Here is a 55766-nt window from a genome sequence, read left to right on the forward strand (position 1 = left end):
TGGGGCGGGGGTTTGCGCTGATGCAGGCGCAAGGAAAGCGCCGCCGAGCGCGAGCGTGGCGGCCAGTGCCGCCGTCCAGACCTTCATGCCGCCGTCTCCTCGCTTCTTCAGCCGCCGTCCTATCCGGCCCGCGGTGCCGCCGCCATGCGTCATCCGGCCAGCATCGCTAGCCGTTGAACGCATCGACCGTGATCGGTACCCCACCCGCATTATCGCGCCCCGCATTGCCAAGTTCGATCCAGTGCCCTTCCATCCGGACATCGCGCGATCCGTCGGGGTTGGCGGTTTCCTCTCGCGTGAAGACGAAGGGTTCCTCGAAGCGGTAGATCACATCGGCCGCCGCGAGCGAGCGGCAGTCCGGCGCGAATCGGCCCGCCACCGCGACACTGACGGTAAAGCTGCCGAGCGGCACGCCGCGGATCGTCATCTCGCCGCTCGGGGCGATGAAATAGACGTGATCCTCGCCGCCGCCGCCCGCCCGTTCGAGCTTGACCAGCACATGGCTCGTCTCGCGGTTGCGGATGGTGAAGTCGGGCAAGTCGCGCGACGGCGCGAAACCGCCGCGCACCGCGGTGCCGTTGGGCAAGGTCACCGGGCACGGCGCCGCCTGCTGCGCGGACAGGGCCGCGGCAAGGACAGCGCCGAGCATCACGGCCCGCTGTCCCTACCCCCGATACAGCCCGTCAATCCGCTCCTGATACCGCTCGCGGATCTTGTGGCGGCGGATTTTCATGCTCGGAGTCATTTCCTCGTTCTCGATCGAGAACGCCTCGTCAGCGAAGGCGAACTGGCGGACCTTTTCGATCACCGACAGGTCGGCATTGGTGCGGTCCACCGCCGCGCGCACCGCGTTCTTGAAGGCGGGGAGTTCTTGCAGCGCCTTCATGTCGAACTTCTCGTCATTGGCGCGCGCCCACTCCAATGCCCATTCGGCATCAGGCACGATCAGCCCGACCACGTAAGGCCGCTTGTCCCCGCTCACCATCGCCTGCGCGATTTCAGGCTGGAGCGTCAGCATCCCTTCGACCTTCTGCGGGGCGATATTGTCGCCCTTGTCGTTGACGATCATGTCCTTCTTGCGGTCAGTGATCTTGATCCGGCCCTTGTTGTCGAAGTGGCCGATGTCGCCGGTGTGGAGCCAGCCGTCCTGAAGCGTCCGCGCGGTTTCCGCGTCGTTGCGCCAATAGCCGTGCATCACCAGCTCGCCGCGCACGAGGATTTCGCCATCCTCGGCGATCTTCACCTCGACCCCGCGCAGCGGCGGGCCGACGGTGTCCATCTTGAGCCCGACCTTGGGGCGGTTGCAGCTGATCACCGGCCCGGCCTCGGTCTGGCCGTAGCCTTGCAGCATGGTCAGCCCCATCGCATCGAAGAAATTGCCGACTTCCGGGTTGAGCGGCGCGCCGCCCGAGACCATCGCCTTGATCCGTCCGCCGAACTTCTGGCGGATCTTGGGGCGCAGCGTCTTTTCGACGAGGAAATCGAGCGGCCGGTCACGCAACCGCTTCTTGCCCTCCTTGGAATGCTCGGCGATCTTGAGCGCGCTATCCATCATGAAGTTGGCGACTTTGCCCTGCTTTTCGATCTGCTTCATGATGCGGGTGCGCAGCACTTCGAACAGGCGCGGGACGACGACCATGATCGTCGGGCGGGTTTCCTCGATATTCGAGGCGAGCTTTTCCAGCCCTTCCGAATAGAAGATTTCCGCGCCGACCCCGATGGGCAGATATTGCCCGCCGGAATGCTCATAGGCGTGGGAGAGGGGGAGGAACGACAGGAAGCGTTCGTCCGTGATGCCGAAGTCCTCGATCAGCACTTCGGCTGCGCCTGCCACGTTGCACAGGATCGCGCCGTGGTGCTGCATCACCCCGCGCGGCGCGCCGCCGGTGCCGCTGGTGTAGATCAGGCAGGCGGTTTCCGACCTCTCGATGCGGCTGATACGATCGTCCACCGCCGCGCGCGCGGCGGCCGCGTCGCCGGTGATCAGCCCGGCCCAGGCGTGATATTCGAAGCTGCCCGATTGCTGGCGCTTGAGATCGTCAATGCCGATGACATGCTCGACCAGCCCGGTCTGCCCGATCGCGCCGACCAGAGGGGCGAGCAGCTTCTCGGTCGAGACAAACACCGCCCGCGCGCCTGAATTGTCGAGGATGTGCGCGTGATCGCGGCGGGTGTTAGTGGTGTAGGTCGGCACGGTGATGCAGCCCGCCGCCATGATCGCGAGATCGGCGATGCACCACTCGGGACGGTTTTCGGAGACGAGCGCCACCCGGTCGCCATCTTCCAGCCCCATGGCGCGCAGCGCCTCGGCCAGCAGGCAGACGTGCTCCGCCGCCGAACGCCAGCTCTGCGTCACCCATTGCCCGCCGGTCTTGTGGCCGAGGAACGGGGCATCGCCCTTTTCGTCCGCGCGCTTGAGGAACAGTTCCACAAGGTTCTGCGCGTTATCAATGTCCTGCAATAGCTGGTGGTCTGCCGGATTGGCGACCGCGCGGCCGGCGTGAGGAATGGTGGGGGAATGCACTGGCAAAGGCTCCTGATCCCTTCGAGTTTATCCTTCGCAGGTTCAGGTGCGACCCGCGTGTGGTGCACAGACTAGAAGGTCAAATCCGTAGCGGCAAGCATGGGGATGGTGTCTCCCCCAGCCGCGCACTCAGGGCGTGACGACGCTGACGAGGCGTGGCTCGGTCGCCGCTTCCCACGTGCCGTCTGCGCGCAGGCCGAGCGCATTGGCCTTGATCGGCGCCGGGCCCAGCCGGATGCTGGTGTGACCCAGCGCGATCAGCTGCTCCTTCATGGCAGCAAGGGTGGTGCCTTCCTCGATCAACAGCATATCGCCGAAGGACATGGCGAAGGGCAGGGCGAGCGCGTCCTGCGCGCCGAGCTTGAAGTCGAGCACGCCGATGATCGCGCGGGCAACGGTCACGGGGATCGTCGGACCACCGGCCGCGCCGATCACCAGCACCACCTTGCCGTTCGCGTCATAGACGATGGTCGGTGCCATCGACGAACGCGGGCGCTTGCCGCCTTCGACCCGGTTGGCGACCGGCTTGCCGTCGGCCTCGGGGGTGAGGGTGAAATCGGTCAGCTCATTGTTGAGGTAGAACCCGCGCCAGTGCAGTCCCGACCCGAAAGCGCCTTCGATGGTCGAGGTGTAGCTGACCGCATTGCCCGCCGCGTCCACCACCGCAAAGTGCGTGGTGCCGTTCTCCGGCTCCTCCGGCCCGTCGCCGCGCGCGAGCGGCGCGCCGGGGGGCACACCGGCCTGGGGCTTGGCAATCCTTGCCTCGGGCGAAATCAGACCTGACCGGGAGGCGAGGTAGCCCGCATCCACCAGCCCCGTGACCGGCACGTCGACGAAATCGGCATCGCCCGAATAGAGCTCGCGATCGGCATAGGCGAGGCGCTGGCTCTCGATGAACAGGTGCCAGAATTGCGGACTATCGGGGCCGAGCGCGGCGAGATCGAAGCGTTCGAGCTGGCCGAGCATCTGCGCAACGGCAATGCCACCCGAAGACGGCGGCCCCATCCCGCACACCCGGTAAACGCGGTAGCGGGCGCAAACGGGGGCACGTTCCTTGGAGGTGTAGCCGGTGACATCGGCGGCGGTCATCCGGCCATCCTGCGGCGTTTCGCCCGCGACATAAGCGGCCAGCGCCGTAGCGGACGTGCTGCCATACATCGCCTGCGGGCCTTCTGCGGCAAGCGCCCGGAAGGTGGCAGCCAGTTCCGGCACCCGGATCGTGGAGCCGAGCGGCAGCGGGTTGCCATCCGCGCCGAAGAACACGGCTTTTGCGGCAGCGCTCTTGTCGGCCCGGCCCTTGTTGCCGTTCAGCGATTCGTAGAGGCGGCGGTTCATCACGAAACCGTCTTCGGCGAGCGCGATGGCGGGCGCGAACAGCTTGGCCCAGGGCAGCTTGCCATGCTCGGCATGGGCCTTCGCGGCGAGTGCGACATTGCCCGGCACCCCGACGCTGAGGCCGGAGAAGACGCGGGGTTCGCGCGGAAGCACCTTGCCGCTCTCGTCAAGGAAACGGTTAGGGGTGGCGGCGGCAGGCGCGGTTTCGCGCCCGTCGTAGGTCACCAGCGAGCCATCCTGACCATCCGCCCGCACCATGAAGCCGCCCCCGCCGATGCCGGAGCTTTGCGGCTCGACTACGGTCAGCGCCAGCATCACCGCAATCGCGGCGTCCGTGGCCGATCCGCCCTGCGCAAGGATCGTCTCGCCCGCCGCGGTCGCACGCGGGTCAGCGCTGCTGACTGCGCCACTTCCGTTGAAGCGAAGGTTTTCTACCCCCTCAAGAGGGATGGTCTGGGTGGTGGCACAGCCCGCAAGGGCCAGCGCCAGCGGGGCGATCAGGGACGGAAAGATACGCATCGCGGCGGTGCTATTCGCTTCCCACCGCTTCCGCAATGCTGGCGAACCCGTCGCGCCGCATCAGCCGCTCCAGTCCGCGCACAATCTGGGCACCAAGACCGGGGCCTTCATAGACCATCGCCGAATAAAGCTGCACCAGCGAAGCCCCCGCCCGGATGCGCTCCCATGCGTGTTCAGCGGTGGCGATGCCGCCGACACCGACCAGCGGGATCGCCGCCCCGGTCGCCTTGCGAAAATCGCGCAGGCGCTGGGTCGCCAGACTGCGCAGCGGCGCGCCCGACAGCCCGCCCGTCTCACCCGCATGATGCGATCGCAGCGCGGGCCGCGAAATCGTGGTGTTCGATACCACCAGCGCGCCCAGCCGCTTGTCGATCGCGATGCGGGCGATGGCGTCAATGTCGGCCGGTTCGAGATCGGGGGCGACCTTGAGGAAGATCGGGGCGGTGCTGCCCGTCTCGTCCCGCGCGGCGATCACCGCGTCGAGCAGGCCAGTGAGCGCGCTTTCGTCCTGAAGCGCGCGCAGGCCCGGGGTGTTGGGGCTGGAGATATTGACGCACAGATAGCTGGCAACCGGGGCCATCAGCCTCGCCATGATTGCGTAATCGGCGATGCGGTCGGCAGAGTCCTTATTCGCTCCGATGTTGACCGCCACGATTCCCGGCCGCCCGGCCCGTGCGCGCAGTCGCGTCAGCGCCGCTTCGGCCCCGCCATTGTTGAACCCCATCCGGTTGATCACGGCCTCATCCTCGACCAGCCGGAACAGGCGCGGCCTGGGATTGCCCGCTTGCGGCAGCGGGGTGATCGAGCCGACCTCGGTGAAGCCGAAGCCGAGCCCCAGCAATGCGTCGGGCACCTCGGCATCCTTGTCAAAGCCCGCCGCCACGCCGACCGGATTGGTGAAGGTCAACCCCGCCACCTCCACCGCCAAGGGCCCGCCTGCCGCCGCCGGCGCGCGGCGCGGCAATGCGGCGAGGGAACGGATCGCCAGGCGGTGTCCGGTTTCCGAATCGAGAACGAAAAGGGCGGGCTTGATCAGGCGGAACAGCATGGCTTGGCGCCTATGTCAGCACGCCGAGCATGTCGAGCAAATCGGCCTGATTCCGGACCACCCCGCATGATTTTAACCTGTGTTAGATTTTGGTGCCGTTTCCCGTTGATTTGGGGCGATTTCGTGTCGCTTGCATACAATCCCGCGGCGAATTCGCAGGTTATGCCGGTCTTGCGACCCGAAGGGCTCGGAGCAGCAATGCAAAGAGTTCCTCAACTCACATAGGCGGCGTTCCTGATGGAGCGCCGCCTTTTTTTGTCCTGTTTTGATGGGGAAAGAAATGTGGCATCAGGTGTTCCGTTGACATCATGGACGCGCCCCTTGCCTCTTCCGCAATGACACGTGGCCTGCCGGGAGGGGAGCAACGGCTTACCTCTGCGGCCCTGATTGCCGTCGATTACATCCCGCCGCCCGCGGCCATCGCGCCCTTCGTCACCACGCTCTACCACTTCCGCTGCGACGAGCCGGTGATCCGCGACATCCAGCCAGCTGCGATTGGCAATCTGTGCCTGTTTCCGCATGGCACGGGCGAGATGCTGTTTGCCCAGGGGCACCGCGATCCCAATCACACAGTCGGCCTGATGACGCCGCTGTCACGCGCCACGCCGATCGTGGTCGAAGGGCCGTTCCATGCCTTTGGCGCGGCGCTGACGCCGGTGGGCTGGGCGGCGCTGACCGGGCTTCACGCCGGGCAATGCCGTGACCGGCTGCTACCGGCCGCCAGCGTGCTCGGCCCGGAGATCGATGCCTTGGGGGAGCGGCTGATCGCCGCCTATCGTCAGGGCACAATGAGCGGGCGGGACTGCGCCCTGGCGGTCGGCGACTTCATCGAACGCAACATCAAACCGATCAATCCGCGCCATCTCGAACTGGTCGCAGCGACCGGCCGGTGGCTGAGCGCCTCGTTCAATCCCGAAGTCAGCGAGCTGGCCGGGGTCGCGGGCTATTCGGATCGGCAGGTGCAGCGGCTCGTCGAACGCTATTTCGGCCTGCCCCCGCGTGCCTTGGCCCGCAAATATCGCGCCTTGCGCGCTGCGGCGCTGCTGTCAGCCCCGCAATTGTCGATGGAGGACGAAGCGGCGATTTCCGAAGCCTTCTTCGATCAACCGCACATGATCCGCGAGATCGCGCATTTCGTCGGCCGCACACCGGCGCGGCTCACCGACGCGAGCACGCCCTATCTTGCCGCAATGATCGACGGCCGGAATCTGCGCGAACTCGACGTCTGAGCGCGGGCCGCATTGGCGGTTGTAATGCGAGCAAAATGCTCCTAATTCCAATTCGGACTGATTCCGTCCGAATTGAGAACCGCTCGCAAATGCGCCTGTCCAACCTTGCCGATTACGCCGTCATCACGATGTGCCAGGCCGCTCTGCATTGCGGCAACGGCCGGGTAAGCGCGGCTGAACTGGCGGCGGAGACGGGCCTGCCGGTGCCGACAGTGCAGAAGCTGGTGTCGAAGCTGACCGCAGCAGGCCTGCTCCGCTCCGTTCGCGGCGCGCATGGCGGTTTGCAGCTCGGGCGGCCGGCAGCGGCGATCACGGTCGCCGATATTGTCGAAGCGATCGAAGGCCGCATCGCGCTCACCGCCTGCGTCGATCACACGCCCTGCGATTTCGAGGCCGCGTGCAACATGAAGCCGCATTGGCCGATCATCAATAACGCGCTGCGCGGGGCGCTGGCGGGGATTACCCTTGCCCAACTGCGCGGACCGGTCGCAGCACCGACCCCCATTATCGAGGAAACCCTGTCATGAGCGACCGTATCGACCTTCAGGACAAGCCCGAAACCGATATCGAAGCCCGCGAGGCCGCCGCCAAGGTCGCCGATTACGAGCATGGCTGGTCGTCCGACATCGAGACCGAATTTGCCGAAAAGGGCCTGACCGAAGACACGGTCCGCTTCATCAGCGCCAAGAAGAACGAGCCCGAATGGATGCTCGACTGGCGGCTGAAGGCCTTCCGCCTGTGGCAGACCATGGAAGAGCCCGATTGGGCGAAGGTCGGCTATCCCAAGATCGACTATCAGGACGCCTATTACTACGCCGCGCCCAAGAAGAAGATCGAACTGGATTCGCTTGACGAGCTCGATCCCGAGATCAAGCGCATCTACGACAAGCTCGGCATCCCGCTGGGCGAGCAGGAAGTGCTCGCCGGGGTGAAGGGCGCGAAGAAGGTCGCGGTCGACGCGGTGTTTGACAGCGTCAGCGTCGCCACCAGCTTCCGTGAGGAATTGTTGCGCGCGGGCGTGATCTTCCTATCGATCTCCGAGGCGATCCGCGAATATCCCGATCTGGTGAAGAAGTGGCTCGGCAAGGTCGTGCCGGTGCGCGACAACTACTTCGCGGCGCTCAATTGCGCGGTCTTCTCCGACGGCACATTCGTCTATGTGCCTGAAGGCGTGCGCTGCCCGATGGAGCTCAGCACCTATTTCCGCATCAATGCCGAAAACACCGGCCAGTTCGAACGCACCCTGATCATCGCCGACAAGGGCGCCTATGTCAGCTACCTCGAAGGCTGCACCGCGCCGATGCGCGACGAGAACCAGCTCCACGCCGCCGTGGTGGAACTGGTGGCGATGGACGATGCCGAGATCAAGTATTCGACCGTGCAGAACTGGTACCCCGGCAATGCCGAAGGCAAGGGCGGCATCTACAACTTCGTCACCAAGCGCGCGCTGTGTCAGGGGGACCGTTCCAAGGTCTCGTGGACGCAGGTCGAAACCGGCTCGGCGGTGACGTGGAAATATCCTTCGTGTGTGCTGAATGGCGAGGATAGCGTGGGCGAGTTCTACTCGGTCGCGGTCACCAACAATTACCAGCAGGCCGACACCGGCACCAAGATGATCCACAACGGCAAGAACAGCCGCTCGACGATCATCTCCAAGGGGATTTCGGCGGGCAAGTCGTCGAACACCTATCGCGGCCTCGTCCGCGTCGGGCCGACGGCCAGCGGCGTGCGCAACTTCACCCAGTGCGACAGCCTGCTGCTCGGCGATCAATGCGGCGCGCACACAGTGCCCTATATCGAGGTGAAGAACCCGAGCGCGCAGATCGAGCACGAGGCGACCACCTCCAAGATCAGCGACGAACAGCTGTTCTACGCGATGCAGCGCGGCCTCGGCGAAGAGGAAGCCGTGGCGCTGATCGTCAACGGCTTTGCCAAGGACGTGCTGAAAGAGCTGCCGATGGAGTTTGCGGTCGAGGCGCAGAAGCTGCTGGCGATTTCGCTTGAGGGTTCGGTCGGATGATCCGCGCCGCGACCACCACAACCGTCACCCCAGCGAAAGCTGGGGCCCAGAGCGGAAAAGTGCTGTGCCCGGCGTCCCTAGGTCCCGGCCTGCGCCGGGATGACGAGAGTAGAACAACCAAATGACCACCCGCAAAACCCTCGCCCTCAACCCTGAGGCTGCCACCGCCGAAGCCCCCGCGCTCAAGAAGAAGGGCCGCGGGTGGGAGATTTCGGACAAGCGGCTCGACGCCCTGCACGAACAGGCCCGTGAGTTGCGGCGGCATTCGTCCGAGGCGCACAAGGCGCTGGCGGAGAAGTTCGCCAAGGCCGATCTCGGCCGCTACACCTTCAAGCGGTTCGCCGTCGTCGGCTCGGCGATTGTCGATTTCAACTGCCACAACCTCGGCCTCGCGCTCGCGATTGACGAGGAGGGGCAGAACGATGCCCTTGCCAAGCGCCGCGACAAGAGCCTCGAAAGCGTCGGCATCAAGGTGATGCGGATCGCGGCCAGCGATATCCTCGCCGACATCGACGCCGTGCTGAAACAGCTCACCCAGGTGATGCGCGACCGGATCGAGGAACGCAAAGCCGCCGCCCGCGCGCACAAGGCGGCCAATCCGAAGCAGACCTATTCGCGCCCCAAACCGCCCCCCGGCGACAGGGACGCAGCACCCACCCGCAACGCCAAGCCCCGGAGCCGCACTTGATCCTTGCTACCCTCTTTGCCCCGCTCCTCGCGCTGCAATCCGCGGGCGAAGCGGTTGTCGCGATCAAGAACGACAATCCCGAAACCTGGTCGGTAGAATATCCGCGTCTGATCCAGCCCTATGTGGCCGATTACCGCCGCTGCCTCACCGTCGCCAACCGCCGCATCGCGGGCACCGCCGATTTCGAGCGGCAGCACGCGCTTGACGTCACCCGCTGCGCGGAGACGAAAGCCGCCGCCATCGCCAAGTCGAACGCCGATCTTGCCGGGGCCAAAACCACCTTGAGCGCGGAACAGGTGAACACCCTGTTCGACAATATCGGCAAGATCCACGTCGCGCGCGGGCGCGATCTCGACCAGCAATTTGCCTCGCGCATGGCCGGGGCTGCTGCGGCGAGCGAAGCCTATGAAGCAGGACGGCCCAAGGGTCTGGTGATCGAACTGCGCGATGCCAGCGTGGTCAAGGCCCGCACCGATGCCACCGCGCCCGGTGCGACCAACGAAGACAAGGATTCACAGTAATGCTGACCATCACCGATCTGCACGCCTCGGTAGGCGATAAGCCGATCCTCAAGGGCCTGACGCTGGACGTGCCCGCGGGCGAGATCCACGCAATCATGGGCCCCAACGGCGCAGGCAAATCGACGCTGGCGAATGTGCTGGGCGGCAAGCCGGGTTACGAGGTGACGGGCGGAAGCGTGATGTTCCGCGGGCAGGATCTGTTCGCGCTGGAACCGCATGAACGCGCGGCGGCTGGCCTGTTCCTCGGCTTTCAGTACCCGGTCGAAATCCCCGGCGTCTCCAACGTCCAATTCCTGCGCGAGGCCCTCAACGCCCAGCGCCGGAGCCGAGACGAAGCACCCTTGACCGGCGGCGAGTTCCTGAAGCTGGCCAAGGACAAGGCCGGGCTGCTCAAGATGGACATGGAGATGCTCAAGCGGCAGGTGAATGTCGGCTTCTCCGGCGGCGAGAAGAAGCGCGCCGAGATGGTGCAGATGGGCATCCTCGACCCGGCCTTCGCGGTGCTGGACGAGACGGACTCGGGCCTCGATATCGATGCGCTGCGGATCGTCGGCGCGGGGATCAATGCAATCATGCGCTCGCCTGACAAGGCGGTGCTGCTGATCACCCATTACCAGCGCCTGCTCGACGTGGTGCGCCCCGACAAGGTCAGCATCCTTGCAGGCGGCCGGATCGTCGAGACCGGCGGGCCGGAACTCGCCCTGCGGCTTGAGGCCGAGGGTTATGATTCGGTGATGGCGTGATGGCTGAGGCCGCGACCCTGACCCTCCCCACCCGCCGCGACGAAGCGTGGCGCTATGCCGATATGGACGCGGTAGCGCGGCTGGGCGTGGTGGCGCTTGACCAGTGGCAGACGATCACCGTCGCCGCTGGCGAGAGCGTGACCCGCTGCATGATCGTCGGCAGCGATGCGCCCGAACTGCATCGCTTCCGTGTCAGCCTGGGGGAAGGCGCAAAGGCGGCGTTCTTCGTCACCAATCGCGGCGATGATTACACCCGGGTCGAGTTGGAAGTCCGCCTCGCCCAGGGCGCGCATTTCGAATTTGGCGGCGTCACCATCGGCGGCGGCGCGGCCACCCGCGAATTCGTAACGCAGGTCATTCACGCAGAGCCGGAGGCGACCAGCAACCAGACCGTCCGCGCGGTCCACTGGGGCACTGGCACCGGCAATTTCCTCGGCGAGATCAAGGTCGCAAGACACGCGCAGAAGACTGACGCGGCGCAGGACTTCAAGGCCTTGCTGCTCGAAGCGGGTGCGAGTGCCAACGCTGTCCCGCAGCTCGAAATCTTCGCCGACGATGTGAAATGCGCGCACGGTGCGACCGTGGGCGAACTCGACGAGGCAGCGCGGTTCTACATGATGGCGCGCGGGGTCGATCCGGCCACCGCGCAGCGCCTGCTGGTGCAGGCCTTCATCGGCGATGCCTTCGTGTCACTGGACGACGAGGCGGAGCGCGAGACACTGCTCGACGCGGCACTCAGTGCGCTGGAGGGGGCACAGCTGTGAGCGTGATCCCCGCCCTCGCAATCATGCTGGCTCAGACGCCCGCCGTCATCGGCACCGTGCCGCAGCCCAATGCCGCATTGGATGCAGCCCACGCCTGTCTGCGCGCCGGGATCGCGGCGCGGCTGGGCGACAATTCACCCGCCCCGCTTGACGGCGAACGCTGGGACTGGGCGCTCCAGATCGCCGACATGTGCGAAACAGAACTCAACACCGCCGCGGACTCTCCGGAAGCCGTCGCGCTCTACGCCGAAGTCTCGCACGGCACGATTACCAAGCGTCAGGCCCTGCGGTCCGAAGCGCTCTACTTCGTCGACCGGCTGATCCGCGAACATTACGAGGCGCAGCGATGAACGCCCCCGCTACCATCCAGCGCGACCTGCGTGCGGAATTCCCCGGTCTCGTCACGGCCGAGGGCAAGCCGTGGCACTACCTCGACACCGCCGCCACCGCGCAGAAACCGCGCGCCGTGATCGACGCGATGGCGCGCGCGCTGGGTGAGGATTACGCCACGGTCCACCGCGGGGTCTATGCCCGCTCGGCCGAGATGACGCTCGCTTACGAGGCTGCGCGGCGCAAGGTCGCCAGCTTCATCGGCGGGCGCGAAGAGGAGCTTGTCTTCACCCGCGGCGCGACCGAGGCGATCAATCTGGTCGCCAACACCTGGGGCCGGGCGAACCTGAAGCCGGGTGACCGCATCCTGCTCTCGCAACTGGAGCATCATTCGAACATCGTGCCGTGGCAGATGATCGCGCAGCAAACAGGCGCCGTGATCGATGTCTGTCCGCTGACCGCCGACCATCAGATCGACTTGGACGCCGCCGAAGCGATGCTGACCGAAGCGCACAAGCTGGTCGCCTTCGGCCATGTCTCCAACGTGCTCGGGAGCGTGCTCGACGCTCCGCGCGCCGCTGCGCTGGCGCACAAAGTTGGTGCGATGCTGCTGCTCGATGGGTGCCAGTCGGCGCCTCATATGCAGGTAGATGTCACATCATTGGCGTGTGATTTCTATGTCTTCTCCGCCCACAAGCTCTACGGCCCGACCGGGATCGGCGCGCTGTGGGCGAGGGCCGAGCTGCTCGCCGAGATGCCCCCGTGGGAAGGCGGCGGGGCGATGATCGACCGTGTGACCTTCGAACGCACCACCTACGCCTCCGGCCCGCAGCGGTTCGAGGCCGGGACGCCCGCTATCACCGAAGCGATCACCTTTGGCGCGGCGGTCGATTACGTCGAGAGTATCGGGCTGGGTCACATTCACGCCAACGAGCAGGCGCTGGTCGCTCGTCTCCGGCGCGAACTGGGCGCGATGAACGATGTCACCCTGTTCGGCCCCGCCGACAGCGCCGGGATCGTCAGCTTCACCATCGACGATATCCACCCGCACGATCTCGGCACGATCCTTGACGAGGCGGATGTCGCGATCCGCGCCGGGCACCACTGCGCCCAGCCCTTGATGGACTATCTCGGCGTTCCCGCCACCGCACGCGCCAGCTTCGGGCTCTACTCCACCGAGGCCGACATTGACGCGCTGATGGCCGGGATTGCCCGCACCCGTAAGATTTTTGGAAAAGGATGAGAGCGATGGACAGCTCAACCGATCAGCCGGACATGACCAAGCCGCCTCGCGCCCGTGTCGCAGACGCCGTCGATACTGACGCAGCACCTGAGACCCCACGCAATCGCGACTATCTCGAAGGCTTTCTCGCCGCCAAGACCGGCACGGCTGTCGGCGGTGAGGGCAGCGACCTTCAGGCTGACGTGATCGCCGCCCTGCGCGAGATTTTCGATCCGGAAATCCCGGTCAATATCTATGACCTCGGCCTGATCTATGGCGTCGAGGTGGACGACAACCGCGACGCCACCGTCACCATGACGCTGACGACGCCGCATTGTCCGGTCGCCGAAAGCATGCCGGGTGAGATCGAGCTGCGCGTGTCCTCCGTGCCGGGGATCCGCGACGCTGAAGTGGTGCTGGTATGGGAACCCGCCTGGGGCCCGCACAAGATGAGCGATGAGGCCCGGCTCGAACTGGGGATGCTGTGACGCTCGCACCTGCCCTGACGATTGATCTGGCCGATTACGCCGATCCGCGCGATGCGGCAGACGTGGTCGCGTTGCTCGATGCCTATGCGCGCGATCCGATGGGCGGAGGCGCGCCGCTGCGTGAAGAGGTCAAGGCGCGGCTGACGGGCGATCTGGCGGCGAATTCGCACGCCTTTTCGATGCTGGCGCGGATCGACGGTGAAGCCGTCGGCCTTGCCAATTGCTTTATGGGCTATTCCACCTTCGCCGCCGCGCCGCTGGTCAATATCCACGATTTCGCTGTCCTTCCGGGCCATCGCGGCACCGGCATCGGCAAGGCTTTGCTGGCCGCCATCGAGGCCGAGGCCTTGAAGCGCGGCGCCTGCAAGGTCACATTGGAAGTGCTGAGCGGCAACCACCCGGCCAAGGCGCTCTACGCGGCGCAAGGCTATGGCGATTACCAGCTCGATCCTGCGTCAGGGCACGCATTGTTCTGGCAGAAGAGGCTGACATGACCGAGACCACCACAACCACCCTTCCCGCGCCCAAGGCGGCCGTCATCCTCACGCCCTCCGCCGAAGCGCGGATCGCCGACTTGATGAGCAAGGCCCCCGAGGATGCGATCGGCGTGAAACTCTCGACCCCGCGCCGGGGCTGCTCGGGCCTCGCCTATTCGGTCGATTACGTCACGTCAGAGGCGAAGTTCGACGAGAAGATCGTCACCCCCGGCGGCGTGTTCTACATCGACGGGGCGAGCGTGCTCTACCTGATCGGCAGCGTGATGGACTGGCGCGAGGACGACTTCACCGCCGGTTTCGTGTTCGAAAACCCCAACGCCAAGGGCGCCTGTGGCTGCGGCGAGAGTTTCATGGTCTGAGGCGCGGTCGCCCACAACCGGCGCCTGATTCGCAATTGCTGTGTTGGTGTGCTAAGGCACCGCCATGGCTGACAGAATTCGATCGCGGCAAGAGAGCTTTGAAGCGCTGATGCGCGGCGCCGGGACACGGCGGCGCGAAATCGCTGCTCGTGCAATCGAGGCCGAGCGCATCGTCGGGCAGTCACGCAAAAACAGGGAGGGGCGTCCGCGAGTCGATCTGGCACTGAGGCTTGAGTTGGAAATCGAATCACTCGAAGCCGTGCTCGAATTCACCGCTGACGTCGAAGAGCGCGTGTTCCTCAGGGCCGAAATCGCCTATTTGCGCAAAGCGCTGGAAGCGAAGCGAGGCACCGGTCGCCGCAAGCCGCCCGAGAGCGGCGTTCCCGTTCCCGCTGTCCCGCCAAACGGGCCAACGCCCAAGCAAGGCGGCGCTGCCGCCCCGCTGGAGTTCGATAGCTAGGCGCTCAAACTTCCGCTGCCAGCCGCGCGATCAACCGGCTTTCGAGCTCGTCGACTTCGCCATCGGCAGCGACCATCTTTTCGAGCCATTCGCTCTCATAATCGGTGACGACTTCGCCCGCTGCGGCCAGGGCCTCGAAGTCCGTGCCCGCCGCCTGCTTTTTCCCAAACACCCGGCCAAAGTGGTTCATCACTTGCGGCGCTTCACGCGCGACGCGGCCCATGAATCGACCCACGTTGACCGAGCTGTCGGCGACGAAGGCTTCCAGTTCGCGCTTGCGTTCATGGCTGACTTGCGCATTCGGCAGGACGAAGCCCTTGAGGAAGTTCGCGACGCCGTCGATGAACAGATCGTCCCACTCGGCGGCGTTTTCCTCTGCCAAGGTGGCGTCCTTCAGGCGGAACAGCAGCTCGGCATCCCAACGCGTCACCGCCGCCGGGCCGTGGCCGCCGCTGGCGAAGATCACGCGGCGGATGATGCGGCATTCCGCGGCGCTGATGTGGGTCGCGGCCAGCGCACCCCCGCAGCGGGTTGGGCCGGTGCCGGTCAGCACCTCGCGCTCGACCAGATCAAGCACATAGTTCTTGAGCCGGTCCGGCGTATTCTCGGCCCGCTCAAGAATGCGGACGATGGCTTCCAGCTCGACCATGCTTTCGACAACGCCGTCATGATCGATCTGACCGATCAGCCATTCAGCTTCCTCGAGCGAGCATTGCAGACGCGGCGGAGTGCCGTTGAGGACGAATTCGCCGATCGCTTCGACGAAGAAGTCGCACCATTCGGGCGTGCGCTCGTTGAGGGCATTGTTGACCGCAAACAGCGCTTCGGCCTCGGCGCGGGTGATGATGCCGTCACCCCAGCCTTCGCGGCGCAGGCTGAGCAGTTCTTCGGCGGTGATGCGTCCGTCCGCGACAGCGGCCTGCGCGACGGCGATGAATTGGGTGGTCATGCGGCGGTCTATCCCCTGAAAATCGCGCGGAGCATGGCACGAACAGGCTTAAGACGGCGTTACCGCCTCTCGACCTCGCGGATGCAGGCCCCGGGATCCGCCGGAGCCCCGCCCTGGCGCAGCCGCGCCTCGACATGGGTGGCGGTCGGCTGGGCAACGGCGGAAACGGGGTAGATGAAGATGTCGAGCACGCACTTCGCGCCTGCGAACTGGAGCTTGCGCGCGTCGCCTTCGACCAGATCGATACGCGGGGTGCCGAACCGCTTGAGCAGCGCTTCGGGCGAGGCGCCAATCACGCCCTCAAGACCCTTGGGCGCCATCACCTCCGGCACGCGCACCACTGTGCTGCGCGGCTGAGCCGCAGCGGTCGGGCGGGCCGGTGCAGGCTTGCTCGACCCGGCGCAGCCCCCCAGCAGCAGCGCAAGCGCCGCGAGTGATAGCGCAGCGCTCTTCATCGCGCTGCCGCTCCGGCTTCAAGCCGCCGCAGCACCAGATGCGTTCCCGCTGCCGCACCGATCACCGGAGCGACGAAGTTCAGGAACGGCACCAGCATCATCCCCGCAATCGCCGCGCCCAGCAGCGCCCGCTCGGCCCAAGGCGAAGGATTGGCCGCCTCGTCTCCTCCGCCCGCGGCCTTGTGATGTCGCAGCCACGCCATGTCGGTGAACTCGCGCCCGAGCAGCACGGCATTGACCGCCAGAAACACCACCGCCGGGCCGATTGCGGTGAACAGCAGCACCGCGGCCAGCGGCAGGGCGAGCAGGTTGTAGCCCAGCGCCCGCAGCAGGCCCCGCGTCGCCACCGCCACCTCGCGCGTCAGCGGCAAGGGCTGTGCGCGCTCTGCCAGCGCCGGATAGTGCCGTGCCTCGACCGCGACGACGATTTCGTCTGCGAAGAATTGCAGCACCACCAGCGCCACCACTCGGAACAGGAGCCACATCGCAATCGGCACCAGCAGCACCGCGGCAAGGCCCGCCCAGCCCTCATTGACACCGTACCGCTGCCCCGCCTCGACCAGCCCGAAATAGAGCCCCACCCCCAGACCGGCAAACAGCACCAGCGTGATCACGATGCTCTTGACCAGCACCGCGACGACCGCGCGGTCGCCCAGCTGCCCAAAGGCTTTCACAATCGCGGCGGGGACGGCTGACATGCCGCTGCGATGGTATGCCCGCGCGGCGAAGTCAACGCGAGTATGCTGCGCCGCACACAGATGGCTTGGCCTGTGGGCAGAAGGGGGCTAGGCGGCGCGAAAGCCAACCAAGCAAGCCCAAGGAACCCTCTGTGCCCGCCAACACCGACCCTCGTTATGACGTAATCGCCATCGGCAATGCCGTGGTCGACGTGATCGCCTCCTGCACGGAAGAGCTGATTGACGAGCTGCAACTGAACCGCGGCGGCATGACCCTGATCGACGAAGCGCGGGCCGACGAGCTTTACGAAGCCATGCCCCCCGCACGCGAGCTCTCGGGCGGATCGGCGGCGAACACGCTGGCGGGCCTCGCCACATTGGGCCTGCAATGCGCCTTCATCGGCCAGGTCGCCGACGATCAGCTGGGCAAGGTGTTCCGCCATGACATGCGCGCCACCGGCATCGATTTCGACACCCCGGCGCGGGACGGCGAGCCGGCGACGGGCCGCGTGCTCATCTTCGTGACGCCTGATGGCGAGCGGACGATGAACACCTTCCTCGGCGCGGGGCAGTTTCTCCCCGCTGCCGCGCTCGACGAGGAGCTGATCGCCAGCGGCGCGATCCTGTATCTCGAAGGCTATCTGTGGGACCCGGAAGAGCCCCGCCGCGCCATGCGCCGCGCGATCGAGGTTGCGCGCGAGGCGGGCCGCAAGATCGCCTTCACCGCGTCGGAAAGCTTCGTGATCGCGCGCCACGGCGATGATTTCCGTGCCATGATCGAAGAGGGCGTGATCGACATCCTGTTCGTCAATGAAAGCGAGCTCGCGACCCTGACGGGCGAGGATGACTTCGAGGCAGGCCTCGCCGCCGTCGCGGGCAAGGTGCCGGTGCTGGTCGCCACGCGCAGCGAAAAGGGCGCGGTTGCCGTCGCCCACGGCGAACGCGCCGAAGTCGCGGCCGAGCCCGTCGCCAAGGTGATCGACACGACCGGCGCGGGTGACCAGTTCGCCGCCGGGTTCCTGTCAGGCTATGCCAAGGGCGAGCCGCTGGCGCAGTGCCTCAAGCGTGGCGCGATCTGCGCTTCGGAAGTCATCGCCCATTACGGCCCGCGTCCGGAAGCCGACATGCAGGCGCTGATGGCAGAGCGGTTGTAGGCTGTTGGGAAGGTGACAAAGGTTACACCCTGTCAACTTCCCAATACGGCATATTCATAAGCGATTTGATACGCTTACTCTCCGTTCGCTCCGCGGACGGACACGGGGATCAGAGCCTTGAATTGCGCACCCGGGTGGAAGGCTGGCTGACGATGGCAAAGAGCGCGGGCCCGCAAGGGCGCCCTTTGCGTGTCATAATCCGGTGAGGCCGTTGTAGGAAAGCAAGCCCATCAGCCCGCCGCCGCCGCACGAGGCCGGGCCGGGATTTTTCCCGCCTCCCAGCCGAGCCACGCCACCGCACCGCCCGCCGCAATGCCCAGCGCAAGCGTCAGCGCATGGGGAAGCGCGGCATAGGCTGCAAAGCCAGCAGTGATCGCGGGCACGAAGGGCGCAAACCACATCACCACGCCCTGCAACGCGGTGAACCCCGCCGCCACCAGCCACGGCGCGCCGTGCTTGCGGTTCCTCGCCCACAGCACCAGCGCGAAAACGGCCACCAGTGTGTCGCTGATCGCGATGGTATCAAGGATCGCGTGGGGATAATCGCTGCCAATCACGTTCATCCAGGGAAGGAAGTTGCCCATCACCCGGCTAAACGGGCTTTCGAACAGGATCAGCGGGGTCGCCAGCATATAGCCCGCGTGAAGCTTCACATTGCGGCGGTGCTTCAGCGCAAGGAAGAACAGCGTCAAATAAGCCGCAATCGCAATCCCCATGCCCACCCCGAAGGCCGGGCCGAGCGCGGCAATCTCCGCGTCCTCGCGCACCGCGAAGCGCTGCGCAGCGCGGTTGATGATCATCATGAAGCCGAAAATCATGAACGGGAACAGCACGAAGCTGGCCTTGCCGAGGATGCGGTGCAACTCCATCGCGCGGCGTTGCACCGCGACTTGCTGGACGATCAGCAGCGTGAGCCACATCATCGACGAGATCGCATGGACATGGAACGCCAGCGGCACCGCGCGCTGCGCGGCGAAATAGCTCGCCCAGAAGCCGGTCATGATGACCAGCAGCACGAAACCCACAAAGTAAGGCGCGTAGCGATACGGCATCGAGATCCCCCTTCCCGATTGCAACCGCGCACCGTGTAACATGTTTGCGGGCGCGCGCCAAAACCAACCGCTGCCGCCTATTCGTCCGGCACGTAACCCGCCTGGCGCAGTGTCACCATATAGGCCGCAATCTGGTCGATTTGCGCGCGGGTGAGGGTGAAATCCATATCCTCGGGGTAATTGTGCGCCTCGGCCAGCCAATCGGCGAGCGATCTCTCGGACAGCCCCGGCCGGTTCGCGATTGACGCAAAGCTGGGCGAGGCGGGGTTGGGCGAAAGGAACGGCGGCTCGACCGCATGGCACCCCCCGCAAGCGGCCTCGACAAAGGCTGGCGCCCGCGTATCGGCCGAACGCGAAGTCGATTTGCCCACCATCGGCGGCGGGTTCTCCGACCCCGGCGTCTGGCAGGCGGCGAGCGCCAGCAGCGGTGTTGCAAGAAGAGCGATCGCGCGAAGGGGGTGCTGGGTCATGGCGGCACCATGCACCCTTTCCGTCATCCTGTCCTTGATCGTGGTCAAATTTGTCGCGAGCCTTCCGACAGGGAACCAATGCAATGACCGCTTTCGGGGATACGTGTCGGCAAAGCAAATGACTGGGAATGGGTGAGAAGCGGACGATTAGGGGCAAACCTACTCGACCGCAGATTTAGGCGTCGACGCGGTCGTCGGCCCCCCAAGATGCAGTGTGCCGGAATACATAGCGTCTTCGGCGTGCATTTCGACGCCGAAGACCTGATGGTTCGGTGTGGGATCGGGCAACGCATGCGGTCCGCAGCTGTCAGCTCCATGACAGTTCCACGCCGCACCGCCCTGCGCGGAGGCATTCAGGCTAACTGTTTGTTCGCGCGGCAATCGGCCTGCCATCGGTGTATAAGTCGGTTGCCAAGGCACATCGGTGCGCATCGCATGGACGTTTCCGACCAAGACCATCACGGTTGTGTCGGGTTGTGCGGCCGCTATCAAGAGATCGGCCATGGCCTGCTCGTATTCAGCCGGAGTTGGCTGGGTCTTGAAAGTGGAAGGCTGAAAGGCAACGACCTTTGCGATAAGCCCGGCGGCGAACATGCGCCGCAAGCTCTCGAACAATTGAAAGTACGCCTCGCTCGAGCGCCCGTCCTTCATGTCGAAATGCCACATCTGCGCTTTTAAGAACGCGCCTTGAGCGGCCAACCCGCCATCGGATTGCATGAATGCGTCGATCGCGGGCTGGTCGGAGGTCGGTTGCTCCAATGCGACCACCACGGGGTTCAATCGGGATGTCAGGCAAACGGCATTGACGAACGCTTCTGGAATCTCGTTCGAGCCATGCACTTCGCCGATAACGATCCAGCGTGGTTGTTTCCCGACCACCCGTTCCCAATTCGGAATTTGCTGACACTCCATCGGCGCCACGGGGACAGCCGCAAAGAGAGCGAACGCAGAAAGATACAACATCGGCATCCGAGATTCTTAAAGCAGATTTATCAGTTCATCATCTTCTAAGATCGTCCACTCCGAGGTCGATTGCCGAACCGCAGCGTTTTTCCGAACACTTTGCAAAGCTGCCGCTATGCTGACGCCTCCCGCGCCACTTCCCGCCAACCGATGTCGCGGCGGCAGAAGCCGGTGGGGAAGTCGATCTGGTCAACGGCTGCGTAGGCCTGTGCCTGCGCCTCAGTCACGTTCCGCGCCATGGCGGTGACGTTGAGCACCCGGCCTCCGTTCGCCACCAGCGCGCCATCCTTCAGCGCGGTGCCTGCGTGGAACACCTTTGTCCCGCCCAACGTCACGCCCGAAAGATCAATCCGCCCGCCTTTTTCCGGCGTGCCGGGGTAGCCCTTGGCCGCCATCACGACGGTCAGCGCGGTTTCGGGGCGCAGTTGCACCGCCACGCCGGCCAGCTCACCTTTGGCGCAGGCGAGCATGATCCCCGCCAGATCACTCTCCAGACGCATCATCAGCACCTGGCATTCGGGATCGCCGAAGCGGGCGTTGTATTCGATCAGCTTGGGGCCTTCGGACGTCAGCATCAGGCCTGCGAAGAGCACCCCGGAATAGGGGTTCCCGTCTGCGCGCATGGTGCGCACGGTGGGCTCGATAATCTCGGCCATGACGCGGGCCTGCAATTCCGGTGTCAGCACCGGGGCGGGGGAATAGGCACCCATGCCGCCGGTGTTCGGCCCCACATCGCCGTCGCCCACCCGCTTGTGATCCTGCGCGCTGCCGAAGGGGACAATCGCGGTGCCATCGGTGAGCGCGAAGAAGCTCGCTTCTTCTCCCTCCATGAATTCCTCGATCACGACTTCCGCGCCCGCCGCACCGAACCCGCCGCCGAACATATCGGCGAGCGCGGCTTCCGCCTCGGGCAGGGTCTCGGCGATCACCACGCCCTTGCCCGCCGCCAGCCCATCGGCCTTGAGCACATAGGGCGGCTGGAACCGGGCGAGCGCGGCGCGGGCCGCTTCGAGGCTGGCGGTGCGCACGTAACCCGCCGTCGGGATCCCCGCGCGGGCGCACAGGTCCTTGGTGAAGCCCTTGGAGCCTTCCAATTGTGCGGCAGCCTGCGAGGGGCCGAACACCGGCACGCCTGCCGCCCGCAGCGAATCCGACAGCCCGTCCACCAAGGGCGCTTCGGGGCCGACGACCACGAGGTCGATGGCCTTGTCAGCGCCAAACGCGATTACCGCAGCGTGGTCGGTCACGTCCAGGGCGACGCATTCCGCCTCCTCGGCAATGCCGGGATTTCCGGGGGCGGCGTAGAGCTTTGTGAGGCTCGGGGATTGCGCCAGCTTCCATGCCAGCGCATGTTCGCGGCCTCCCGAACCCAGAAGCAGGATATTCATGGCCCCTCCGCCGACAAGTGATGATGCCGGGCTGGTAGCGCGCACGCCGCAGGGGGACAATGCGCAGCCCCTCACCATCAGCGAAATATCCGCGTTGCTGAAGCGCACAGTCGAGGATCGCTTCGGCTTTGTGCGGCTGCGCGGCGAATTGTCGGGGGTGAAGCGGGCCGCTTCGGGGCATTTCTATTGCGCGCTGAAGGATGAAGGCGCGGTCATCGACGGGGTGATGTGGAAGGGCAATGCCGCGCGCATGAACTTCCGCGCCGAGGACGGGCTGGAAGTGATCGCGACCGGGAAGCTGACCACCTATCCCGGGCGCTCCAAGTACCAGATCGTGATCGATTCGCTGGAGCTGGCGGGTGAAGGTGCGCTGCTGGCGCTGCTCGAGAAGACCCGCGCCCGGCTGGCGGCGGAAGGCTTGTTCGACGCGGGCCGCAAGCGCGCCTTGCCCTATCTGCCGCAGGTGATCGGCGTGGTGACATCGCCCACTGGCGCGGTGATTCGCGATATTCTCCACCGCCTGGCGGATCGCTTTCCTTCGCATGTGCTGGTGTGGCCGGTGCTGGTGCAGGGTCAGGGCGCCGCGGAGCAAGTGGCTGCCGCCGTACGCGGGTTCTCGGCCCTCCAGCCCGGCAGCCCGGTGCCGCGCCCCGATGTCGTGATCGTCGCACGCGGGGGCGGGTCGATCGAGGACCTGTGGAGCTTCAACGAGGAAGTGGTCGTCCGCGCCATCGCCGAATGCTCGATCCCGGTGATCAGCGCGGTGGGGCATGAAACCGACACAACCCTCGCCGATTTCGCCGCTGACCGCCGCGCGCCGACACCCACCGCCGCTGCCGAAATGGCGGTGCCGGTGCGCGCTGACCTCGCCCTGACCCTCGCCGATTTCGCCGCCCGTCAGCGGCGCGCGGTCTATCGCCCGGTGGAGCTGGGGCGCGAGCGGCTCGCGGCGCGGGTGCGGATGATGCCGCGGCCCGAAAACCTGCTGCAACCGCAAGCCCAGCGGCTCGACGATCTGTCAGAGCGGCTGCGGCGCGCCCTCGGCGACCGTTCCGCCAAGGGGCGTGAGCGGCTGGCGGGCGTGGCGGCGCGGCTGTCTCCCAGCCTGCTGTCCCGTTCTGCCGCCGAGGCGCAACGCCGGCTTGACCGCGCGCGGCTCAGCCCCGCCCTGATCGAGCGGCCCTGGCGCCAAGGCACGGACCGGCTCGCCGCGCTCACCCGGGTGATGAGCCAGCTCCACCCCGAAAAGCCGCTGGAGCGCGGCTATGCGATCGTGCGAGACGCTGGCGGCAAGGCGCTGACCACCCGCGCCGAGGCTGCGGGCGAGGCTGCCCTGACGCTGCAATTTCGGGATGGGACGCTGGCGGCGGTGCCCGCTGGACACGCGCCAACGGCGCCCCCGCCGCCCGCTGCCCCGCCACGCAAACGCGCTACGCCAAGCTCGGCGACCCAAGATGATTTGTTCAGTTAGCCGCTCGGTGCTATAGTTCGCGCCATGCTGATGACCCCGTCCGACAAGGCCGCCAAACTCTATTACGGCCCCTCCAGTTTCCGCGTGCTGCGCCCGGGGAGCCATGTGCTCTGCGCGGTCTCCGGTGAAGCCATCCCCCTGCCCGAGCTGCGCTATTGGAGCGCCGAGCGGCAGGAGGCCTATGCGTCCTGCGAAATCGCCACGCGCCGGCTGCTCGGCGTCGAGTGATCTTCGCGCTCCGGACAATACCCCACCCCAAGTCCCGCGCCTGACTTACAGTCCCTCTGTGCAGGACCCGGCTCGCGCGAAACCTCGGGCACGCCTGCGGGCAGGGCGACTGGCGCTGCTGGCGCTGGTGGCTATCGGCCTGGTGCCCGGCACCATCGTCCAGACCACGATCGGTCAGCGCAGCGATGCCGCCGACATCACTGTCACCCCGCTGGATGCGCGAGACGGTGTTTCGGGTGATCTCACCCTGACCGGAGCGTGGGAGCTGACCGCCGGGCATGGCTGGTTCGGCGGCTTTTCGGCGCTGGTCTCCGATGGCCAGCGCGGGCTGATCGCGGGGACCGACCGGGGCTTTCTGCTCGATCTCGACCTGTCAGGCGATTCGCCCCGCGCCGTGCCGGGCAGCTTCCGCTTTGTCGGGATAAGCGACGGCGGGCGCAGAGAGGTCGTCGATCTCGAATCGCTCGCTCATGATCCTGTCACGCGAACGCTGTGGGCGGGGTTCGAGAACGACAATCTCATCATGCGCCGCGCCGCTGATGGCACAAGCAAGAACCGCGCCCCGCGCGAAATGGCGCGGTGGAGCCAGAATAGCGGCCCCGAAACGATGGAGCGGCTCGCTGATGGACGGTTTCTGCTAATCGCCGAAGGGCCGGAGCGCGGCAGCGATACACTGCATCAGGCGTTGCTTTACCCAGCCGATCCGATCGCGAAGGGCAAGCCGACCGCGTTCCACTTTGTCGCGCCGCGCGATTATGACCCGGTCGATGCGACCCAGCTCCCCGATGGGCGCGTGCTGATCCTGCTGCGGCGTGTCGCCTATGCCCTGCCCGCGCGCTTCGACACCGCCATTGCCATCGCCGATCCGCGCACCATCCGGGCCGGGGAGCCGTGGAAAGCGCGAATCATCCAGCGGCTGACGGGCGGGGTCTTCGCCGACAATTTCGAGGGCCTGGCCTACGCCCCGTCCGCATCTGATCCGGCACGGGGCAGCCTGTGGCTGATCGCTGATGACAACTTCTCGGTCTTCCAGCGCAACATCTTGGTGAGATTCGAGTGGGACGCGTCAGCCGCAGACAACGAAAAAGCGCCCGGAACCCCGAGCGCTTGATCGATGCGTTACTATCCCGAAGGACAGCGCCGTCTTAGGCGGCGGCCTGAGCCTTCACCAGCTCGCGCTTCACCTTCAGCGCGCTGGCCGAAAGCTTTTCGTCGCTGGTCTTGAGCAGCCAGTTATCGAGCCCGCCATTGTGCTCCACCGAGCGCAGGCCGTGGGTCGACACGCGGAACTTGAAGCTCCGTTCGAGCTTTTCGCTCATCAGCGTCACGTTCTGCAGGTTGGGCAGAAACACGCGCTTGGTCTTGTTGTTGGCGTGGCTGACATTATTGCCGGTCATGCGGCCCTTGCCGGTCAGTTCGCAGATGCGAGCCATGGTGTGTCTCTTCTCGTAAAGTTCGGGCCTAAGCACGGGCCTATGTAAGGAAAGCGGCGCGCATAACGGGGTGCTGCCGAATCGTCAAGCAAGTTGCGCGCGTCGGACGGCTGGCACGTGGCTTGTCGTATTCCCGCCGCCTATTCGCACAAGTCTAACCCATGTGATGGCCGGATCGGCCCGTCCAGCGTGCTGATGCGCCAGACCTGAGCCGGGCGCCGCCCGCTGTTTCAGGCTGACAGGAGAAGACCAGCATGAAACGTATCCTCATCGCCAGCCTCATCACCCCCTTGGCAATCGGGCTCGCCGCGTGCGATGTCGACCAGACCAAGGAAGGCGAAATGCCCGAAGTCGAAGTGACAGGCGGCGCGCTGCCGGAATATGACGTCGAAACCGCCGACGTCGATGTCGGCACCAAGGAAACGACGGTCGAGGTTCCGGATGTCAAGATCACCATGCCCGACGCCGAGGGTACGCCGGCTACCGGCGACGAATAACGCCGTACGAACACGTCCGCAGGGGCGCGGGGCGTGAGCGATGCGGGTTTCCGCAGCTTCATGCCTCGCGCCCTTGCGCTTGCCCGCGCAGCGGCGGACGCGGGCGAAGTGCCGATCGGCGCGGTGATCGTGAAGGACGGTCACGTGATCGCCGAGGCGCATAACAGTCCCCGCACCGACCACGATCCCACCGCCCACGCGGAAATCCTCGCGATCCGCCGCGCTGCGCAGGCGCTGGGCGATGAACGGCTGACCGGATGCGAGTTGTGGGTCACGCTGGAGCCTTGCGCGATGTGCACCGGTGCGATTGCCCATGCGCGCATCCAGCGCCTCTATTACGCGGCAAGCGATCCCAAGGGCGGCGCAGTCGAACATGGGGCTCGGGTGTTCGAGCAGGAGCAATGCCTGCACCGTCCCGAAATCTACAGCGGCATCGGCGAAGCCGAGGCCGCAGACATGCTACGAGGGTTTTTCAGGGAGCGGCGCTGAGGCACGGCATTTACGGTCGGGTTTCGTCGCAAGCCCGCCACGGATGGGCGGTCGATGAGCAGGCCATCAGTCAATTCCTTGCAAACTGGCGGCGAATTTGCGACGGGCACGAGGGTTCAGGTTGGTCCTCATGCCCGGGGGCGAGGCAAGGGATACTGATCGATAATGGCCGGTTACGAAGTTACGCAGACCCGCAGGCTGACCCGCTGGAAGCAGAAGCTTCGCAGTTTTCTGGGGCCTTGGGGGGTGTTCTTTCAGGGCTTTATCGAACACCCGGTGATGGTCGGTTCGATCATCCCGTCCTCTGGGTACACGATCCGCAAGATGCTTGCACCCGTCGATTGGGAGCGCTGCCAGCTGTTCGTGGAATATGGCCCCGGCGTCGGCACCTTCTGCCGTCCGGTGCTCGATCAGCTGCGACGCGATGGCACACTGCTGGTGATCGACACCAACAAGCTGTTTATCGACTATCTCAATCGCACCATCACCGACAGCCGCTTCATCGCGGTGCATGGCTCAGCCGAAGATGTGGAAGCGATCATCCGCGCGCATGGCCATGACCACGCGGATTACATCCTTTCGGGCCTGCCGTTCTCGACCTTGCCCGAAGGCCTCGGCCCCCGCATCGCCGCCGCCACGCACCGCGCGATCCGTCCCGGCGGTGCGTTTCTTACCTACCAGTTCAGCAAGGCGGCCCATAACCTCACCGCCCAGCATTTTGACCGGGTCGATAGCGGGTTCGAGCTGCTCAATATTCTCCCCTGCCGCCTCGCCTGGGGCTGGAAGGACGCGGAGTAGGCTCAGTGGGCTACAGCCCCCGCCAGATCTTGGCGGGTGCGGCGTCCTTGGCGCCCCAGCGTGACGGCGTGCAGCGGGCGGGGCGGAAGGTCTTGGAATAGCACAGCCTGATTTCCTCCAGCCACCCGCGCGCGTTGAGTTTCACCCCAATCGCCTCCTCGCGCCAGCCGGGATTGACATCGGCAAAGGCCGCGCGGATGCGGCCTGCGGTGAGGTCGTCCTCGCGGCTGATGCGGTCGTAATCGGGCAGGCGCAGTCCTGAGCGCAGGACGCGGATGATCTTGAGGTAATTGGCGGGACGCTTGACCATGCACGCGCCGTGCTTGGCCCATTGGCGCGCGATCAGGCGTTCGGAGGGCATCAGGCACATGTTCGCGCGCACCTCGGCGGGGGTGAGCGCGTTCTTGGCCTCGCACCATTGCGGCCAGCTTTGCCCCCCTTCCGGCCACAGCCCGTGCACCACAAGCCCGAAGCGCCCGTTGGTGCCCGCGCATTGCACGGCATGGCTGCGATCATCGGCGCGGGGTTTGCAGAACTCCGGGCTCCAGCTCAATGCCAGGGTGTAGCCGGTGATCGGCATCACGCGGCGCGGCCCATCGGGCGTGACTTTGGGAACGCTGGTGACCTGCGGCGCGCGGCATTGATAGGCCTGCGCGCTCGCGGCGGCGGGGAGCGCCAGCGCGAGCGCGGCGAGGAGGCTATTCGAATACCGCAGGGCCGTCCTCCTCCTCGGGCTCGCGCGCGAACCAGCGCGCCGCTTGTGGCGTCAGCAGGCTCGCCATCGCAATGGCGACAAGCAACGGCCCGACCAGCGCGGCGGGATCGAGCATCGCGAGCCGCAGCGCCCCGAAGCCGAGCACCAGCCAGCGGGCGAACGGCGCGGCGAAGAGGTAGATCCACGCCAGCGGGATCAGCGCAATGGTGAACTCGGCCGAGAGGGCGACGATGGTCCAGTCACGGTCCCATGCGAACCACGGGACATTCACGGCAAAGATGGTCTCGGACAGCGCCAGATCACTCAGCCCGCGCACCAGCCGCAGCACGGCGGCGGCAAGGAAAGCGGCGGCGAAGACCCGGATCGCCAGCGGACGCGGCCCCCGGACCAGCTTCATGCCGGCTTGAAATCCAGCCCGATATCCGCGGCAGGCGCGCTCTGGGTCAGGCGGCCGACCGAGATGTAGTCGACGCCGCTCGCCGCCTTGGCCGCGATGGTATCGAGGTTCACGCCGCCGGACGCCTCGGTCGGGACACGGCCCGCGACCACGACCACGGCCTCAGTGAGCGTGGTGGGGTCCATATTGTCGAGCAGCAGATGGCTCGCACCTGCTGCCAGAGCGGGTTCGATCTGGTCGAGGCTGTCGACCTCGCAGATGATCTTGGCGACACCCGCTTCGCGCGCGCGGCGCACCGCCTCGCCGACGCTGCCGGCGACCGCGACGTGGTTGTCCTTGATCATAGCCGCATCCCACAGCCCCATGCGGTGGTTCTGCGCGCCGCCTTGGCGGGTCGCGTATTTCTCGAGGAAGCGCAGGCCGGGGATGGTCTTGCGGGTATCGAGCAGCGTGCAGGCCGGATTGCCGCCCGGGCCGCGCATCGCAGTAACATAGGCCTGCGTCATGGTGGCAATGCCGGAGAGGTGCTGGACGATGTTCAAGGCGCTGCGCTCTGCGGTCAGCAGCGCGCGGGCTCTGCCTTCAATCCGCATGAGATCGGTCCCGGCTGGCACCTTGTCCCCATCACGCGCGAGGGCTTCGATGGTGCATTCGGGATCAAGGTACCGGAAGAACGCCTCGGCCAGCGGCAGGCCCGCGACGACAATGGCATCGCGGCTGTCCATCACCCCGGTGAAGCGCGCGTTCACGGGGATGACGCTTTCAGAGGTCACATCACGCCCGCCGCCGGGCAGGCCTTCCCCCAAGTCCTCCGCCAGCGTTTCGCGGATGAACTTGGCGAGGTCGAAGCCGGGGAGGGTGAAGGTCATGCGTTCTCAATAAACGGTCGCAAGGCGACCGCAAGGCCGACCGGCCGCCCGCAGGTGCCCGGAGCGTAGCGAAGGAACAGCACCGAGGACGGGGGCGCGGAGGCGCCCCCGCACCCATCAATGCACGAACCGCGCCACCACATCCCTGTAGCTGCGACTCACCTTCACCTCGGCGCCGCTTTCCAGCACCAGGAAGCATTCGCCGTTGGTGTGCGGCTTCACCTGGCGCACCAGATCGAGGTTCACGATGGTCGAGCGGTGCACGCGCTGGAACTTGCGCGGGTCAAGGCGGCGCTCGAGGTCCTTCATCGTCTCGCGCAGCACCAGTGAATTGTCGCCGGTGGAGATGATCATGTAATCGCCCGCGGCCTCGATATGCTCGATCGTGTCCACCTCGACGCGGAAGATCTGGCCGCGGTCCTTGACGTTGATGAGCTTTTCGAAGCGGTCCGCGCTTTCTGCGGCCGGCGCGGTAGTCTCCACAAAGTCCGCCGCCCGTTCAGGTGCAATTTCCGAGAGCACTTCGAGCAGCTGCCCGGCATCCTCGGACGATTTCTTCTCAGCCAGACGCTGACGGACGCGTTCGATCGTGTCGGCGAGCTTCTGTTCGTCGACCGGCTTCATCAGGTAATTGACGGCGTTGGCCTCGAAGGCGCGGATCGCGTGTTCTTCATAAGCGGTGACGAAGACGAACAGAGGGGGTTCGATCTCCATCACGCCCTTCACGACAGAAAAGCCGTCAAAGCCGGGCATCTGGATGTCGAGGAAGACCAGATCGGGTTTCTCGGTCTTGATCTTGCGGATCGCTTCGCGCCCATTGGCGCAAGTGTCGATGATCTCGACGTCCTCGAACGGCGCAAGGCGCAGTTGGAGGCCCTGAATCGCGAGCTTTTCGTCATCGACGAGAATGGTTCTGATAGTCATGCGGGGGTTCCGATTGTTCGTTGGGGGGGATTGAGGGGGATGATGTTGTCTCCCCCGGCCACGGCAGAGGGGCCAGAAGCCCCTGACCCTGCCGCGACGGGTTCGGGCACATCAGCCCGGGTGAAGGGGATTTCGATCAGCACGGTAAAGCCGCCCCCAGCTTCCGAACGGGTTTCAAACAGGTGTGTGTCGCCATAGGCCTGGGCCAGCCGATTGCGGATATTGGCAAGGCCGACCCCGGTGGAGACCGGACGGCCCGGCACAGGCGTGCCGGACGGATCGCCCGCCATGAAACGCTGCACGTCTTCGATACCCGGCCCGGTATCCTCGACGGTGAGCCGCAGCCGATCGCCGATCACCCGCGCGGTGAGCGAGATGCGCGCACCTTCCTCCTGCGGGCTGACGGCATATTTGATCGCGTTTTCGACCAAGGGTTGCAGCAGCATCGCGGGCAGCTGCGCGGCGAGCGCGGCGTCCTCGATCTCGAAATGGGTGCGCAGGCGTTCTTCGAACCGCATCCGCTCGATATCGAGATAGAGCTGCAAGGTCTCGACCTCCTGCGCCAGCGTCACCTGACTGCCGGGCTCTGCGATCAGGGTATGGCGCAGGAAGCCTGACAGGCGGGTGAGCATCGCATTGGCGGGCTCGGTCTGCTTCAGCAGCACCAGCGTGCTGATCGAATTGAGCGTGTTGAACAGGAAGTGCGGGTTGAGCTGGTAACGCAGCATCGCCAGCTGCGCGGCGGTCGCCTGCGCTTCCAGCCGCTCCAGCCGGTCGGCCTGCTGCTCCACCGTCAGGAAGAAATTGATCGCGTAATAGAGCGCGCTCCACCCACCCAGCAGCGTCAGCGGCAGATAGAGCAGCCCGATCAACCGCTGGGCGAAGGTCGTCTCGCGGCTGGCGGCGTAATAGACGCCTTGCACCCACGCATCGATCGACGCGTGCAGCACCACCGCAAAGAACAGCACCACGGCGGTCAGCCCCCAGGTTACCAGCGGGCTTTGATGGATCAACTTGCGGTAGATCACCGACAGGATCAGGCTGATCGAAAAGCCGGTGATGGTGGTGACAAGGATCAGCGCCAGCAGATCCAGCGGCTGCTCGTTCGCAAGCGCGGAGACCGCACGCAACAGGAAAGCCGCGCCCCAGCCTGCCAACTGGAGGTTCCAGAACGCCCGGTTCTTGCTGGCGAAGAACGGCGCCGCCTGGATCTGGAGCACTGCCATAGCCCGACAGTCCTAACTCATTTCGTCGCAAACCACACGGCTAATCGGTCGCATCATCGCGGGGCCGCCACGGCTCGGCGCAAGGATTACCGCTTCGCTCGGGAGATGAGGCCGCCGGCCGGGTCGATCTCGCGGCGGAAATGGGTGGCCCAGTCGGCCTTGCCCTGATCCGCCATCAGGGACTGCACCACCGGAACTTCAGCGGCCATCGCCTCGGCCCGTTCATCCCAGCCTTCGTGATGACGCCGCACCCTGAGCCCGGCGTCGTGGGTCGAACCCCAGCGGGTCATGAAGGCGACAGCAGCCTGCGGATCATAGCCCGCATTGGCGAGCAGCCACGGCACCAGCCGGTCGGCCTCCCGCTCGACCCGGCGCACATGCTTGGCCTTGCGCCCGTTACGCTCAAGCCAGGCATTATGGCCGAGCACATTATGCGCCAGCTCATGCGCGACCAGCGCGGCGAATAACGGCTCTTCCGCATAGCCGAAGGCGGGAAAACCGATCCCGATCACCACCCGCGCGCCATCGGCGACCGCCCGCTTGCCATCGCCCATCAGTTCGAACCGGGTGGCGCAGACCTCGACCGGTTGAACGCGCGCTTCCGCCCCATCCGCAAAGCCAATCGCGATGCCGCCGTGTTCGGTCAGCATCGCTTCGATGTGGTCATGCGCGCGCACCAGCCGCTGCCATTCCATCGCCGCGCCTGCGGGCCACTCGTTCGGGTCGAACCGTTCGAGCGCAATGACCTCGCGGTTTCGGGGGAACGCCCCCGACAGCGCGGCGGGCGATCCGCGCGCGGCGGTCTGCACCGCGAAGTCGCGTTCCAGTCCCAGTGCGGCGCGGGCGATCGCGGGCGAACCGTAGCTTGCCATGTCCTGCAATTGCAGCCCGATGCTCGGCACGACCCGCGGGCAAAAGGCGGCATTCGCGCGGGCGAGGTGCCAGCCCACATCCTGCAAGCGTTGGTCAGCGTCCTGATAGCGCCCGATGGCCGCCCGTTCGGCCGCGTAGTCGATCACCGGCGGCGCCTCCTGCGGCTGTGACGCCAGTGGAGCGGCCAGCAGCAGCGCGGCGAGCGCAATGGCGCGCATCAACGCGCCTCGGTCGACGCGGCGAGCGCGGCCTTGAGCTTTTCGTAGCCGACCGCCCCGCCAAACGGGGTCTTGCCCGCGATCCATGCCGGGGTGCCAGTGAAGCCCAGCGAGCGGGCGAAATCGAGGTTGCGGGCGATCTCGGTCGAAACGGCATCGGACGCCGCATCACGCTCGGCCCGCGCCATGTCGAGCCCGGCTGACTTGGCGGCGGCGGTGACATCGCCGGTCGCGAACATGGCATCGTGGAAGGCGCGGTACTTGCCCTGCAATCCTGCCGCCAGCGCCATGCGCGAGGCGACATCGCTGCCTTCAAAGATCGGCCATTCGCGGATCACGACCTTCAGATCCGGGTCTTCGGCAATCAGCTGATTCACGTCCTTGAGGCTCGCCTCGCAATAAGGGCAGTTATAGTCGGTGAACTCGACCAGCACGGTCTTGCCGTTGGGGTTGCCGAGCACCACGCCGGGGAAAGGCTCGCGGACTTCGCCGCCCATCTGTGCCAGCCGCTTGGCCGATTCCTGCTCCTCGTAAGCCTGCGCCATCTGCGGCAGCAGATCGGGGTTGGCGAGCAGGAAGGTGCGGGTGCGGTTGTCCGCAAGGCCGGAGTAGGACCACGCCGCCGCCCCCAGAAAGCCGAACACCAGCGCCAGCAGCGCGGTCAGCAGGGTCGCGGTCAGCGTGCGGGGCGCGTCTGCGGGGGGGGAGGCAGGCGGTTGGGAGGACATGCGCGAGGGTTCCGTCGGTCAGCGGGTGAATGCGCGCCAGCCTAGCGCCGGTCGCGCAGCCGTTCCAGTTCAGCGCGCGCTTCCAGGGCAACATCCTGCGCGCGGATCCAGTCGGGCGAGCCATAGGGCAGGCTCGCCTCGGCGGCCTGCGCGTTCATCAAAGCCTGCGGGTAGAGCCGGTTCATCACCTGCTGCTCCGCGCTCGCCAGCCGTGCGCGCGGAATATCGCCGCGCGCTTCATAGACCACGCCCAGCTGATACCATGCGAAGGGATTGTAGCGATCCTTCTGCACCGAAGCGCGCAGCACCTGTTCAGCCTCGGGGAAATTGGCCTTGTTCTCGGTCGCGATCAGGGCGTGGCCGAGCATTCCGGCAATCAGCGGATGGGCGCGGGTCAGCTCGGTCGCGCGGCGCAGCGGCACCAGCGCTTCGACCGGTCGGCCGGATTCGAGCAGCACTTGCCCCTTCAACTCAAGAAACCACGGATTGTCGGGTTCTGCCGCCAGCAGCGCGTCAGCCTCAGCCAGCGCCATGTCGACCCGCGCTTCCTTGTGATAGGCATAGGCGCGGGCATAGCGCGCCGGGATGCTGGTGTCGCGCGGGGGATAGGCGTTGAACGTGCGCTGCGGTTCGGCAAGGTAGCCGAAGAGCTTGGCCTTGGCCCGCACGAAGCGTTCTTGCAGCGCCAGATCGGGCGGCGCATCCCACGCCGGGTCCTTTTCCAGCAACCCGCGCAGCACTTGGATACGGTCACCCGACAGCGGGTGCGTGCGGGCATAGGCGGCTTCGTCCGCCTGACTGTAGCCCGCGCGGATTTCATTGCCGCGCAGCCGCTCGAAGAACTTGATCATCCCCTTGCCGGTGATGCCTGCGCCCGAGAGATAACGCGCGCCGGCGAGATCGGTCGAGGCTTCCTGATCGCGGTTGAAGGAGAGAAAGCTCCCCATCGCAGCCTGTTGTCCGGCGGCAATGATACCCATTGCGCCTTCGCCCGCCCCGGCCAGCGCCGCGCCGACGCCGAGCAGCAGCGACAGGATTGAGATATTGGTTGCCCGCTTGGTGCGCTCGTCGAAACGGACCACGTGGCCAGCCGTGATGTGCCCCAGCTCGTGCGCGAGCACGCCTTGCACTTCGTTGGCGGTTTCGGCCTCGTTGATCAGGCCCGAATGGACATAGATCGCCTGCCCGCCCGCCACGAAAGCGTTGATCGAACCGTCATTGATCAGCACCAGCTCGACATTACCGGGTTCAAGCTCGCTCGCCTCGACCAGCGGGGCGACCATGTCCTTGAGCAGTTCCTCGGTCTCGGCATCGCGCAGGATCGACTGCGCAGCGACCGGCTGGACTGCAAGAATCGCGCTCGCCAGCAGCGCAAGCAGGACGGCAAGGGGTTGGGGGCGACGCATTACGCCGACCCTACTGCGTTTCCGCCTGAACTCAAACTGAAGCGCGCGGCCTCACCCGAACAGCTTGCGTGCCGCGCGTTCGATCTGGGCGAGGTCTTCGGGCACTTCGGCGAGGATTTCCGCGCAGCCGATTTCATCGCGGCGGATCAGCACCAGCGCGAATTCCGGCCCGGCCCCGTCGAGATGTTCGAGCGAGATCGCATCCAGCGCGCGCAACTGTTGCGCGAGCGCCTCGCGCACGGCGGCGGCATCTTCGACCGGCTTGCCCTGCTCTTCGCGGCGCAAGCGGCGCTCGGCCTTGACCACGGCTTTCACCCCGCCTTCGACTTCGGCGAGGAAGCGCGACAGGCTCCCGCGTTCCAGCTTCAGGCGGTGGGCGTGGGTCAGCACGGCGGCGTATTCGGTGAGGCGCGTCTTGTCGTAGTCGTGCCCGAACACGAGCTTGACCACCGGGGTCATCGGCGCGCGGTCCTGCACGGTGAGGCCGCTTTCCGCGATCAGTTCGGCATAGTCATCGGGCGCGGCCTGCGCGGCGAGGCTGAAGTCATAGGCGCGGCTGACCGCGGCATAGAGCGCGTTGCGGCTGCGATCTTCGGTGCTGTCAGCGGCACGCGCAAGTTCGCGCGCGGCGGCAAGGCAATCATAGAGCCCGGCATCATCGGGCAGATCGTCGACAAAATCGTCGGCGAAATCATCGTCTTCGGCCACCGGATCGGCGATGGGCGCGACCGGTGTGAAGACCGGCACAGCTTCGATTGCGGGCTCGGGTTCCAGTTCACTCACGGGCTCCAGGCCGAAGTGTGTGGTGCCGTAATCGGGCTCCGGCACGTCCTCGTCTTCCGGCAGCGGCTCAAGGCCGGTCAGGTCGATCGCCTTCTTGGTCGGCGCTTCGATGTAATCGGCCAAGGAGGCGAAATTGTATCCGGCAAGCTCGCCCTCGCCTTCGTCCTCGTCATATTCCTCGTCGTCATCGCCGAGGCCGAACTGGCTGAAATCGGGCATCCGCAGACCTTCGTCGGCGCCGACGGCGTCATCCGCGCTTTCATGCGCAGGCGAATCGGCCCAGTCGGTCACCGGGTCGGCGGGGCGAAGGACTGGCTCTGCGGCGAGCTCAAGCTCGGAACCCAGTTCGAGCGCCTGATCGATTTCCAGCAGCAGCTCATCCGCGGTCAACTGGTCGGCCATTTCCTTCCAGTTGATCACGCCATAGATGAAGTCGATCGTGGAATCGTCGCTGGAATAGGGCAGCAGGATCCCGCGATAGAGGATCGCGACGCCGGCGTGGTTGACGAACTCGGCCTCGAACCCGATCGGCGCCTGATTGGCGAGAATCTGCATGTAATGATCGGTGATGCGGCTCAGCAACGAGCGCGGCGGCACATCCGATAGCCGGGTGATGACGCCGGTGGCGCCGCATTCCTGCCCGAGCTTCGCGCCGAGGAAGCAGACCGCCGGATTGTCGATACCGCTCGAGAAGTCGAGCAGCACCGAATGCGGCCCGAAATCGGGAAGGGCGGCCGGATCGAGGTCTTCGATATTGGGGAACATGCGCTCGCCCAGCAGGCTGGCCCAGTGGTTGTAGGCGCGCACCTGCATCCGGCGCTCGTCCTGGCCGATCGCATGCGGCGGCAGGTCGCGGCGCTGGGACGACTCGGGGCCGTCGTCGTCGGATGCATCCCAGCCCCGATCCGCAATCGCGTCGGGATCGAAGGTGCCGCGCAGAGTGTCCATGGCTGTAATCCGCCCCTTGGTGAACCTAGTCACGCAGGGTTGTGGCGCGGCGTGGTAAACATCCCGTTAAACGAAGGTGGGATGTTTTGATCTTGCAGAGAATCCTTTCAGCCGTAAGTGGATAAGACTACAGGAAATACCGCATCTTGATGGTCACGCGGCTGGTGCCCGCACCTAGCGCGAACACAGCGTCCGTAAACTTGGGCGGTGCCATGCGGACCGGTGCATCGCGCGAGAAGCCATAGCCTTCCTTGGGCATCATCCCCATCGCCCGGTCGGCCTTGCCGTTATTGTTCTCGTCATGCAGCAGCGCGATGGCATATTGGCCGGGCTTGACCCCGGTGAAGCGGATTTCAACCTTGCCATTGGCGGGCACCACGGTGCGATGCGCGGCGGGATCCTTGATGCATTTGGGGAAGATATCCGCGCGCGTCGTCATGCAGGCGCGCACCACGCCTTTGGCGGAGCGGATGTCGGTGACGGTGATGACCACCTCGCCGGTCTGGGCCGGAGCCGCCGCCAGCGCAGCGCCAAAGCTCGCGCCAAGCCCCAGCAGCACCAGCGCGCCCGCTTTCACGGCGTGATGGCCTGCGCGCTGTGCCCGGCCTCGGTCACGATCCGCCGCGACAGGCCCTTGTCGGTCCCGCACAGCCTGTCCCACACGCGGAAATATAGCCCGAAGTTGCATCTGTATTCCTCGTGATGACGCTCGTGATGGCTGGCGGTTATCAGCCAGTTCCCCAACGGCGAGTGAACGAGCCAGCGCGGGAACATCTCCCAGCCCATGTGATTGGTGACGCCCATCACCGTCGCCACGGTCAGCACGAGGCCGAGCATGGCGATGTGGATCGGCACGACAAACACCAGCACCGGCACCACGATCGCGCCGGTCACCGCCTCGATCGGGTGAAAGCTCATCGCGGTCCACGCCGTCGGCGGGCGGCTGTCATGGTGGACGGCATGGGCGAGGCGGAACCACCTGGGCCGGTGCATCCAGCGGTGGCTCCAGTAGAAGCAGGTGTCCTGCACGAAGAGGTAGATGAGCACCGAAAGCGGGTGATACCATAAGGGCAGGCTCGTCCAGTCGGCGGTCATCTGGGTCCAGCCATGATGGCGCCAGCCCCACAGCACGATCCCTGCCGGCGCGCCGTAAATCGCCGCAGACAGCAGCGACCAGCGCACCTCGCGTAGGATCTGCGCGCGCTTGCCCTCATACAATCCGGGCCGCATTTTCGCCGTCGCATAGGCGAACAGCCCGCTGGTCAGCAGATAGCGCAGCGCCACGATCAGCGTGACGGCGAGACTGACAATCAGCAGCGCAATCGGAACGGGCGTGTCAGCGGGGAGCATCCCCGCTGATATGCCGCAAATCCGAACGGCGCGACAGGGTTAAGTCAGGGGGCCACCCTCATCCGTGCGAATCGAGCGCCGTCGCCAGCGGGTCGAGCAGCGCCATGTGCCGCCGCATGGCGACCCGTGCGAGGTGTTCGACCTGCGTCTTGCGCCGCGCAGCCGCCAGCGGTTCAAGCGCGGCGGGTCGCAGGATTTCGGCGTCATAGCCATCGGCGACGATCACCCCGCAAGTGCCGGGCCGATAGGCCTCGCTCTCCAGCGGCGTACGGTCAAGCCCCGGCGGCAGGCCCCAGAAAAACCGGTCGCAGTAATCGAGATAATCGGGCCACTTGGCATCGCCGAGCAAGTCTGCGCGGGCGACCTTGATTTCGACGATCACGACCAGTCCCTTGGCATCAATCCCCATGAGATCGGCGCGGCGACCGTTCCTCAGCGGCACTTCGGCCAGGCACCAGATATCGTTGCGCGCGAACAAGCGCCCGATCCCGCGCGCAACATCGCCAGCGGCGAGCGCCAGCGGTGCGGCCAGCGGCATGGGCGAATCAGGGGAGGAAATCGGCCCGCCGGTCATGAGCGAGAGTTGGAACGAAAGCGGAACGCAGTCAAGCCGCGTTCGAACGCTGTCAGGCAAGCACCTTTAGTCGGGTCGCGGGTTCTCGAGCACGCTCACCATCGCGGCGCGGGCGGCATGAAACTCGCGCCACAGCACCAGCGCCGGCGCCGCCGGGTCCTGCCCGCGTCGCGCCAGTGTGCCGAGCGCGGCCAGCCCGCTGTCGAGCATCGCAGCGCAATCGGCGACAGTCTGCGCGACCAGCGCCCGCTGCCATGGCGCAGCGCGGGCAAGCACGGCGCCAAGCTCGCCGCCGATCTCCACCGGCTCAGGCGCCAGCCGGGCGAGCAGCGCCAGTCCGGCCGCCTGCCCGTGGAGCGCCACCAGCGCCTCGGCCAGCGCCTCGGGCGCGGCACCATCCGCAGGCAGGTTCGCGGCCTGCGGGGGAATCGTCTCGGGCGGAAGCGTGGCCATAAACGGAGCCTAGGCGGGCGTCCTTGCCGATTGGTTAAGCCCGATCCCGGCGATTGCGCGCCGATCCGCCCCCCGCGCCCCCGGAACAATTGTGTGGCATCGCGCCCCACCTCTTGCTAAGCGCCGCGCCGCGCGCAAGAATAGCGCGCACCGCATGGCACCATGCACCCGTAGCTCAGCTGGATAGAGTGCTGCCCTCCGAAGGCAGAGGTCACAGGTTCGAATCCTGTCGGGTGCGCCACCTCCGAACCACCACCTATCGGATCAGCAAGCGGCGCTGCCCGCTGCCGCTTCCTATTTTGCCGCGGCTGGTTTGAGGTAGCGTTCGAACCATTCCACCGTGCGCTTGAGCGAATCGAGCTGGTTTTCGCGCTTCCTGAAGCCGTGGCCTTCGGCGGGGTAGAACACGGTTTCGACCGTGTTGCCCTTGGCCTTCAGGATATCGTCCACCTCCTGCGCCTGCCCGCGCGGCACGCGGATGTCGTTGTCGCCCTGGATCGTCAGCAGCGGAGCCTTGGCATTGGCGAGGTAGGTGAGGGGCGAGGCGCGGTCGTAGCCTTCGGGATTTTCCTCGGGCGTGCCCATCAGGCTGCGCAAATAGGCTTTGAGCACCTCGTCCATGTCGCGGTACATCGTGCGCCAGTTGATGATGCCGAACCACTGGACGCCCGCCGCAAATTCATCGGGCGCCTTGCCGATCGCCATCAGCGTCATGAACCCGCCATAGGAGCCGCCGAAGATGCCGACGCGCTTGGGATCGACATAGCCGCTTTGGACCAGGAAGTGCTTGGCCGCGATCACGTCCTTGAGATCGCCGCCGCCCATGTCATCATAATTGGCCGCCTGAAACGCCTTGCCGTAGCCGGTCGAGCCGCGAAAATTCGGCGCGATGATGATGAACCCGCGACTGGCAAGCGCGGCGGCGATATCGTCGAAATAGTCGTCGGTCTTACCCGTCGGCCCGCCGTGGGGGATGACGATAGCCGGGTTGCTGCCATCACGCTTGAGGTTCGCCGGCATCGTCACCAATGCGCTGATGCGGGTGCCGTCGAAGCTCGTGTAGGTCACCATCTGTGAGCCCGCCAGCGCTTCAGGCCGCAGGCTGGCGAGGGCCAGTTGCGTAATCGGCGTCACAGTGTCGCTGGCAAGGTCATAGCGGTTCAGCTCGCCCGCGACATTGGCGGCCATGTTCACCACCAGCAGCGACTTTCCATCGGGTGAGCGCGGATCGTTGCCGGTCGTGTAATTGATGCCGGTGGGCAGTTTCAGCGCCGTCTCCGCGCCGGTCGCGAGATCGAACCGGACCAAGGTGCTGCGCAAATCGTCAGAGCTTTCGACCAGCAGGGCCTTGCCGTCGCGCGTGAAGCGCAGCGCCGACTGGTCCCAGACGATCGGCTTCAACCACCGCCACTTGCGGGTCTTGAGGTTGTACAGCCCGGCGCGCGGGCGGCCGATCTCGACATCGGTGGTGACGGCGAGCCATTCGCCATCGGCGCTCACGTCCATCACCCGGAAGATCGTTCCGTCCTGCCCGAGCACCTTGGTCGCCTTGCCACTGGCCACATCGACACGCCAGATTTCGGTCGTGGTCGCATCGATCTTTTCGCGATTGGCGAAGATCGTCTGGCCGCCATCCGCCCACAACCGGGGTGACCACTCGAAATCGGGATCGCCCTCGGCCGTGAGGACGCGCACCGTGCCATCCGGGCTCAACACCGCGAGATTGGACTGCGCTTCGGTCTTCTTCTTGACCGACAGGGCAATCCGCCCCTCCGCGCCGCCCGGGACCATCGCCCGCTCGCTGAGGTCCGGGGTGGCGGTGACCCGCTCAACCGCGCCGCCGCTGGTGGGGACGCGGTAGAGATCGTAATACTCATCCCCGCCGTTATCCTGCGTGAAATAGAGCCACTTGCCATCGCGCGAGGCAGCTAGGCCGCCCTGGGAGTCATCCGACTGCGTCATCTGCAACGGCCAGCCGCCATCGGCATCGACCCGCCAGATGTTGTAGCGCCCAGTGAGATTGGTCGAGAGAAACACGTGTTCACCGTCCGCGCTCCACGTGACCCCGCCGACGCTGCGCGAATTGCCAATGTCCTCAAGCGGCACTGCGCGCGCCTCGGGGTTTACGGGGGATTCGATGGCCTTGGGATCAGTGACCGGCCGTTCAGGCGTGGCAATCTGCGCCGCCAGCGGAGAGGCCGATAACAACATGACTGTGACGATAATCGAACGCATCGTAATTCCCCCACTGGCGGTCTGCGCGGATCACCCGCCGTCAGACTCGCATACATGCACGCGCGTGCATTCCCCGGGGCCAGCATACCAAAAGGACGCAGCGGCGCCAGTGCCGAGAGATCAGGCGCGCGGCGCGGAGGGCCCTTGATCCGGCAGCGCGATCAGCTCCTCAAGGAACAGCGCGATCAGGGCTGACTGGGAATCGACTCCGGCCTTGGCATAGACACGGGTGAGCTGCGCGCGCACGGTGCCTGCCGCTGAACCGCGCAAGGCTGCAATCTCGGTGATATCGCAGCCTTTCAGAGCGAACAGAGCCACGTCAGCCTCGGCCGCGGTAAGCTGCCATTCTGCGAAGCGCAGAGCGATCAGTTCGGACATCGCGCCTTGCGCCGCGGCAACCGCGGTCTCGTCACGCCGGGCAGCAGCGATCAGGCTGCGCACCTGCAGGCTTCCCAGCACCACGGCGACCAGCAAGGCGATAGCGGCCATGCCTTCGATGGCCAGATGCAGGCCGATCCCGTCTGCCAGCACATCGCCGACCAGATCGGCCAGAAAGAACGCGCAGGCCAAGGCTTGCAAGGCCACCAGGATGCTGATCCCGGTGGCCTTGCGTTCAATGCTGCGCGCTTTTGCGTTCATGTCACGTGCCTATCGCCCGAACGGCGCCATCGCCACCAGAACCTGCTTGCCGCTCCGCCGGGTCTCGAAGATCACCCCGGCAAGGTGCAGCAAAATCAGCAGGTAGAGCAGATTGGCGGCGGTTTCATGGATTTCGCCGAGCAGGCCTTCTTCGCCTTCCTCTTCGCTGTCCCCCTCTTCGCTGGCCTCTTCATGGCTCTCCCCTGAGACCACGGCACTGCGATGCTCTGCTTCCCGCTCCGCGCCGTCCCACGGGGGTGGTCCGGCCATCGTGATCCCGGTGGCGATGATCGTCAGCAGGCAGACCCAGATGGCATAGACCATCAGCGCGCCCAGCGGATTGTGCGAGGCGTGCGGGGTGACGGTGCCAGCCCGGATGTCGCGCAGATGGGCGAACGCTTTGCGCGGGCTCGGCCAGAAGGCGGCGAAGCGGGCCTCGGCCGGGCCGACCAGCCCCCACAACAGACGCAGTGCGAGGATTGCGGCAAGTCCGTAGCCGACCCAGATGTGCGGGCCGGAGCCTTCTTCGGTGAGCAGAGCATTGGCGAGCACCGCCAGGGCGATCGACCAGTGGGTGATCCGGACAATCGGATCCCAGCGGCGGCGGGCGGGTGTTGTTGTAGCGGTCATGGCGCATCCTTTGCGAAGGGTGCCAGCGACTGCTCGGGACATTGGGGACAAAGCCAGCCGCTGACCCGCGTCATGTGAGGCGGCAGATGCGGCCGCGCGATTGGCGATCTGCTTATCCGGGCCCGCCTAAGCCGCTGCTTATGGTCAGCGCCTCAGACACTGACCCCGAACAGGCGTCCCACCAGCGCCGTGGTCGCCATCGCGAATGCCCCCCAGCCCACCACCCGGAGCGTTGCGGGGACAAGCGGTGCGGCACCGGCTTTGGCTCCGAGCGCGCCGAGGATGGCCAGCGCAAGGATCGATACCGCCACTACGGTGAAGGTGATCGCGTCGGCCGGTGCAAGCCACGCCGCCGCCAAGGGCACGGCCGCCGCCGCGCTGAAGGTCAGCCCTGATGCCAGTGCTGCCTGCAACGGGCGCGCCGAAAGCTGATCCGACAGGCCGAGTTCGTCGCGCACATGCGCGGCCAGGGGATCGAGCGTGGTGAGCTCGCGCGCCACGGCAGCAGCCGTCTGTTCGCTGAGGCCGCGCGCGCGGTAGATCGCGGCAAGCTCTGCCTCTTCGTCGGCTGGCGTGGCGGCGAGCGCCTCGGCCTCGCGGCGGATGTCGGCCTGTTCGGAATCGGCCTGGCTGGAGACCGAGATATATTCGCCCGCCGCCATCGACATGGCGCCGGCCATCAGCGCCGCCACCCCGGCGACCATGATCGCACCCGGTTCAGGCGTCGCCGCCGCCACGCCGATGATCAGCGACGAGACCGAAATGATTCCGTCATTGGCTCCGAGCACGGATGCGCGCAGCCAGCCTGTGCGGTGAACATAGTGCGGATCGTCAGGGTGGGCGCTGGCGGTTGTCATCATTGTCTGGCTCCACCGGGTTTGCTCCCCGGCTCTTGGGCGTGAGTGTCCGCCTATCGGAGCCGGATTGCAACTGCGGGAGCCTGTTCAGGCAGAAGGAAGGAGCCAGCCGCCCCTTCCTTCTTGCGCCCATCAGAACGAAGCCGTTACCGCAGCCACAACAGTGGAGCCAGCGATCGCGCCGACGCCGTCCTGGCCGCGCGAGAAACTGGGCTGGAGGTAAGCGCTCTCCGCCCGCGAGATATCCGTATCGACATAGGCGATCGAGAAGGTCAGCCCTTCCAGCGGCGTGATGTCCGCGCCGAGCGACCAGTCGAAATAGGTGCCGGTCGGCGCGACGCTGGTGGCATTGGGGCCAAGGCCGGGATTGCCGTCCGAATAGCCGAGATGGGCCTTGAGGCTGACCGGCGTACCGCCAAGCGCATAGACCGCGTCGGCGGAGAGATAGAGGTTATCCTCCTTGTCGCCCGGATCATCCGGCAGTCCGGCCAAAGCCGCTGCGCCGGTGAAAAAGACGTTGCCCAGCGCCTCTTGCTGGGGTGCATAGGCCACGCCTGCGGTCAGCGCGAGCGGGCCGACGGTGCCGGACAGCTTGGCATAGAGTTCGGCAAAGTCGGTCTCGTCCGCGCCGCCCGGATACATGTACCAGACCAGGCCGGTATCGAGCGTCCCCGCACCCACCGGCACCTTCACCCCGGCATAGAGATCAAGCTCCATATTGGCCCCGCCGAACGTGCCCCAACCGGCAAGGTTTGAACCCCAGGCGCCAACATAGACACCGCTTGTGTGCGTGGCGGTGATGCCGCCTTGCACCGCCAACTCGCCATCTGTCTGAGAGACGCCGCGAAAGCGGTAATCGGTGGTGAGGCCGGCGCTGCCCGAGACGGTGATGGTATCAGCCGCTTCGCCCGGCTCTTCCTCGGTTTGCTGCGCATGGGCGGGAACAGCGGCGATGGTTGCCAGCAAAGCGATGGGGAGAAAACGCATGGAAATTGTTCCTTCTGGCGGCGCAGCCGAAAGGGCTGCCCGGAGCCCGCGCAGTTCCCCTGCCTTGCCGTTAAATCGCCATGCGGAATGCGGCTGGAGAGCATGAAAGCCGCATGAAACCGGCCACTTGGCGACAGACGCCGCGCACCGCTTTCACGCGGATTTAATGTCAGCGCCCCCGAACCCCCTGCGACTTTTCATGGGCGCCGCGCGCATTGGGACGGCTCCTATCTGAGGAGCCTTTGATGACCTTCGATCTCCTGCTGGCCGCGCTCGTCGCGCTCGGCCTGTTTGCCTATCTGGTGTTCGTGCTGCTCAAGCCGGAGCGGTTCTGATGGCAAGCGCCGGGATGTTCGACCGCGCGCTGGTGGGACCCGCCATCCGCGACGCCTTCACCAAGCTCGATCCGCGCACGCTGGCGCGCAATCCGGTGATGTTCGCCACCGCAGTGACCGCAGCGGCAGCGACACTGGTGCTGTTCTACAACCTGTCGATGGGCACGGGCGATCCGCGCTTCGAAGGCCAGCTGGTGTTCTGGCTATGGCTGACAGTGCTGTTCGGCAATTTCGCCGAAGCGCTGGCTGAGGGGCGCGGCAAGGCGCAGGCGGCGAGCCTGAGAGCGACCAAGGATCAGCTGGTCGCCTACCGCATCGGCCGCGATGGCGCGGCAGAACAGATCCCCGCCACCCAGCTCCAGCGCGGCGACGTGGTGTTGGTGGTCGCAGGCCAGCAGATCCCTGCCGATGGCGAGGTCGTCGCCGGGGTCGCCTCGGTCAACGAGGCCGCGATCACCGGCGAAAGCGCGCCCGTGATCCGCGAGGCAGGCGGGGATCGCTCGGCGGTGACGGCGGGGACAACCGTGATTTCCGATCAGCTCCAGATCAAGGTGACGGCGGAACCCGGCAGCGGCTTTCTCGACCGCATGATTGCGCTGGTCGAAGGCGCGAGCCGCCAGAAAACCCCCAACGAGATCGCGCTGACGATCCTGCTCACCGGGCTGACGCTGGTGTTCCTGATCGCGGTCGGCACGCTGCCTGCGTTTGCCGCCTATGCCGGGGGCAGCATCGCCGTACCCGTGCTGATCGCGCTGTTCGTGGCGCTGATCCCGACCACGATTTCGGGGCTACTCTCGGCGATCGGGATTGCAGGCATGGACCGGTTGATCCGCTTCAACGTGCTCGCGAAATCCGGCCGCGCGGTCGAGGCAGCGGGGGACATCGGCACGCTGCTGCTCGACAAGACCGGCACCATCACCATCGGTGACCGGCAGGCGAGCGAGTTCGTGGCGCTGACCGGCGTGGCCGAGGCTGACCTGATTTCCGCCGCCCGCCTGGCCAGCCTCGCCGACGAGACGCCCGAGGGCCGCTCCATCGTGGTTCTTGCGGGCCAGGGCGAACCCTTAGCGCCTGATGCGGAAGTGGTGGGCTTTACCGCCCAGACCCGGGTCAGCGGCATCGACCAGCAGGGTCGCAGCATCCGCAAGGGTGCGGTCGATGCCGTTCTCAAGCTCGGGGAGTTCCCGGAGAGCGCGGTGATTGAATTGCGCCGCATCACCGACAAGATCGCGCAAGCCGGTGGCACCCCGTTGGCCGTGACCGAAAACGGGCGGCTGCTCGGCGCAGTCCACCTCAAGGACATCGTCAAGGCGGGCATCCGCGAACGCTTCGTCGAACTGCGCCGCATGGGCATCCGCACCGTGATGATCACCGGCGACAACCCCTTGACTGCCGCCGCTATCGCCGCCGAGGCAGGGGTCGACGATTTTCTCGCCGAAGCCACGCCCGAGGACAAGCTCGCCTACATCCGCAAGGAACAGGCCGAGGGCAAGCTGGTCGCCATGTGCGGCGATGGCACCAATGATGCCCCCGCGCTCGCTCAGTCAGACGTGGGCGTCGCCATGAACACCGGCACCCAGGCCGCGCGCGAGGCGGGTAACATGGTCGATCTCGACAGCGATCCGACCAAGCTCATCGAGGTCGTCGGCATCGGCAAGCAATTGCTGATGACCCGCGGCGCGCTCACCACCTTCTCGATCGCCAATGATGTCGCCAAGTATTTCGCGATCCTGCCCGCGATCTTCGTGGTGCTCTATCCGGGGCTGGGCGCGCTCAATGTGATGGGACTGGCCAGTCCTTCGAGCGCGATCCTGTCCGCGATCATCTTCAACGCGCTGATCATCCCGCTGCTGGTGCCGCTGGCGCTCAAAGGGGTGGCCTACCGCCCCATGCCCGCTGCCAGCCAACTGCTGCGCAACCTCGCGATCTATGGCGGCGGCGGCGTGATCGCCCCCTTCGTCGGCATCAAGCTGATCGACCTCGCGGTCGCCGGCCTCGGCCTCGCCTGAGCCGCAAAGGAACCTGACCCATGCTTGCAAGCATTCTCACCATCACGCTCGTCATCGGCGGCACCGCGCTGTTGTCCTGGCCGCTCGGCACATACATGGCCGCGCTGTTTTCGGGCCGTTTCGCCCGCGCCGACCGGCTGTTCACCACCTTCACCGGCGGCGCAGGGGAGCAGGACTGGAAGTCCTATGCGCTCGCACTTGCCGCTTTCAATGTGGTGATGTTCGTCTTCGTCTTCGCGCTGCTGGCAACCCATCACCTGCTGCCGCTGAACCCAGACGGACAAGGCGCGACGAGTCTGCACCTGATCTTCAACACCGCCGCGTCTTTCGTCACCAACACCAATCTCCAGCACTATTCGGGCGAGAGCACCTTCAGCTACCTCGCGCAGCTCGGCGGGCTGATGTGGCTGCAATTCGTCTCGGCCGCGACCGGCATCGCCGCACTTGCTGCGGTGGCGCGGGGGATTGGCGGGCAGGCGAGTATGGGGAATTTCTTCCTCGACGTGCAGCGCGCGACTTTCCTGATTCTGCTGCCGCTGGCGATCATCGTTGCCGTATGGCTCACGCTGTCGGGCGTGCCGATGACGCTGGAAGGCGCGGCGACGGTCACGACCCTAGAGGGCGCGGCGCAGACCATCGCCCGCGGGCCGGTCGCGGCCTTTGTTGCGATCAAGCAGCTTGGCACCAATGGTGGCGGGTTCTTCGGCCCCAACTCCACCCACCCGCTCGAAAACCCGAGCTTCTGGGCGAACCTCATTGAACTGGCCGCGATCATCATCATCCCGATGGCCTGCGTGTGGATGTTCGGGAAGATGATCAACCGCCCCCGCCATGCGATGGTGCTGTTCGGCGTCATGGCTGCGTTGCTGGCGATCAAGCTGACCGCCGCCGTCACCTTCGAAAGCGCGCCGACGATGGCCTTTGCCGACCTTCCGGTGCAGCAGGATGTCGGCAATCTCGAAGGCAAGGAACTGCGTCTCGGCGCGATCACGGGGCCGCTATGGGCCGTGATCACCACCGCGACCAGCAACGGATCGGTCGGGGCGATGCACGACAGCCTCAATCCGCTCACCGGCCTCGTGCCGATGGCGGGGATGTGGCTGAACGAGACCTTCGGCGGGGTCGGCGTGGGCATGATCAACATGTTCCTCTACATCGCGCTCGCCGTGTTCGTGGCGGGGATGATGGTCGGCCGCACGCCCGAATATCTGGGGCACCGGATCGAAGGGCGCGAGATGCGCCTCGTCGTCCTCGCCCTCATCAGCCACCCGCTGCTGATCCTCGGCGGCACGGCGCTGTTCGCAGCAACCCCTTGGGGGCTCGACACCCTCAACAACACCGGCGCGCACGGTTTCTCGGAGATCCTCTACGAGTTCAGCTCGGCCGCCGCCAATAACGGCTCGGGCTTCGAGGGGCTGGGCGACAACACCCCGGCGTGGAACATCGCCACCGGCCTTGTCATGCTGATCGCGCGCTTCCTGCCCATCATCGTCCCGCTTGCCATCGTCGGCTCGCTGATGGCCAAGCGCCGCAGCGCCGAGAGCGCGGGCACGCTGAGCGTCGAGGGGCCGACATTCGGGGTGATGCTGTTCATCACCATCCTGATCTTCGGCGCGCTGACCTTCTTCCCTGCCGCCGCGCTTGGCCCGATTGCCGAGCATGTCACCCTGATGCGCTGAGGAGCACTGTCGCGATGCAATACATTCTTCCCTCGATCCGCCTGTGGCTGGTGACCTTCTTCGTCTGCGTGGTGCTCTACACCGCCTTGATCCTCGGTTTTGCGCAAGGGGTCACGCCCTACAGCGCCAACGGCTCGATTATCGCGGTCGAAGGCAAGGCGGTGGGCAGCGAGCTTGTCGCCCAGAAGTTCACCAGCCCCCGCTACTTCTGGCCGCGGCCATCCGCACCCGATTACAACGCGATGGGTGCGGCGGGCAGCAACAAGTCACCGACCAGCCCGGATCTCACCGCCCGCGCGCAGGATACGATCGCCGCCTATGGCGCGACGGCGGCCAACCCGATCCCGGGCGACCTTGTGGCGGCATCGGGCGGGGGGCTTGATCCCCACATCAGCCTTGCCGGGGCGCTGTATCAGGTGGACCGCGTCGCCGAAGCGCGCGGCCTGACCCCGGCAGCGATAAAGCAGCTCGTCGAGAGTCAGGCGACCAGCGTCGGCGGAACGCTCGCGCCAGAGCGGATCGTCAATGTGCTCGAACTCAATCTGGCGCTCGACCGGTTGGAGCAGTAGGCGAACGCAATGGACGATCCGCGCCCCACCACTGATGCCGAGCGCTTCCTGCGCCTCGCACAGCGCGAGGCGCGGGGGCGGCTGACGGTCTATCTCGGCGCGGCGCCCGGCGTCGGCAAGACCTACCGGATGCTGCAAGATGCGGCGCGGCGGCAAGGTGAGGGCGTGGATGTCGTCGTCGGCATCGCCGAAAGCCACGGCCGCAGCGAGACCGCAATATTGCTCGAACCCTTCGCGGTGTTGCCCCGCAAAACGGTCACCTACGAGGGCCACTCTCTCGACGAATTCGATATCGACGCCGCGCTGGAGCGCCGTCCCGGCCTGATCCTGGTCGACGAATTGGCCCACACCAACGCCCCCGGCAGCCGCCACCCCAAACGCTGGCAGGATGTGGCCGAACTGCTGGTGTCGGGGATCGACGTCGCCACCACGCTCAACATCCAGCACATCGAAAGCCTCAACGATATCGTCGCCGGCTTTACCCATGTCCGGGTGCGCGAAACGGTACCGGACAGCATCCTTGATTCCGCCGAGATCATCCTCGTCGACCTCCCGCCCGAAGCGCTGATCGAGCGGTTGCATGCGGGCAAGATCTACCTGCCCGAAACCGCCGGACAAGCGCTCGCCAACTTCTTCACCCCGGCCAAGCTCGCCGCATTGCGCGAATTGGCGCTGCGGTTTGCGGCGGGATCGGTCGACCGCCGCTTGCTCGACGATCTCGCTATCAGCCCGGCCGAGGGCGACTTTGCTGTGGGCGAACGCCTGCTCGTCGCGGTCAGTCCCGGCAAGGGCGGGGCGCGGGTGATCCGCCATGCCAAACGGCTGGCCGACCTTGCCCATGCGTCCTGGACCGCCGTCGTGGTCGAGAGCGGCGGCGCGCGCGGGGTTGCGGGCAGCCAGCGCGAACAGCTGGCCGAGAATCTCGCGCTGGCTTCGTCGCTGGGCGCAGGCTTGATGACGGTCGCCGCAACGGACGTGGCTCAGGCGCTGGTCGATCAGGCGCGGGAACTGCGCGCAAGCCAGATCGTGGTTGGCAAGAGCCGCCGCAGCCGCTGGTTCGAGTGGCGGCATGGCTCCATCGCGCAGGATGTGATCCGCAAGGCGCGCGGGATCGCGGTTCAGGTCGTCCCGCTGGACGAGGCGGACGAGAGGCCCGCGCCGGTGCGCGAGGCCAATCCCTACTCTGCCCCGGCGCTGGCGCTGATGCTGGTGATGGCGATGATGGTGCCGCTGTGGCTGGCGGAGACGTGGCTTCCTGCCAGCGCGATCGACATGCTGTTGCTGCTGCCAGTGATTGTCGCAGCCAGCATGATCGGCTTGCAAGCTGGGTTATGGGCGGCGGTGTTCGCGGCGCTGGCGTACAATTTCTTCTTCACCGCGCCGCGCTTCACGTTGTTCATCACCAGTGCTGGCGACATCCTTACCTTTGCCGCGCTGGCTTTGGTGGCGGGCGTGATCGGGGCGCTCGCAGGCAAGGTGCGGCGGCAGGCCGAGACCAGCGCCGGAGTGGCGCGCCTCAACGCCAGCCTCGCACGGTTTGCCGGGTTGCTTGGCGGCGTGTCCGACCGCGACGCAACCGCGCGCGTCGCCTGTCGCGAGATCGGCGCGCTGCTGGGCGTCCAGGCGATTATCGTCGCCGACGAAGCGGGTCACATGGTTGTGCGGGGAAACGACAGCTTCCCGCGGCTCGATCTGGTGGACGAAGCCGCGGCGCGCTGGACGCTGGAGCATGGGCAGGCGACCGGCCGCGATACCGGCACGCTCAACGCGTCCGACTGGCAGTTCCACCCGCTCCAGACGGCGCTCGGAATCATGGGCGCGCTGGGCGTGGCACGGCCCGAACAAGGCCGCGTGATCCGCGCGGACGATGCCACCCTGCTGGCCTCTCTGATCGATCAGACGGCGCTCGCCCATGAACGGCTGGTGCTGGAAGAAGATGCGCGGCAGGTTGACGGCTTGCGTGAACGTGACCGGCTGCGCGGCGCCTTGCTCGGCAGCATCGCCCATGATCTGCGCACCCCGCTGACGGCCGTGATCGCCGCTGCCGAGACGATTCCGGCCACCGGCGATTATGCCGAAGAAGTGCGGATCGCGCGGACCGAAGCGCGGCGGCTCGAACGGTTTCTGGGCGACCTGCTTGAAGCCTCGCGGATCGAACATGGCGCGATCGAGCCGCGGCTTGAAACGCTTGATCTGACCGACGTGGTCGCGGCGGTCCTGCGCGATCTCAGACAGGACCGCGATGGCGGCCGGGTCGACACGCGCATCGCACCGGAGTGCCCGCTGATCATGAGCGACCCGGTCTTGCTGCGTCATGTGCTGATCAACCTGATCGACAATGCGCTGAAGTTTGCGCCGGAGGACACCCGCGTCGAAGTTGCGGTCGACACAGCGCCCGATGGCGTCACTTGCGCCGTCCGGGATCGCGGCCCCGGCCTGCCACCCGATCACGCCAACCTGTTCGAACGCTTCGAACGCCTCGAAGGAAGCGACCGGGTCGGCGGGTCCGGCCTTGGCCTGTGGATCGCGCGCAATTTCACCGAGGCGCTCGGCGGACACATAGCCGCCAGCAATCGCGAAGGCGGCGGCGCGGCGTTTGTTGTGACCTTGCCGGTTGCGGCAAGCGGCAGCGAAGCGCTACGCCCCACTGATGATGCGTAAGGACGTTCTCATCATCGATGACGAGCCTTCAATCCGCAGGCTCCTGACCAGCGCGCTTGACCGGGCGGGGATCACCCATGCCGAAGCTGCCAATGCGGGCGAAGCGCTCCGATATGCCCAGGCGACCCCCGCACCCTTGGTGGCGCTGCTTGATCTCGGCCTCCCGGACCGCGACGGGCTGGAGATCGTGCCGCAACTGGCGGCGCTGGGTCTCTCGGTCATCATCCTGACCGCGCGTGACGCGACCCAGGAGAAGGTCGCCGCGCTCGACCTGGGCGCGGACGATTTTGTCACCAAGCCGTTCGACAGCGAGGAGTTGCTCGCCCGCATTCGCTCGGCGTTGAGGCGCAAGGCGGGGCCGCTCATCAATGTCCACCGGCGCGAGTTTGCGGGCGGCCATATCGACCGCGATACGCATGAGGTGATCGTCCGCGGCGAGCGGGCCGAACTGACCCCGCGCGAATTCAACCTGCTATGGGCGCTCGCCGACCGGCCCGGGCGCGTGGTCACGCATGAGAGCCTGCTCGAACAGGTGTGGGGCCCGGCGCACCGGCACGATCTCGACTATCTGCGGGTTGCGATCCGGTCCCTGCGGCGCAAGCTGGAAGTTGCACCGGCGACCCCTCGGCTGCTGATCAACGAGCCGGGTGTGGGTTACCGGGTGGCGGAGTCCTGACGCTCAACCACTACGCTAAAGTCGTTTAGGGTGCTCGATCCTGTTCACCGGTAATCCGTGGGTTTCCCCATTGACGTGAACCGGAGGAATTCCCCGATGCCCCGCAGCAAAGCCCCCGGTGAAACATCACCCGCAACGGATAACGCCCTACGCGAACACCAGCCGGGCAGCGGCTCGGCGGCCTTCGCGCCAAACGAAGGCAACGCCGGTGAACTGCATCAGGATATTCCGTCCGATGGCGATCACAGTGCAAGCCAGGCCCATCTGACCGACAACCACGGTCATCGCATCGCCGATAACCAGAACTCGCTGCGCGCAGGCGAGCGGGGGCCGACCCTGCTCGAAGACTTTGTGCTGCGCGAAAAGATCTTCCACTTCGATCACGAACGCATCCCCGAACGGATCGTCCATGCGCGTGGCTCGGGCGCCCACGGCACCTTCGAAGTGACCCGCGCGATCCCCGAATGGACCCGCGCCGGGCTGTTCCAGAAAAAGGGCAACACCTGCCCGGTGTTCGTGCGGTTCTCGACCGTTGCCGGGGGCGCGGGCAGCGTGGATACGCCGCGCGATGTGCGGGGCTTTGCGGTCAAGCTCTACACCGACGAAGGCAATTGGGATCTCGTCGGCAACAACATCCCGGTGTTCTTCATTCAGGACGCGATCAAGTTTCCCGATCTCGTCCACAGCGTGAAGATGGAGGCCGACCGCGGCTATCCGCAGGCCGCCAGTGCGCACGACACCTTCTGGGATTTTGTGAGCCTGATGCCTGAAAGCATGCACATGATCATGTGGGCGATGTCAGACCGCGCCATCCCGCGCTCGCTGCGGATGATCGAAGGATTCGGCGTCCACACCTTCCGCTTGATCAATGCGGCAGGCGAAGGCCGTTTCGTGAAGTTTCACTGGAAGCCGGTGCTCGGCCTGCAAAGCACCACCTGGGACGAGGCGGTCAAAATCGCTGGCGCCGACCCCGATTTCCATCGCCGCGACCTGTGGGAAGCGATCGATAACGGCGATTTCCCGCAGTGGGAGCTGGGCGTGCAGGTGTTCGACGAGGCATGGGCGGCCAAGCAACCCTATGACGTGCTCGACGCGACCAAGCTGATCCCGGAAGAGGAGATCCCGGTCGAGGTCATCGGGCGCATGACGCTCAACCGCAATGTCGACAATTTCTTTGCCGAGACCGAACAGGTCGCCTTCATGCCGACCAATATCCTGCCCGGCATGGATTTCTCGAACGATCCGCTGCTGCAGGGCCGGTTGTTCAGCTATCTCGACACGCAGAAGTCGCGGCTCGGCACCACCAATTTCCACCAGATCCCGATCAACGCGCCCAAGTGCCCGTTCCACAATATGCAGCGCGACGGGATGATGCAGACGCTCGTGCCCACCGGGCGCGCCAATTACGAGCCCAATTCGCTGGCCGAAGCGGGTGAAGATGGCGGTCCGCGCGCGTGCCCGGACACCGGGTTCACCTCGTTCCGGGAGAACGCAGAACGCAACGACCCCACCGAGAAACTGCGCGTACGGGCGGAAAGCTTTGCCGATCACTACAGCCAGGCGCAGATGTTCTATCGCTCGCAAACCGAGAACGAACAGGCGCACATCGCCTCGGCACTGGTGTTCGAGCTGTCGAAGGTGTTGATCCCGCACATCCCGCCGGCGGTGATTGCCCGGCTGCGCAATATTGACGAGGATCTCGCCCAGCGTGTGGCGGACGGCCTTGGGATTGATCTGCCCGAGAAAGCCCCTGCGGCGAAGAAGCCGGTTGATCTGGGAACCTCGGATGCCCTGTCGATCCAGAAGCGCGCCAAGCCGACGTTCAAGGGCCGCAAGATCGGCATCCTGTTCGACGAAGGCTCAAGCAAGGCCATGATCGACACACTGGTGGCCGACATCGTCAAGGAAGGCGGCACGGCGTTCCTCGTCGCACCGAAGATCGGGCCGCTGAAGGTCAAGGGCGGTACGCTCAAGGCTAACGGCCAGCTTGCTGGGTCGCCGTCCGTGCTGTTCGATGCGGTCGTGGCCATCCTCATGCCCGAACGTGCCGAGAAACTGGCAGGCGATGTCGGCGCGGTCGCATGGTTTGCGGACGCCTGGTACCACTGCAAGACCATCGGTGCCTGCGGCGGAACACGGCAGCACTTGCTGCCCAAGGCCAATATCGAGCCTGACGACGGGATCGTCGATCCCGAGGACTTCATGGGCGTCGGCCCCATCCGTCACTGGCACCGCGAACCCAAGGTACGCGATCTGGCGTAATCCCGAGCGCTACAGTCCGATAGCGAGGGGCTGGCCGTTGTACGTCAACGTCCGGCCCTCGCGCTGGTCGAACACCTCGCCCTGCGCTTCTCCCTCATGGAGAACCACAGTGATCGGGCGCGTCTCCAGCATGCCGGGGAAGCTCCCTTCGCGCGCGCCCAGCGTGAGCGTGCGCGCGGCGTCGTCCCACCTGATCGGGATGCGAACGAGTTCGCCGCGGGCGTAGCCCATGTCGGAACCCGCATCCTCGTAGAACGTGAAGCGACCATCGGCCCCGGCAAAGACGTGGAGCGTCAGCGGGCCTTGTGGGTTCTCACCGGACCATTGCACGTCCGGCCCGACGGGAATGATCGCACCCGCCCGGATGAAGAGCGGCATCCGCTCGCGCGGGGCGGCGGCGCTGACGGTTTGGCCGCCCGTGAGTGGCTTGCCGGTGAGCGCGTCGTACCAGTCGGACCCGTCCGGCAGATAGACCTGCCGCGATCGGGCTTCGAACGCGGTCACTGGCGCCGCCATGATCGAAGGGCCGAACAGATATTGGTCGTCGATCTCCAAAGCCTTCCGGTCGCTGGCGAAATCCATCACTAGGGGGCGCAGGATCGTCGCATCGTCAAAATGCGTCGCGGCGGCCAGCGTGTAGATATAGGGCAGCAGTCGGTAGCGCAGACGGTGATAGTGCGTGAGCCCGTCCAGCATCACCGGATCGCCTTCGCTGACGATGTAGGTCTCGCGGCTCGGGAACTCGCCATGGCTGCGGAACAGCGGCGAGAACGCGCCGAACTGGAACCAGCGCAAGTAAAGCTCGCGCCATTCGGGCAGGTGCGCGGGGTCCTGCTTGCTGAAGCGATCCTCGACCGCAAAGCCGCCGATATCGTGCGTCCAGTTGGGCACGCCCGCAAGGCTCAGGTTGAGGCCCGCGCTGATCTGGTCGCGCAGATCGTCCCACCGCGCGGCGACATCGCCCGACCACAGTGCGGAGGACGCGCGCTGAATCCCGCCAAAGCCGCTGCGCGTGAGAATGAAGGGGCGCGTGTCAGGCTGGGCCTGACGCAGCCCCTCGGCCACGCCCTCGGCATGCACCAGCGGGTAGGAATTGAAGATCGCCGCCCCCGGAACGCCGGTGATGGGCGAGGTCATCTGGTAGGCGCGCTCTGCGACCGAGAGATTCGAGTGCCAGTCGGGTTCGGTCGCATCCATCCACCACGCATCGAAGCCGAGCGGCAAGAGCGTGTCCTGCATCTGCTTCCAGTAAAGCGCGCGCGCCTCCGGGACATAGGGGTCATAGAAAGTGTTGGCATAGCCCTTCCCCACCCAGTCGCGCTGACCCGCGTCGAGCGGGCGTTCGTAGAGGAACCCGCGCTCACGCAGCGCCTTGCCGTGGGCGGTGTCGGGATAGAACTTGGGCCAGACCGAGATCATCACCCGGCCATTCAGCGCCTTGACTGCATCGACCATCGCGGCCGGATCAGGGAAGCGCGCGGGGTCGAAGCAGTGGCAGCCCCAGCTGTCTTCGGGCCAGTAGAACCAGTCCTGCACGATGGCATCGATGGGAATCTTGCGGTCGCGATAGGCTTGCATCACGCCGACCACTTCGGCTTGCGTGTTGTAACGCTGGCGTGATTGCCAGAAGCCATAGGCCCAGCGCGGCATCATCGGCGCCTTGCCGGTGAGGCGGCGGTATCCGGCGATGGCGTCGTCCATGCTTGGGGCGGGGACCACATAATAATCGATCGCCTTGCCCGCGTCGCTTGCGAAGCTGACCGAGTGACGGTCTTCGGGCGACAAGGGGTCTGCGTGTTCGAGCGCGATATAGCCCTGGTTCGGCTCCCACTCGATGCGCAGTTCCACGGGCTTTCCCGCCGCGAGGTCGAGCTGGAAGTTATGGTACCACGGGTTCCAGTTCTGCCGCCAGCGGGAGAGCACCTCCTTCCCGTCCGCGAACACCGAGACATAGGACGAGGAATAGAGCCGGAACTTGTGCATGCCCGCCTT

Annotated in this window: 59 protein-coding genes and 1 tRNA gene (1 of these 60 running past the window's edge); 28 read left to right on the forward strand and 32 right to left on the reverse strand. The window is 65.8% G+C overall.

Annotated features, from left to right (window positions below):
• The 5 genes from GVM20_RS16325 to GVM20_RS08270 all read right to left on the reverse strand — a co-directional run.
• A partial coding sequence (locus GVM20_RS16325; protein WP_234031919.1) for a hypothetical protein occupies positions 1–183 on the reverse strand: 183 nt, incomplete at its 3' end.
• The gene (locus GVM20_RS08255; protein WP_166546737.1) at positions 167–649 is read right to left on the reverse strand and encodes a hypothetical protein; all 483 of its coding nucleotides are present in this window, start codon (positions 647–649) and stop codon (positions 167–169) included. The genes GVM20_RS16325 and GVM20_RS08255, both read right to left, overlap by 17 nt.
• Before the next feature lie 15 nt (positions 650–664).
• Complete coding sequence (locus tag GVM20_RS08260; protein ID WP_502706189.1) at positions 665–2524, reverse strand: AMP-dependent synthetase/ligase; 1860 nt, start codon at positions 2522–2524, stop codon at positions 665–667.
• A 129-nt stretch (positions 2525–2653) separates the two neighbouring features.
• Positions 2654–4378: a gamma-glutamyltransferase gene (gene ggt / locus GVM20_RS08265; RefSeq protein WP_166546738.1), complete on the reverse strand. Its 1725-nt coding sequence runs from the start codon at positions 4376–4378 to the stop codon at positions 2654–2656.
• 10 nt (positions 4379–4388) lie between these two features.
• Positions 4389–5426 carry a quinone-dependent dihydroorotate dehydrogenase gene (locus GVM20_RS08270; RefSeq protein ID WP_166546739.1) on the reverse strand — a complete coding sequence of 346 codons (1038 nt, stop codon included), beginning with the start codon at positions 5424–5426 and terminating at the stop codon, positions 4389–4391.
• 335 nt (positions 5427–5761) lie between these two features.
• Here GVM20_RS08270 and GVM20_RS08275 point away from each other — a divergent pair, with 335 nt between their 5' ends.
• From GVM20_RS08275 to GVM20_RS08335, 13 genes are all read left to right on the forward strand, one after another.
• Positions 5762–6655 (forward strand): helix-turn-helix domain-containing protein, encoded by an 894-nt coding sequence (locus GVM20_RS08275; RefSeq protein WP_166546740.1) that lies wholly within the window; start codon positions 5762–5764, stop codon positions 6653–6655.
• 89 nt (positions 6656–6744) lie between these two features.
• Positions 6745–7182, forward strand: coding sequence for an SUF system Fe-S cluster assembly regulator (locus GVM20_RS08280; RefSeq protein WP_166546741.1), 438 nt, complete (start codon positions 6745–6747; stop codon positions 7180–7182).
• The gene (gene sufB, locus GVM20_RS08285) at positions 7179–8675 is read left to right on the forward strand and encodes a Fe-S cluster assembly protein SufB (RefSeq protein WP_166546742.1); all 1497 of its coding nucleotides are present in this window, start codon (positions 7179–7181) and stop codon (positions 8673–8675) included. The genes GVM20_RS08280 and sufB overlap by 4 nt, the downstream gene beginning before the upstream one ends.
• Before the next feature lie 121 nt (positions 8676–8796).
• Positions 8797–9363: an endonuclease domain-containing protein gene (locus GVM20_RS08290; protein WP_234031920.1), complete on the forward strand. Its 567-nt coding sequence runs from the start codon at positions 8797–8799 to the stop codon at positions 9361–9363.
• Positions 9360–9884 carry a hypothetical protein gene (locus GVM20_RS08295; RefSeq protein ID WP_166546743.1) on the forward strand — a complete coding sequence of 175 codons (525 nt, stop codon included), beginning with the start codon at positions 9360–9362 and terminating at the stop codon, positions 9882–9884. Before GVM20_RS08290 ends, GVM20_RS08295 begins: the two co-directional genes overlap by 4 nt.
• A complete protein-coding gene (gene sufC, locus GVM20_RS08300; protein WP_166546744.1) occupies positions 9884–10627 on the forward strand; it encodes a Fe-S cluster assembly ATPase SufC in 744 nt (247 codons plus the stop codon). The genes GVM20_RS08295 and sufC overlap by 1 nt, the downstream gene beginning before the upstream one ends.
• Entirely contained in the window at positions 10627–11391 is a 765-nt protein-coding gene (locus GVM20_RS08305) for a SufD family Fe-S cluster assembly protein (protein ID WP_166546745.1), read from the forward strand. Before sufC ends, GVM20_RS08305 begins: the two co-directional genes overlap by 1 nt.
• Positions 11388–11741, forward strand: a complete 354-nt coding sequence (locus GVM20_RS08310) for a hypothetical protein (protein WP_166546746.1) — start codon at positions 11388–11390, stop codon at positions 11739–11741. Before GVM20_RS08305 ends, GVM20_RS08310 begins: the two co-directional genes overlap by 4 nt.
• Complete coding sequence (locus GVM20_RS08315; protein ID WP_166546747.1) at positions 11738–12964, forward strand: aminotransferase class V-fold PLP-dependent enzyme; 1227 nt, start codon at positions 11738–11740, stop codon at positions 12962–12964. Before GVM20_RS08310 ends, GVM20_RS08315 begins: the two co-directional genes overlap by 4 nt.
• 5 nt (positions 12965–12969) lie before the next feature.
• Positions 12970–13431 (forward strand): SUF system Fe-S cluster assembly protein, encoded by a 462-nt coding sequence (locus tag GVM20_RS08320; RefSeq protein ID WP_166546748.1) that lies wholly within the window; start codon positions 12970–12972, stop codon positions 13429–13431.
• A complete protein-coding gene (locus GVM20_RS08325; protein WP_166546749.1) occupies positions 13428–13925 on the forward strand; it encodes a GNAT family N-acetyltransferase in 498 nt (165 codons plus the stop codon). The genes GVM20_RS08320 and GVM20_RS08325 overlap by 4 nt, the downstream gene beginning before the upstream one ends.
• Positions 13922–14287: a HesB/IscA family protein gene (locus GVM20_RS08330; protein WP_166546750.1), complete on the forward strand. Its 366-nt coding sequence runs from the start codon at positions 13922–13924 to the stop codon at positions 14285–14287. Before GVM20_RS08325 ends, GVM20_RS08330 begins: the two co-directional genes overlap by 4 nt.
• A gap of 64 nt (positions 14288–14351) precedes the next feature.
• Positions 14352–14747, forward strand: a complete 396-nt coding sequence (locus GVM20_RS08335; RefSeq protein WP_166546751.1) for a hypothetical protein — start codon at positions 14352–14354, stop codon at positions 14745–14747.
• 4 nt (positions 14748–14751) lie between these two features.
• On the opposite strand, the gene GVM20_RS08340 is transcribed toward GVM20_RS08335, so the two are convergent.
• Genes GVM20_RS08340 through GVM20_RS08350 form a run of 3 tightly spaced genes read right to left on the reverse strand, consistent with a single transcriptional unit; the run spans position 14752 to position 16849 of the window.
• Positions 14752–15696, reverse strand: coding sequence for a hypothetical protein (locus GVM20_RS08340; RefSeq protein WP_166546752.1), 945 nt, complete (start codon positions 15694–15696; stop codon positions 14752–14754).
• A gap of 59 nt (positions 15697–15755) precedes the next feature.
• Positions 15756–16151 carry a hypothetical protein gene (locus tag GVM20_RS08345; protein ID WP_166546753.1) on the reverse strand — a complete coding sequence of 132 codons (396 nt, stop codon included), beginning with the start codon at positions 16149–16151 and terminating at the stop codon, positions 15756–15758.
• Positions 16148–16849, reverse strand: coding sequence for an EI24 domain-containing protein (locus GVM20_RS08350; protein ID WP_166546754.1), 702 nt, complete (start codon positions 16847–16849; stop codon positions 16148–16150). Before GVM20_RS08350 ends, GVM20_RS08345 begins: the two co-directional genes overlap by 4 nt.
• A gap of 131 nt (positions 16850–16980) precedes the next feature.
• On the opposite strand from GVM20_RS08350, the gene GVM20_RS08355 reads away from it, so the two are divergent.
• On the forward strand, positions 16981–17982 hold the full coding sequence (locus GVM20_RS08355) for an adenosine kinase (RefSeq protein WP_166546755.1): 1002 nt from the start codon (positions 16981–16983) through the stop codon (positions 17980–17982).
• 230 nt (positions 17983–18212) lie between these two features.
• On the opposite strand, the gene GVM20_RS08360 is transcribed toward GVM20_RS08355, so the two are convergent.
• The 4 genes from GVM20_RS08360 to purD all read right to left on the reverse strand — a co-directional run bounded on the left by GVM20_RS08360 (position 18213) and on the right by purD (position 21855).
• On the reverse strand, positions 18213–19034 hold the full coding sequence (locus GVM20_RS08360) for a hypothetical protein (protein ID WP_166546756.1): 822 nt from the start codon (positions 19032–19034) through the stop codon (positions 18213–18215).
• Positions 19035–19111: 77 nt separating this feature from the next.
• A complete protein-coding gene (locus GVM20_RS08365) occupies positions 19112–19504 on the reverse strand; it encodes a cytochrome c family protein (RefSeq protein ID WP_166546757.1) in 393 nt (130 codons plus the stop codon).
• Positions 19505–19663: 159 nt separating this feature from the next.
• Positions 19664–20473, reverse strand: a complete 810-nt coding sequence (locus GVM20_RS08370) for a TraB/GumN family protein (RefSeq protein ID WP_166546758.1) — start codon at positions 20471–20473, stop codon at positions 19664–19666.
• Positions 20474–20580: 107 nt separating this feature from the next.
• Entirely contained in the window at positions 20581–21855 is a 1275-nt protein-coding gene (purD, locus tag GVM20_RS08375) for a phosphoribosylamine--glycine ligase (protein WP_166546759.1), read from the reverse strand.
• Between purD and xseA the strand changes: the two genes are divergently transcribed.
• From xseA to GVM20_RS08390, 3 genes are all read left to right on the forward strand, one after another.
• Complete coding sequence (xseA, locus tag GVM20_RS08380; RefSeq protein ID WP_166546760.1) at positions 21854–23326, forward strand: exodeoxyribonuclease VII large subunit; 1473 nt, start codon at positions 21854–21856, stop codon at positions 23324–23326. The two genes, purD and xseA, sit on opposite strands and share 2 nt — an antisense overlap.
• Before the next feature lie 24 nt (positions 23327–23350).
• Positions 23351–23554 carry a DUF2093 domain-containing protein gene (locus GVM20_RS08385; protein ID WP_166546761.1) on the forward strand — a complete coding sequence of 68 codons (204 nt, stop codon included), beginning with the start codon at positions 23351–23353 and terminating at the stop codon, positions 23552–23554.
• Positions 23555–23681: 127 nt separating this feature from the next.
• Positions 23682–24665, forward strand: coding sequence for an esterase-like activity of phytase family protein (locus tag GVM20_RS08390; protein WP_166546762.1), 984 nt, complete (start codon positions 23682–23684; stop codon positions 24663–24665).
• Between the two features lie 34 nt (positions 24666–24699).
• Here GVM20_RS08390 and rpmB read toward each other — a convergent pair whose 3' ends face one another.
• Positions 24700–24987 (reverse strand): 50S ribosomal protein L28, encoded by a 288-nt coding sequence (gene rpmB / locus GVM20_RS08395; protein ID WP_166546763.1) that lies wholly within the window; start codon positions 24985–24987, stop codon positions 24700–24702.
• A gap of 254 nt (positions 24988–25241) precedes the next feature.
• Between rpmB and GVM20_RS08400 the strand changes: the two genes are divergently transcribed.
• From GVM20_RS08400 to GVM20_RS08410, 3 genes are all read left to right on the forward strand, one after another.
• Positions 25242–25484, forward strand: a complete 243-nt coding sequence (locus tag GVM20_RS08400; RefSeq protein ID WP_166546764.1) for a hypothetical protein — start codon at positions 25242–25244, stop codon at positions 25482–25484.
• Between the two features lie 60 nt (positions 25485–25544).
• Positions 25545–25973, forward strand: a complete 429-nt coding sequence (locus GVM20_RS08405) for a nucleoside deaminase (RefSeq protein WP_166546888.1) — start codon at positions 25545–25547, stop codon at positions 25971–25973.
• Between the two features lie 165 nt (positions 25974–26138).
• The gene (locus GVM20_RS08410) at positions 26139–26771 is read left to right on the forward strand and encodes a class I SAM-dependent methyltransferase (RefSeq protein WP_166546765.1); all 633 of its coding nucleotides are present in this window, start codon (positions 26139–26141) and stop codon (positions 26769–26771) included.
• Positions 26772–26781: 10 nt separating this feature from the next.
• Here GVM20_RS08410 and GVM20_RS08415 read toward each other — a convergent pair whose 3' ends face one another.
• From GVM20_RS08415 to GVM20_RS08475, 13 genes are all read right to left on the reverse strand, one after another.
• Positions 26782–27351 carry a ribonuclease T2 family protein gene (locus GVM20_RS08415; RefSeq protein ID WP_234031929.1) on the reverse strand — a complete coding sequence of 190 codons (570 nt, stop codon included), beginning with the start codon at positions 27349–27351 and terminating at the stop codon, positions 26782–26784.
• 118 nt (positions 27352–27469) lie between these two features.
• Positions 27470–27883 carry a hypothetical protein gene (locus tag GVM20_RS08420; RefSeq protein WP_166546766.1) on the reverse strand — a complete coding sequence of 138 codons (414 nt, stop codon included), beginning with the start codon at positions 27881–27883 and terminating at the stop codon, positions 27470–27472.
• Positions 27880–28752, reverse strand: coding sequence for a carboxylating nicotinate-nucleotide diphosphorylase (gene nadC, locus GVM20_RS08425; protein WP_166546767.1), 873 nt, complete (start codon positions 28750–28752; stop codon positions 27880–27882). The genes GVM20_RS08420 and nadC overlap by 4 nt, the downstream gene beginning before the upstream one ends.
• Before the next feature lie 117 nt (positions 28753–28869).
• On the reverse strand, positions 28870–29676 hold the full coding sequence (locus GVM20_RS08430; protein ID WP_166546768.1) for a LytR/AlgR family response regulator transcription factor: 807 nt from the start codon (positions 29674–29676) through the stop codon (positions 28870–28872).
• Positions 29673–30902, reverse strand: a complete 1230-nt coding sequence (locus GVM20_RS08435) for a sensor histidine kinase (protein ID WP_166546769.1) — start codon at positions 30900–30902, stop codon at positions 29673–29675. The genes GVM20_RS08430 and GVM20_RS08435 overlap by 4 nt, the downstream gene beginning before the upstream one ends.
• A gap of 86 nt (positions 30903–30988) precedes the next feature.
• Positions 30989–31993: a M48 family metalloprotease gene (locus GVM20_RS08440; RefSeq protein WP_166546770.1), complete on the reverse strand. Its 1005-nt coding sequence runs from the start codon at positions 31991–31993 to the stop codon at positions 30989–30991.
• Positions 31993–32721: a DsbA family protein gene (locus GVM20_RS08445; RefSeq protein WP_166546771.1), complete on the reverse strand. Its 729-nt coding sequence runs from the start codon at positions 32719–32721 to the stop codon at positions 31993–31995. Before GVM20_RS08445 ends, GVM20_RS08440 begins: the two co-directional genes overlap by 1 nt.
• Positions 32722–32762: 41 nt before the next feature.
• Complete coding sequence (locus GVM20_RS08450; RefSeq protein ID WP_166546772.1) at positions 32763–34127, reverse strand: M48 family metalloprotease; 1365 nt, start codon at positions 34125–34127, stop codon at positions 32763–32765.
• Positions 34128–34178: 51 nt separating this feature from the next.
• Complete coding sequence (locus GVM20_RS08455) at positions 34179–35858, reverse strand: PAS domain-containing protein (protein WP_166546773.1); 1680 nt, start codon at positions 35856–35858, stop codon at positions 34179–34181.
• 127 nt (positions 35859–35985) lie between these two features.
• Positions 35986–36435, reverse strand: coding sequence for a DUF2141 domain-containing protein (locus tag GVM20_RS08460; protein WP_353653127.1), 450 nt, complete (start codon positions 36433–36435; stop codon positions 35986–35988).
• A complete protein-coding gene (locus GVM20_RS08465) occupies positions 36432–37208 on the reverse strand; it encodes a sterol desaturase family protein (protein ID WP_166546775.1) in 777 nt (258 codons plus the stop codon). The genes GVM20_RS08460 and GVM20_RS08465 overlap by 4 nt, the downstream gene beginning before the upstream one ends.
• A 58-nt stretch (positions 37209–37266) precedes the next feature.
• On the reverse strand, positions 37267–37782 hold the full coding sequence (locus GVM20_RS08470; protein WP_502706190.1) for an MmcB family DNA repair protein: 516 nt from the start codon (positions 37780–37782) through the stop codon (positions 37267–37269).
• A gap of 66 nt (positions 37783–37848) precedes the next feature.
• Complete coding sequence (locus GVM20_RS08475) at positions 37849–38235, reverse strand: hypothetical protein (protein WP_166546776.1); 387 nt, start codon at positions 38233–38235, stop codon at positions 37849–37851.
• A 164-nt stretch (positions 38236–38399) separates the two neighbouring features.
• On the opposite strand from GVM20_RS08475, the gene GVM20_RS08480 reads away from it, so the two are divergent.
• A tRNA-Arg gene (locus tag GVM20_RS08480) sits at positions 38400–38476 on the forward strand.
• Between the two features lie 53 nt (positions 38477–38529).
• Here the strand turns inward: GVM20_RS08480 and GVM20_RS08485 are convergent.
• From GVM20_RS08485 to GVM20_RS08505, 5 genes are all read right to left on the reverse strand, one after another.
• A complete protein-coding gene (locus GVM20_RS08485) occupies positions 38530–40470 on the reverse strand; it encodes a S9 family peptidase (RefSeq protein ID WP_166546777.1) in 1941 nt (646 codons plus the stop codon).
• 120 nt (positions 40471–40590) lie between these two features.
• Entirely contained in the window at positions 40591–41109 is a 519-nt protein-coding gene (locus tag GVM20_RS08490; protein WP_166546778.1) for a helix-turn-helix transcriptional regulator, read from the reverse strand.
• Positions 41110–41118: 9 nt separating this feature from the next.
• Positions 41119–41739 carry a cytochrome b/b6 domain-containing protein gene (locus tag GVM20_RS08495; protein WP_166546779.1) on the reverse strand — a complete coding sequence of 207 codons (621 nt, stop codon included), beginning with the start codon at positions 41737–41739 and terminating at the stop codon, positions 41119–41121.
• 152 nt (positions 41740–41891) lie between these two features.
• Entirely contained in the window at positions 41892–42596 is a 705-nt protein-coding gene (locus GVM20_RS08500; protein ID WP_166546891.1) for a VIT1/CCC1 transporter family protein, read from the reverse strand.
• 132 nt (positions 42597–42728) lie between these two features.
• Positions 42729–43583, reverse strand: coding sequence for a TorF family putative porin (locus GVM20_RS08505; protein ID WP_166546780.1), 855 nt, complete (start codon positions 43581–43583; stop codon positions 42729–42731).
• A 245-nt stretch (positions 43584–43828) separates the two neighbouring features.
• Between GVM20_RS08505 and kdpF the strand changes: the two genes are divergently transcribed.
• The 7 genes from kdpF (at position 43829) to GVM20_RS08540 (ending at position 53774) form a co-directional block, all read left to right on the forward strand.
• A complete protein-coding gene (gene kdpF / locus GVM20_RS08510) occupies positions 43829–43918 on the forward strand; it encodes a K(+)-transporting ATPase subunit F (RefSeq protein WP_166546781.1) in 90 nt (29 codons plus the stop codon).
• Positions 43919–43932: 14 nt separating this feature from the next.
• On the forward strand, positions 43933–45927 hold the full coding sequence (gene kdpB, locus GVM20_RS08515; protein ID WP_166546892.1) for a potassium-transporting ATPase subunit KdpB: 1995 nt from the start codon (positions 43933–43935) through the stop codon (positions 45925–45927).
• A gap of 20 nt (positions 45928–45947) precedes the next feature.
• Complete coding sequence (gene kdpA / locus GVM20_RS08520) at positions 45948–47606, forward strand: potassium-transporting ATPase subunit KdpA (protein WP_199799520.1); 1659 nt, start codon at positions 45948–45950, stop codon at positions 47604–47606.
• A gap of 14 nt (positions 47607–47620) precedes the next feature.
• Positions 47621–48175, forward strand: a complete 555-nt coding sequence (kdpC, locus tag GVM20_RS08525) for a potassium-transporting ATPase subunit KdpC (RefSeq protein WP_166546782.1) — start codon at positions 47621–47623, stop codon at positions 48173–48175.
• Between the two features lie 9 nt (positions 48176–48184).
• Positions 48185–50836 (forward strand): ATP-binding protein, encoded by a 2652-nt coding sequence (locus tag GVM20_RS08530; protein ID WP_166546783.1) that lies wholly within the window; start codon positions 48185–48187, stop codon positions 50834–50836.
• A complete protein-coding gene (locus GVM20_RS08535) occupies positions 50829–51512 on the forward strand; it encodes a response regulator transcription factor (protein ID WP_166546894.1) in 684 nt (227 codons plus the stop codon). The genes GVM20_RS08530 and GVM20_RS08535 overlap by 8 nt, the downstream gene beginning before the upstream one ends.
• Before the next feature lie 96 nt (positions 51513–51608).
• Positions 51609–53774, forward strand: coding sequence for a catalase (locus GVM20_RS08540; protein WP_166546784.1), 2166 nt, complete (start codon positions 51609–51611; stop codon positions 53772–53774).
• Positions 53775–53783: 9 nt separating this feature from the next.
• Here the strand turns inward: GVM20_RS08540 and GVM20_RS08545 are convergent, their stop codons facing one another.
• A protein-coding gene (locus tag GVM20_RS08545; RefSeq protein ID WP_166546785.1) for a TIM-barrel domain-containing protein crosses the window boundary here: on the reverse strand, positions 53784–55766 show its 3' portion. It continues 792 nt past the right edge of the window; 1983 of the gene's 2775 nt are visible here — the last part of the coding sequence; its start codon lies beyond the right edge, outside the window; the stop codon is at positions 53784–53786.

The organism is Porphyrobacter sp. SLTP, assembly GCF_009905735.1.
Lineage (GTDB): Bacteria > Pseudomonadota > Alphaproteobacteria > Sphingomonadales > Sphingomonadaceae > Erythrobacter.

Excerpts from the sequence above, each read along its gene's own strand:
- GVM20_RS08255 (WP_166546737.1), bottom strand. The coding sequence starts at position 649 with ATGCTCGGCGCTGTCCTTGCCGCGGCCCTGTCCGCGCAGCAGGCGGCG.
- ggt (WP_166546738.1), bottom strand. The coding sequence starts at position 4,378 with ATGCGTATCTTTCCGTCCCTGATCGCCCCGCTGGCGCTGGCCCTTGCG.
- GVM20_RS08270 (WP_166546739.1), bottom strand. The coding sequence starts at position 5,426 with ATGCTGTTCCGCCTGATCAAGCCCGCCCTTTTCGTTCTCGATTCGGAA.
- GVM20_RS08275 (WP_166546740.1), top strand. The coding sequence starts at position 5,762 with ATGACACGTGGCCTGCCGGGAGGGGAGCAACGGCTTACCTCTGCGGCC.
- GVM20_RS08280 (WP_166546741.1), top strand. The coding sequence starts at position 6,745 with ATGCGCCTGTCCAACCTTGCCGATTACGCCGTCATCACGATGTGCCAG.
- sufB (WP_166546742.1), top strand. The coding sequence starts at position 7,179 with ATGAGCGACCGTATCGACCTTCAGGACAAGCCCGAAACCGATATCGAA.
- GVM20_RS08290 (WP_234031920.1), top strand. The coding sequence starts at position 8,797 with ATGACCACCCGCAAAACCCTCGCCCTCAACCCTGAGGCTGCCACCGCC.
- sufC (WP_166546744.1), top strand. The coding sequence starts at position 9,884 with ATGCTGACCATCACCGATCTGCACGCCTCGGTAGGCGATAAGCCGATC.
- GVM20_RS08305 (WP_166546745.1), top strand. The coding sequence starts at position 10,627 with ATGGCTGAGGCCGCGACCCTGACCCTCCCCACCCGCCGCGACGAAGCG.
- GVM20_RS08315 (WP_166546747.1), top strand. The coding sequence starts at position 11,738 with ATGAACGCCCCCGCTACCATCCAGCGCGACCTGCGTGCGGAATTCCCC.
- GVM20_RS08320 (WP_166546748.1), top strand. The coding sequence starts at position 12,970 with ATGGACAGCTCAACCGATCAGCCGGACATGACCAAGCCGCCTCGCGCC.
- GVM20_RS08330 (WP_166546750.1), top strand. The coding sequence starts at position 13,922 with ATGACCGAGACCACCACAACCACCCTTCCCGCGCCCAAGGCGGCCGTC.
- GVM20_RS08335 (WP_166546751.1), top strand. The coding sequence starts at position 14,352 with ATGGCTGACAGAATTCGATCGCGGCAAGAGAGCTTTGAAGCGCTGATG.
- GVM20_RS08340 (WP_166546752.1), bottom strand. The coding sequence starts at position 15,696 with ATGACCACCCAATTCATCGCCGTCGCGCAGGCCGCTGTCGCGGACGGA.
- GVM20_RS08345 (WP_166546753.1), bottom strand. The coding sequence starts at position 16,151 with ATGAAGAGCGCTGCGCTATCACTCGCGGCGCTTGCGCTGCTGCTGGGG.
- GVM20_RS08350 (WP_166546754.1), bottom strand. The coding sequence starts at position 16,849 with ATGTCAGCCGTCCCCGCCGCGATTGTGAAAGCCTTTGGGCAGCTGGGC.
- GVM20_RS08360 (WP_166546756.1), bottom strand. The coding sequence starts at position 19,034 with ATGCCGTATCGCTACGCGCCTTACTTTGTGGGTTTCGTGCTGCTGGTC.
- GVM20_RS08365 (WP_166546757.1), bottom strand. The coding sequence starts at position 19,504 with ATGACCCAGCACCCCCTTCGCGCGATCGCTCTTCTTGCAACACCGCTG.
- GVM20_RS08370 (WP_166546758.1), bottom strand. The coding sequence starts at position 20,473 with ATGCCGATGTTGTATCTTTCTGCGTTCGCTCTCTTTGCGGCTGTCCCC.
- xseA (WP_166546760.1), top strand. The coding sequence starts at position 21,854 with ATGGCCCCTCCGCCGACAAGTGATGATGCCGGGCTGGTAGCGCGCACG.
- purD (WP_166546759.1), bottom strand. The coding sequence starts at position 21,855 with ATGAATATCCTGCTTCTGGGTTCGGGAGGCCGCGAACATGCGCTGGCA.
- GVM20_RS08385 (WP_166546761.1), top strand. The coding sequence starts at position 23,351 with ATGCTGATGACCCCGTCCGACAAGGCCGCCAAACTCTATTACGGCCCC.
- rpmB (WP_166546763.1), bottom strand. The coding sequence starts at position 24,987 with ATGGCTCGCATCTGCGAACTGACCGGCAAGGGCCGCATGACCGGCAAT.
- GVM20_RS08400 (WP_166546764.1), top strand. The coding sequence starts at position 25,242 with ATGAAACGTATCCTCATCGCCAGCCTCATCACCCCCTTGGCAATCGGG.
- GVM20_RS08405 (WP_166546888.1), top strand. The coding sequence starts at position 25,545 with ATGCCTCGCGCCCTTGCGCTTGCCCGCGCAGCGGCGGACGCGGGCGAA.
- GVM20_RS08410 (WP_166546765.1), top strand. The coding sequence starts at position 26,139 with ATGGCCGGTTACGAAGTTACGCAGACCCGCAGGCTGACCCGCTGGAAG.
- GVM20_RS08415 (WP_234031929.1), bottom strand. The coding sequence starts at position 27,351 with ATGCCGATCACCGGCTACACCCTGGCATTGAGCTGGAGCCCGGAGTTC.
- GVM20_RS08420 (WP_166546766.1), bottom strand. The coding sequence starts at position 27,883 with ATGAAGCTGGTCCGGGGGCCGCGTCCGCTGGCGATCCGGGTCTTCGCC.
- nadC (WP_166546767.1), bottom strand. The coding sequence starts at position 28,752 with ATGACCTTCACCCTCCCCGGCTTCGACCTCGCCAAGTTCATCCGCGAA.
- GVM20_RS08430 (WP_166546768.1), bottom strand. The coding sequence starts at position 29,676 with ATGACTATCAGAACCATTCTCGTCGATGACGAAAAGCTCGCGATTCAG.
- GVM20_RS08435 (WP_166546769.1), bottom strand. The coding sequence starts at position 30,902 with ATGGCAGTGCTCCAGATCCAGGCGGCGCCGTTCTTCGCCAGCAAGAAC.
- GVM20_RS08440 (WP_166546770.1), bottom strand. The coding sequence starts at position 31,993 with ATGCGCGCCATTGCGCTCGCCGCGCTGCTGCTGGCCGCTCCACTGGCG.
- GVM20_RS08445 (WP_166546771.1), bottom strand. The coding sequence starts at position 32,721 with ATGTCCTCCCAACCGCCTGCCTCCCCCCCCGCAGACGCGCCCCGCACG.
- GVM20_RS08450 (WP_166546772.1), bottom strand. The coding sequence starts at position 34,127 with ATGCGTCGCCCCCAACCCCTTGCCGTCCTGCTTGCGCTGCTGGCGAGC.
- GVM20_RS08455 (WP_166546773.1), bottom strand. The coding sequence starts at position 35,858 with ATGGACACTCTGCGCGGCACCTTCGATCCCGACGCGATTGCGGATCGG.
- GVM20_RS08465 (WP_166546775.1), bottom strand. The coding sequence starts at position 37,208 with ATGCTCCCCGCTGACACGCCCGTTCCGATTGCGCTGCTGATTGTCAGT.
- GVM20_RS08470 (WP_502706190.1), bottom strand. The coding sequence starts at position 37,782 with ATGACCGGCGGGCCGATTTCCTCCCCTGATTCGCCCATGCCGCTGGCC.
- GVM20_RS08475 (WP_166546776.1), bottom strand. The coding sequence starts at position 38,235 with ATGGCCACGCTTCCGCCCGAGACGATTCCCCCGCAGGCCGCGAACCTG.
- GVM20_RS08485 (WP_166546777.1), bottom strand. The coding sequence starts at position 40,470 with ATGCGTTCGATTATCGTCACAGTCATGTTGTTATCGGCCTCTCCGCTG.
- GVM20_RS08490 (WP_166546778.1), bottom strand. The coding sequence starts at position 41,109 with ATGAACGCAAAAGCGCGCAGCATTGAACGCAAGGCCACCGGGATCAGC.
- GVM20_RS08495 (WP_166546779.1), bottom strand. The coding sequence starts at position 41,739 with ATGACCGCTACAACAACACCCGCCCGCCGCCGCTGGGATCCGATTGTC.
- GVM20_RS08500 (WP_166546891.1), bottom strand. The coding sequence starts at position 42,596 with ATGACAACCGCCAGCGCCCACCCTGACGATCCGCACTATGTTCACCGC.
- GVM20_RS08505 (WP_166546780.1), bottom strand. The coding sequence starts at position 43,583 with ATGCGTTTTCTCCCCATCGCTTTGCTGGCAACCATCGCCGCTGTTCCC.
- kdpF (WP_166546781.1), top strand. The coding sequence starts at position 43,829 with ATGACCTTCGATCTCCTGCTGGCCGCGCTCGTCGCGCTCGGCCTGTTT.
- kdpB (WP_166546892.1), top strand. The coding sequence starts at position 43,933 with ATGTTCGACCGCGCGCTGGTGGGACCCGCCATCCGCGACGCCTTCACC.
- kdpA (WP_199799520.1), top strand. The coding sequence starts at position 45,948 with ATGCTTGCAAGCATTCTCACCATCACGCTCGTCATCGGCGGCACCGCG.
- kdpC (WP_166546782.1), top strand. The coding sequence starts at position 47,621 with ATGCAATACATTCTTCCCTCGATCCGCCTGTGGCTGGTGACCTTCTTC.
- GVM20_RS08530 (WP_166546783.1), top strand. The coding sequence starts at position 48,185 with ATGGACGATCCGCGCCCCACCACTGATGCCGAGCGCTTCCTGCGCCTC.
- GVM20_RS08535 (WP_166546894.1), top strand. The coding sequence starts at position 50,829 with ATGCGTAAGGACGTTCTCATCATCGATGACGAGCCTTCAATCCGCAGG.
- GVM20_RS08540 (WP_166546784.1), top strand. The coding sequence starts at position 51,609 with ATGCCCCGCAGCAAAGCCCCCGGTGAAACATCACCCGCAACGGATAAC.